General features: G+C 60.1%; 60 protein-coding genes (1 of these 60 running past the window's edge). 24 read left to right on the top strand and 36 right to left on the bottom strand.

Annotation, left to right across the window (positions count from 1 at the left end; all coding sequences use genetic code 11):
* Window positions 1-166: the start of an MFS transporter gene (locus FH975_RS12190; RefSeq protein WP_162321578.1), read on the bottom strand. Its footprint begins 1,028 nt before the window's first position; 166 of the gene's 1,194 nt are visible here — the first part of the coding sequence; the start codon lies at window positions 164-166; its stop codon lies off the left edge, out of view.
* A gap of 159 nt (window positions 167-325) precedes the next feature.
* Here FH975_RS12190 and FH975_RS12185 point away from each other — a divergent pair, with 159 nt between their 5' ends.
* A complete protein-coding gene (locus FH975_RS12185) occupies window positions 326-889 on the top strand; it encodes a CGNR zinc finger domain-containing protein (RefSeq protein WP_268896735.1) in 564 nt (187 codons plus the stop codon).
* A 102-nt stretch (window positions 890-991) separates the two neighbouring features.
* Here FH975_RS12185 and FH975_RS12180 read toward each other — a convergent pair whose 3' ends face one another.
* On the bottom strand, window positions 992-1,876 hold the full coding sequence (locus FH975_RS12180) for an FHA domain-containing protein (protein WP_162321576.1): 885 nt from the start codon (window positions 1,874-1,876) through the stop codon (window positions 992-994).
* A gap of 27 nt (window positions 1,877-1,903) precedes the next feature.
* Complete coding sequence (locus tag FH975_RS12175; RefSeq protein WP_162321575.1) at window positions 1,904-2,152, bottom strand: hypothetical protein; 249 nt, start codon at window positions 2,150-2,152, stop codon at window positions 1,904-1,906.
* 326 nt (window positions 2,153-2,478) lie between these two features.
* On the opposite strand from FH975_RS12175, the gene FH975_RS12170 reads away from it, so the two are divergent.
* Window positions 2,479-3,504 (top strand): ATP-grasp domain-containing protein, encoded by a 1,026-nt coding sequence (locus FH975_RS12170; protein WP_162321574.1) that lies wholly within the window; start codon window positions 2,479-2,481, stop codon window positions 3,502-3,504.
* 52 nt (window positions 3,505-3,556) lie between these two features.
* Here FH975_RS12170 and gabT read toward each other — a convergent pair whose 3' ends face one another.
* The 4 genes from gabT to FH975_RS12150 all read right to left on the bottom strand — a co-directional run bounded on the left by gabT (window position 3,557) and on the right by FH975_RS12150 (window position 8,195).
* A complete protein-coding gene (gene gabT, locus FH975_RS12165) occupies window positions 3,557-4,867 on the bottom strand; it encodes a 4-aminobutyrate--2-oxoglutarate transaminase (protein ID WP_162321573.1) in 1,311 nt (436 codons plus the stop codon).
* Window positions 4,868-5,008: 141 nt separating this feature from the next.
* Window positions 5,009-6,166 carry an acyl-CoA dehydrogenase family protein gene (locus tag FH975_RS12160; protein ID WP_162321572.1) on the bottom strand — a complete coding sequence of 386 codons (1,158 nt, stop codon included), beginning with the start codon at window positions 6,164-6,166 and terminating at the stop codon, window positions 5,009-5,011.
* 32 nt (window positions 6,167-6,198) lie between these two features.
* The gene (locus FH975_RS12155; protein WP_162321571.1) at window positions 6,199-7,350 is read right to left on the bottom strand and encodes a CaiB/BaiF CoA transferase family protein; all 1,152 of its coding nucleotides are present in this window, start codon (window positions 7,348-7,350) and stop codon (window positions 6,199-6,201) included.
* Between the two features lie 116 nt (window positions 7,351-7,466).
* Window positions 7,467-8,195: a GntR family transcriptional regulator gene (locus tag FH975_RS12150; protein ID WP_162321570.1), complete on the bottom strand. Its 729-nt coding sequence runs from the start codon at window positions 8,193-8,195 to the stop codon at window positions 7,467-7,469.
* A 204-nt stretch (window positions 8,196-8,399) separates the two neighbouring features.
* On the opposite strand from FH975_RS12150, the gene FH975_RS12145 reads away from it, so the two are divergent.
* The 4 genes from FH975_RS12145 (at window position 8,400) to FH975_RS12130 (ending at window position 12,033) form a co-directional block, all read left to right on the top strand.
* The gene (locus tag FH975_RS12145; protein WP_162321569.1) at window positions 8,400-9,875 is read left to right on the top strand and encodes an APC family permease; all 1,476 of its coding nucleotides are present in this window, start codon (window positions 8,400-8,402) and stop codon (window positions 9,873-9,875) included.
* Between the two features lie 110 nt (window positions 9,876-9,985).
* Window positions 9,986-10,657, top strand: a complete 672-nt coding sequence (locus FH975_RS12140; protein WP_162321568.1) for a DUF1801 domain-containing protein — start codon at window positions 9,986-9,988, stop codon at window positions 10,655-10,657.
* Between the two features lie 112 nt (window positions 10,658-10,769).
* Entirely contained in the window at window positions 10,770-11,702 is a 933-nt protein-coding gene (locus FH975_RS12135; protein ID WP_162321567.1) for a hypothetical protein, read from the top strand.
* Complete coding sequence (locus tag FH975_RS12130) at window positions 11,695-12,033, top strand: GntR family transcriptional regulator (protein ID WP_162321566.1); 339 nt, start codon at window positions 11,695-11,697, stop codon at window positions 12,031-12,033. The genes FH975_RS12135 and FH975_RS12130 overlap by 8 nt, the downstream gene beginning before the upstream one ends.
* 30 nt (window positions 12,034-12,063) lie before the next feature.
* On the opposite strand, the gene FH975_RS12125 is transcribed toward FH975_RS12130, so the two are convergent.
* Window positions 12,064-13,467, bottom strand: coding sequence for an aspartate aminotransferase family protein (locus FH975_RS12125; RefSeq protein ID WP_162321565.1), 1,404 nt, complete (start codon window positions 13,465-13,467; stop codon window positions 12,064-12,066).
* A 27-nt stretch (window positions 13,468-13,494) separates the two neighbouring features.
* On the bottom strand, window positions 13,495-15,015 hold the full coding sequence (locus FH975_RS12120) for a CoA-acylating methylmalonate-semialdehyde dehydrogenase (RefSeq protein ID WP_162321564.1): 1,521 nt from the start codon (window positions 15,013-15,015) through the stop codon (window positions 13,495-13,497).
* A 127-nt stretch (window positions 15,016-15,142) separates the two neighbouring features.
* On the opposite strand from FH975_RS12120, the gene FH975_RS12115 reads away from it, so the two are divergent.
* From FH975_RS12115 to FH975_RS12080, 8 genes are all read left to right on the top strand, one after another.
* On the top strand, window positions 15,143-16,507 hold the full coding sequence (locus FH975_RS12115; RefSeq protein WP_162321563.1) for a helix-turn-helix domain-containing protein: 1,365 nt from the start codon (window positions 15,143-15,145) through the stop codon (window positions 16,505-16,507).
* A gap of 137 nt (window positions 16,508-16,644) precedes the next feature.
* The gene (locus FH975_RS12110; RefSeq protein WP_162321562.1) at window positions 16,645-17,925 is read left to right on the top strand and encodes a M20 family metallo-hydrolase; all 1,281 of its coding nucleotides are present in this window, start codon (window positions 16,645-16,647) and stop codon (window positions 17,923-17,925) included.
* Complete coding sequence (locus tag FH975_RS12105; protein WP_162321561.1) at window positions 17,922-19,385, top strand: amidase; 1,464 nt, start codon at window positions 17,922-17,924, stop codon at window positions 19,383-19,385. Before FH975_RS12110 ends, FH975_RS12105 begins: the two co-directional genes overlap by 4 nt.
* A gap of 35 nt (window positions 19,386-19,420) precedes the next feature.
* Entirely contained in the window at window positions 19,421-20,440 is a 1,020-nt protein-coding gene (gene dctP, locus FH975_RS12100) for a TRAP transporter substrate-binding protein DctP (RefSeq protein ID WP_162321560.1), read from the top strand.
* A gap of 43 nt (window positions 20,441-20,483) precedes the next feature.
* Entirely contained in the window at window positions 20,484-21,077 is a 594-nt protein-coding gene (locus FH975_RS12095; RefSeq protein WP_162321559.1) for a TRAP transporter small permease, read from the top strand.
* Entirely contained in the window at window positions 21,074-22,348 is a 1,275-nt protein-coding gene (locus tag FH975_RS12090) for a TRAP transporter large permease (protein WP_162321558.1), read from the top strand. Before FH975_RS12095 ends, FH975_RS12090 begins: the two co-directional genes overlap by 4 nt.
* Before the next feature lie 54 nt (window positions 22,349-22,402).
* Complete coding sequence (locus FH975_RS12085; protein WP_162321557.1) at window positions 22,403-22,885, top strand: DUF3253 domain-containing protein; 483 nt, start codon at window positions 22,403-22,405, stop codon at window positions 22,883-22,885.
* A 157-nt stretch (window positions 22,886-23,042) separates the two neighbouring features.
* Window positions 23,043-24,026: a universal stress protein gene (locus FH975_RS12080; protein ID WP_162321556.1), complete on the top strand. Its 984-nt coding sequence runs from the start codon at window positions 23,043-23,045 to the stop codon at window positions 24,024-24,026.
* Window positions 24,027-24,064: 38 nt separating this feature from the next.
* On the opposite strand, the gene FH975_RS12075 is transcribed toward FH975_RS12080, so the two are convergent.
* From FH975_RS12075 to FH975_RS12055, 5 genes are all read right to left on the bottom strand, one after another.
* Window positions 24,065-24,721 (bottom strand): response regulator, encoded by a 657-nt coding sequence (locus FH975_RS12075; RefSeq protein ID WP_162321555.1) that lies wholly within the window; start codon window positions 24,719-24,721, stop codon window positions 24,065-24,067.
* Window positions 24,718-25,929 carry a sensor histidine kinase gene (locus tag FH975_RS12070; RefSeq protein WP_162321554.1) on the bottom strand — a complete coding sequence of 404 codons (1,212 nt, stop codon included), beginning with the start codon at window positions 25,927-25,929 and terminating at the stop codon, window positions 24,718-24,720. Before FH975_RS12070 ends, FH975_RS12075 begins: the two co-directional genes overlap by 4 nt.
* Window positions 25,930-25,954: 25 nt before the next feature.
* Window positions 25,955-26,779, bottom strand: a complete 825-nt coding sequence (locus FH975_RS12065; protein ID WP_162321553.1) for a hypothetical protein — start codon at window positions 26,777-26,779, stop codon at window positions 25,955-25,957.
* A complete protein-coding gene (locus FH975_RS12060; RefSeq protein ID WP_162321552.1) occupies window positions 26,779-27,513 on the bottom strand; it encodes an ABC transporter ATP-binding protein in 735 nt (244 codons plus the stop codon). The genes FH975_RS12065 and FH975_RS12060 overlap by 1 nt, the downstream gene beginning before the upstream one ends.
* Window positions 27,514-27,612: 99 nt before the next feature.
* Window positions 27,613-28,272, bottom strand: a complete 660-nt coding sequence (locus FH975_RS12055; RefSeq protein WP_162321551.1) for a cyclodeaminase/cyclohydrolase family protein — start codon at window positions 28,270-28,272, stop codon at window positions 27,613-27,615.
* Between the two features lie 104 nt (window positions 28,273-28,376).
* Here FH975_RS12055 and FH975_RS12050 point away from each other — a divergent pair, with 104 nt between their 5' ends.
* Window positions 28,377-28,802 (top strand): hypothetical protein, encoded by a 426-nt coding sequence (locus tag FH975_RS12050; protein WP_162321550.1) that lies wholly within the window; start codon window positions 28,377-28,379, stop codon window positions 28,800-28,802.
* Window positions 28,803-28,820: 18 nt separating this feature from the next.
* Here FH975_RS12050 and FH975_RS12045 read toward each other — a convergent pair whose 3' ends face one another.
* Window positions 28,821-30,077: a phospholipase D-like domain-containing protein gene (locus tag FH975_RS12045; RefSeq protein ID WP_162321549.1), complete on the bottom strand. Its 1,257-nt coding sequence runs from the start codon at window positions 30,075-30,077 to the stop codon at window positions 28,821-28,823.
* Between the two features lie 132 nt (window positions 30,078-30,209).
* On the opposite strand from FH975_RS12045, the gene FH975_RS12040 reads away from it, so the two are divergent.
* On the top strand, window positions 30,210-30,617 hold the full coding sequence (locus FH975_RS12040) for a hypothetical protein (RefSeq protein ID WP_162321548.1): 408 nt from the start codon (window positions 30,210-30,212) through the stop codon (window positions 30,615-30,617).
* Window positions 30,618-30,643: 26 nt separating this feature from the next.
* Here FH975_RS12040 and FH975_RS12035 read toward each other — a convergent pair whose 3' ends face one another.
* The 6 genes from FH975_RS12035 to FH975_RS12010 form a co-directional block, all read right to left on the bottom strand.
* On the bottom strand, window positions 30,644-31,369 hold the full coding sequence (locus tag FH975_RS12035; protein WP_162321547.1) for an esterase/lipase family protein: 726 nt from the start codon (window positions 31,367-31,369) through the stop codon (window positions 30,644-30,646).
* A gap of 2 nt (window positions 31,370-31,371) precedes the next feature.
* Entirely contained in the window at window positions 31,372-32,199 is an 828-nt protein-coding gene (locus FH975_RS12030) for an alpha/beta fold hydrolase (protein ID WP_162321546.1), read from the bottom strand.
* 131 nt (window positions 32,200-32,330) lie between these two features.
* On the bottom strand, window positions 32,331-33,674 hold the full coding sequence (locus tag FH975_RS12025; RefSeq protein ID WP_162321545.1) for an LLM class flavin-dependent oxidoreductase: 1,344 nt from the start codon (window positions 33,672-33,674) through the stop codon (window positions 32,331-32,333).
* Window positions 33,675-33,679: 5 nt separating this feature from the next.
* Entirely contained in the window at window positions 33,680-34,453 is a 774-nt protein-coding gene (locus tag FH975_RS12020) for a 3-oxoacyl-ACP reductase (RefSeq protein ID WP_162321544.1), read from the bottom strand.
* Window positions 34,454-34,724: 271 nt separating this feature from the next.
* Window positions 34,725-34,925, bottom strand: coding sequence for a hypothetical protein (locus FH975_RS12015; RefSeq protein WP_162321543.1), 201 nt, complete (start codon window positions 34,923-34,925; stop codon window positions 34,725-34,727).
* A gap of 265 nt (window positions 34,926-35,190) precedes the next feature.
* Window positions 35,191-36,033 (bottom strand): alpha/beta fold hydrolase, encoded by an 843-nt coding sequence (locus FH975_RS12010; RefSeq protein ID WP_162321542.1) that lies wholly within the window; start codon window positions 36,031-36,033, stop codon window positions 35,191-35,193.
* A gap of 45 nt (window positions 36,034-36,078) precedes the next feature.
* On the opposite strand from FH975_RS12010, the gene FH975_RS12005 reads away from it, so the two are divergent.
* From FH975_RS12005 to FH975_RS11995, 3 genes are all read left to right on the top strand, one after another.
* Window positions 36,079-36,645: a CGNR zinc finger domain-containing protein gene (locus FH975_RS12005; protein ID WP_162321541.1), complete on the top strand. Its 567-nt coding sequence runs from the start codon at window positions 36,079-36,081 to the stop codon at window positions 36,643-36,645.
* A gap of 89 nt (window positions 36,646-36,734) precedes the next feature.
* Window positions 36,735-37,685 carry a GlxA family transcriptional regulator gene (locus FH975_RS12000; protein WP_162321540.1) on the top strand — a complete coding sequence of 317 codons (951 nt, stop codon included), beginning with the start codon at window positions 36,735-36,737 and terminating at the stop codon, window positions 37,683-37,685.
* Between the two features lie 228 nt (window positions 37,686-37,913).
* On the top strand, window positions 37,914-38,147 hold the full coding sequence (locus FH975_RS11995; RefSeq protein WP_162321519.1) for a hypothetical protein: 234 nt from the start codon (window positions 37,914-37,916) through the stop codon (window positions 38,145-38,147).
* 160 nt (window positions 38,148-38,307) lie between these two features.
* Here the strand turns inward: FH975_RS11995 and erm are convergent, their stop codons facing one another.
* The 3 genes from erm to FH975_RS16970 all read right to left on the bottom strand — a co-directional run bounded on the left by erm (window position 38,308) and on the right by FH975_RS16970 (window position 42,545).
* A complete protein-coding gene (erm, locus tag FH975_RS11990; protein ID WP_162321539.1) occupies window positions 38,308-39,135 on the bottom strand; it encodes a 23S ribosomal RNA methyltransferase Erm in 828 nt (275 codons plus the stop codon).
* Between the two features lie 299 nt (window positions 39,136-39,434).
* On the bottom strand, window positions 39,435-41,441 hold the full coding sequence (locus FH975_RS11985) for an aconitate hydratase (protein WP_162321538.1): 2,007 nt from the start codon (window positions 41,439-41,441) through the stop codon (window positions 39,435-39,437).
* A 150-nt stretch (window positions 41,442-41,591) separates the two neighbouring features.
* Entirely contained in the window at window positions 41,592-42,545 is a 954-nt protein-coding gene (locus FH975_RS16970) for an AraC family transcriptional regulator (RefSeq protein ID WP_162321537.1), read from the bottom strand.
* 80 nt (window positions 42,546-42,625) lie between these two features.
* Here FH975_RS16970 and FH975_RS11975 point away from each other — a divergent pair, with 80 nt between their 5' ends.
* A complete protein-coding gene (locus FH975_RS11975) occupies window positions 42,626-43,423 on the top strand; it encodes an NAD(P)H-dependent oxidoreductase (protein ID WP_162321536.1) in 798 nt (265 codons plus the stop codon).
* A gap of 63 nt (window positions 43,424-43,486) precedes the next feature.
* On the opposite strand, the gene FH975_RS11970 is transcribed toward FH975_RS11975, so the two are convergent.
* Window positions 43,487-44,152, bottom strand: coding sequence for a hypothetical protein (locus FH975_RS11970; protein ID WP_162321535.1), 666 nt, complete (start codon window positions 44,150-44,152; stop codon window positions 43,487-43,489).
* Between the two features lie 105 nt (window positions 44,153-44,257).
* Between FH975_RS11970 and FH975_RS11965 the strand changes: the two genes are divergently transcribed.
* Complete coding sequence (locus tag FH975_RS11965) at window positions 44,258-45,148, top strand: LysR family transcriptional regulator (protein ID WP_162321534.1); 891 nt, start codon at window positions 44,258-44,260, stop codon at window positions 45,146-45,148.
* Here the strand turns inward: FH975_RS11965 and FH975_RS11960 are convergent.
* The gene (locus FH975_RS11960) at window positions 45,129-45,356 is read right to left on the bottom strand and encodes an alkyl sulfatase C-terminal domain-containing protein (RefSeq protein ID WP_202923227.1); all 228 of its coding nucleotides are present in this window, start codon (window positions 45,354-45,356) and stop codon (window positions 45,129-45,131) included. The genes FH975_RS11965 and FH975_RS11960 overlap by 20 nt on opposite strands.
* A 122-nt stretch (window positions 45,357-45,478) precedes the next feature.
* On the opposite strand from FH975_RS11960, the gene FH975_RS11955 reads away from it, so the two are divergent.
* The gene (locus FH975_RS11955) at window positions 45,479-45,973 is read left to right on the top strand and encodes a LuxR C-terminal-related transcriptional regulator (protein ID WP_162321532.1); all 495 of its coding nucleotides are present in this window, start codon (window positions 45,479-45,481) and stop codon (window positions 45,971-45,973) included.
* A 4-nt stretch (window positions 45,974-45,977) separates the two neighbouring features.
* Here FH975_RS11955 and FH975_RS11950 read toward each other — a convergent pair whose 3' ends face one another.
* The 6 genes from FH975_RS11950 to FH975_RS11925 are packed head-to-tail and all read right to left on the bottom strand — an operon-like array spanning window position 45,978 to window position 50,199.
* Complete coding sequence (locus tag FH975_RS11950) at window positions 45,978-46,661, bottom strand: thioredoxin domain-containing protein (RefSeq protein WP_162321531.1); 684 nt, start codon at window positions 46,659-46,661, stop codon at window positions 45,978-45,980.
* Window positions 46,636-48,102: a hypothetical protein gene (locus FH975_RS11945; protein ID WP_162321530.1), complete on the bottom strand. Its 1,467-nt coding sequence runs from the start codon at window positions 48,100-48,102 to the stop codon at window positions 46,636-46,638. The genes FH975_RS11950 and FH975_RS11945 overlap by 26 nt, the downstream gene beginning before the upstream one ends.
* 22 nt (window positions 48,103-48,124) lie before the next feature.
* Complete coding sequence (locus FH975_RS11940) at window positions 48,125-48,844, bottom strand: ATP-binding cassette domain-containing protein (RefSeq protein WP_162321529.1); 720 nt, start codon at window positions 48,842-48,844, stop codon at window positions 48,125-48,127.
* Window positions 48,828-49,715, bottom strand: a complete 888-nt coding sequence (locus tag FH975_RS11935; RefSeq protein WP_162321528.1) for a PqqD family peptide modification chaperone — start codon at window positions 49,713-49,715, stop codon at window positions 48,828-48,830. Before FH975_RS11935 ends, FH975_RS11940 begins: the two co-directional genes overlap by 17 nt.
* A gap of 47 nt (window positions 49,716-49,762) precedes the next feature.
* Window positions 49,763-49,963, bottom strand: coding sequence for a hypothetical protein (locus FH975_RS11930; protein WP_162321527.1), 201 nt, complete (start codon window positions 49,961-49,963; stop codon window positions 49,763-49,765).
* A 20-nt stretch (window positions 49,964-49,983) separates the two neighbouring features.
* A complete protein-coding gene (locus FH975_RS11925) occupies window positions 49,984-50,199 on the bottom strand; it encodes a hypothetical protein (protein WP_162321526.1) in 216 nt (71 codons plus the stop codon).
* Between the two features lie 256 nt (window positions 50,200-50,455).
* Here FH975_RS11925 and FH975_RS11920 point away from each other — a divergent pair, with 256 nt between their 5' ends.
* The gene (locus FH975_RS11920; protein ID WP_162321525.1) at window positions 50,456-51,031 is read left to right on the top strand and encodes a PadR family transcriptional regulator; all 576 of its coding nucleotides are present in this window, start codon (window positions 50,456-50,458) and stop codon (window positions 51,029-51,031) included.
* Between the two features lie 97 nt (window positions 51,032-51,128).
* Window positions 51,129-52,790: an ABC1 kinase family protein gene (locus FH975_RS11915; RefSeq protein WP_202923226.1), complete on the top strand. Its 1,662-nt coding sequence runs from the start codon at window positions 51,129-51,131 to the stop codon at window positions 52,788-52,790.
* Window positions 52,791-52,963: 173 nt separating this feature from the next.
* On the opposite strand, the gene FH975_RS11910 is transcribed toward FH975_RS11915, so the two are convergent.
* The 4 genes from FH975_RS11910 to FH975_RS11895 form a co-directional block, all read right to left on the bottom strand.
* Complete coding sequence (locus tag FH975_RS11910; protein WP_162321523.1) at window positions 52,964-53,290, bottom strand: hypothetical protein; 327 nt, start codon at window positions 53,288-53,290, stop codon at window positions 52,964-52,966.
* A 343-nt stretch (window positions 53,291-53,633) separates the two neighbouring features.
* Window positions 53,634-53,825 carry a hypothetical protein gene (locus FH975_RS11905; protein WP_162321522.1) on the bottom strand — a complete coding sequence of 64 codons (192 nt, stop codon included), beginning with the start codon at window positions 53,823-53,825 and terminating at the stop codon, window positions 53,634-53,636.
* A 319-nt stretch (window positions 53,826-54,144) separates the two neighbouring features.
* Complete coding sequence (nudC, locus tag FH975_RS11900) at window positions 54,145-55,158, bottom strand: NAD(+) diphosphatase (protein WP_328821876.1); 1,014 nt, start codon at window positions 55,156-55,158, stop codon at window positions 54,145-54,147.
* 78 nt (window positions 55,159-55,236) lie between these two features.
* The gene (locus FH975_RS11895; RefSeq protein WP_162321520.1) at window positions 55,237-55,464 is read right to left on the bottom strand and encodes a sulfurtransferase TusA family protein; all 228 of its coding nucleotides are present in this window, start codon (window positions 55,462-55,464) and stop codon (window positions 55,237-55,239) included.
* Window positions 55,465-55,610 lie beyond the last annotated feature (146 nt).

The following is a 55,610-nucleotide window of genomic DNA, read 5'->3' as shown; positions in this document are numbered from 1 at the left end:
ACGACGCATATGTCGCCCCGGATATGAGACCAAGTACCTCGGTGGAGAGGTCAAACTCTTCCCGGAAGACGGGAACGAATAGACCGTAACCATAACGGGCAAAGCCGAAGGCGACGGCGATCATCGACATCCCGGCAAGCCCTAGCTGCAGCTCTCGCGTGTTCATAAGAAGTCCCTACCTGAGCAATGCGCTTCCTTAGCCGCTGCACTATTGACGCTGAATCTCCCTGTTACCGGTATAAATCCTATGACGGTAACTGAGATTAGTAAAACGATAATGATGGTAACTTCGAGACCAGCGATCCGTGTCCGGGAGGCCTAGCTAATGCATGCCGACGAGTTGAAGCCAGCTCCGCAACCCCTCCAGCTGGTTCAGCAGTTCTTGAACACACGCAGCCTCATGAGGAATTTTGACCTATTGGACACACCATTGAGCTTCACCACGTGGTGTACAGAGACCGCCGGCATATCGCTGAAACGGATGCCGGATGAGCAGGATCTTGAACGCTACAGGTCTCTGCGTGAAGCCTTGCGAAAACTGCTGCTCTCACACATGTCGGGCTCACCGGCGGAGAAAGCTTCGGCCTCCGAAGAGATAAACCGCATTATGGGGCCCGATCTGCTCCAAGCCAGTTTCACTCAGCTGGCGGAGCCCAAAGTCACTGCGCGGCAGGATGGAGACACGAGTTTGGAAGGCCGGCTTATGGAAGCCGCAGTTGATGCCCACTACAGGAAGATATGGCGTCGACTGAAGGTCTGCGCCAACGAAGACTGCAGATGGTCGTTCTTTGACAGATCCAAGAATCGGTCCGCCACATGGTGCGATATGGCTATATGCGGTTCACGGACGAAGATGCGTCTCTACCGGCAGCGCCGCAACACTCGCTAAAGGGCCCGTGACCCTCCTGAGAGCCTCGCGTGGTTTTCGGGTCCCAGCTGAATTCAGAAAACAGGAACTCACGGCAAACTGCCAGTGCCGAGAAGCAGGCCACTACACGTGGCCGTCGTCGCCCTCTTTGGTCACCTTGCCCACATAGGGGTCATACTGAGGTTTCTGGTAGGCAAGTTCTCCGCCCTGCCGACCGCCGAAAGGACGTCCGTGGTCGGCATATTCCTCGCGGAAGAAGACTAACCGCCAGCCGCCTATCTCAATGCGCGAGCCGGATCTTAAGATCACTTGCTCACCGGGAGCCGCGTTTCTGCTGCCCCCACCGTGTCCGATTCGCCGAAGGACGTATTCGTCCATGTTTGTGTGAGTGATGACGGCGTGAGTGGAGTCTAGGCCAGCCAGTGTGAGATCTGCGCCCGCATCGCTGCCGATGATGGTCTGCTGAGGCAGAAGATTGAACTCTGTCCGCTGCCAGGAACCCCCAGAGGCGTCAGCCCGGGTGATGATGAGACGGGGTCGCCCAGACCCAGGAGTGGAATGAGTCGTGGTCACCCGGCGGCGAATTCTCCGATTGAATGTCGGAACAGGTGGCCACGGCGTCAAGGGGACTGTTGAAAGGCCTGCAAGCCCGGTCTGCTCCGGCTTGCCACGGCTCGCAGTGAAAGCTGTCTTCAGCGAACCGAGGCGTATATGCGGTGAACGTGTCAGCCAGCGCTGGAGAGCGGGCGCCTTGACGGCCCCTAGGCTGACAATAGGACCTTCAGGCCCGACTATCGATACAGACAGACCCCGGGCTGCCAAACCCTCAGCGAGCTGAACTGCGCTACGCCGGTCGATGGGCGTTATCTGAGAAACCAGAGAGGAATCATCAGTGCGCACCTCAACATGGGTGCCCGCCGCCTTGATGGAACCGCTGATTGTGCGGCCGCTTTCGTTCCTCTCGCCGATCGGAGTGAACGAAAAGTTGAGATCAATGTCCAGCCGCATGAGTGTGGATTTCCTATCAGCGGTCTCTCAACTAGAGACTTGATCGTCGCTAGTCGTCACCCTGAGGGTTCCATCGAACTTCCACACTGCACGGGGTGCGTCGGGGCCAATGTCGCGCGGCACCTCAACGGTCATGTCCTGAAGTGTGTAGTTCACTGCCGCGCCTCGACCTGTGAGGTAGGACCACATCTCTTGCCCAAGATCGGCCCAGTCGCCGATTTGGTGCGATTCGGATTCATGCTGGCTGGAAGTCTGCGGTGAGTTGCTTTCCGTCATGACTCAATCTCCGTTCACTATCGCGAAACTGCGTGACTTAGCATTTTCAGTGTACAGAGAAATTCGCGTTTGAGGGATCCCCGGTTAGGTAAACCGAAGATGACCCACGCTGAGCTCTGCAGGCTCCCGCAGCTTGTCAGCGGTGTTCCGGTTCCTCGTCATGACGTGCGTCTTCAGCGCAGGCGCTGAGAGGAGTATGCCCGCCGCTCGCCTGATGCAACGAAAGGTAATGCCACTATTGAAATAACATATAATTTCTAGATTCACGGTGATTGCCAGGCAGGAGATTTAGATGGGACTATTAGCTGATATCGAAAGGTTGCTCAGTGGAACTGTCTGAAACGCGCAAGTATCTGAAAGAACTTGAGGTCAATGCCGGTTCCACGGCTGTGCTGATCGCCAATCGCGCCATGCTCCGCGGAGTTGCTGTCTCCGCCGATGACCGTCACAGACTGACTTTGTACCGCGGTAAGCGGCGCATCTGGTTTGATGGCGCTCAGTCGAACATCAATAAAGTTCTGGCTCAGCGCTGCACGCGCTATAAAGATGTCACGGCTCGGCTGCTTAGGAATCATGGCGTCAATGCGCCAGAGAATGCCGTGTTCCGGGAAGATCAAGTCAGTTGCGCGTGGGATTGGGCTGCGCGTGAGCTGCCAGCGGTCGTCAAGCCACCCAATGGGGGAAAAGGGGATCTGGTTTACGTCGGAGTCGCCGACTTTGCAGAATTTGACCGCGCCTTCAGCGCAGTTGCTGAGTCTGCGGGGGAGGTGCTCGTGGAGCGTTTTGTTGCAGGAGAGGAGCACCGAGTTCTTCTCATCTATGGCAAAGTCGCAGCAGCTCAGCGTCGTGTCCCAGCTCACATTATCGGAAATGGCCGGACCGCGATTAATAAACTAATAACTAAAAAGAATAGAAAGAGAAAACGATCGACGAATAAAATTTATGAGCAGTCTCCAATAATTATTGACGATGCCGTTCAGAGAAAAATTGCCTCCCAGGGTATGAACCTGAAGTCTGTTCCCGCTAAGGGCAAGCAGGTCTGGTTGCGCGCGAACTCAAACGTGAGTAGCGGAGGTGAAGCTCATGACGCCACGGATGAGTTGAGTTCCGCGGAGATAGCGATGGCCGAGAATGTTGCTCGCGCCATCCCCGGGCTGCGTGTAGCGGGTCTTGACATGCTGTTGCCCAGGGATGGCAGCGGAAGCGCCCCGCACGTTTTGGAAGTCAACAGCAGCCCGTTGATCACCGGTCATCACTATCCCTGGGCTGGCCCGAGCAGGGACGTCGCGACCACATTGGTGGAAGCGATGTTCCCGGACTGCAAGTCTGCCTCACCAGAACAGAGCAACTAGGCTCTCACGCGGGCGGCCTGCCGAATGCACCAATAGCGCTGCGTCAATGAATTTACGCCTCGGCCAGCGCGTCGGTGATGACGCTCAGGCCCTCCAGGAGCAGGTCATCACTGATCGTGAGCGGTGGAAGTAGGCGAATGACATTGCCATATGTTCCGCAGGTGAGCGTGATGACGCCAGCCTGACGTGCTGAGGCTGCCACAGCGGAGGTCAGTGCAGCGTCAGGTGTTTTTGTCTCAGGGTCAACCAATTCGAAAGCCAGCATGGCACCTCGGCCGCGAATGTCGCCGATTCGAGGATCGTTCTTCTGAGTTTCTTCTAGGCGAGTGCGGACGAGTTCTTCGATTCTTAGGGCCGCGTGGTCCAGTTTCCGCTCTACTATGGTTTCCATAGAGCCCAAAGCTGCTGCGCAGGCGACCGGATTTCCCCCGTATGTGCCGCCGAGTCCACCAGGGTGGGCAGCGTTCATGATATCTGCCCGTCCGGTCACTGCTGAGAGTGGCATTCCGCCGGCGATGCCTTTAGCGGTGGTGATGATATCCGGCTCGATCTCCTCGTATTCTGAGGCAAACCAGCGGCCGGTGCGGGCGAAACCTGTCTGGACTTCATCGGCGATAAAGACGACGCCGTTTTCTCGGCACCACTGAACGATCTCCTTGAGGAATCCTGGAGCAGGAACAATGAATCCTCCTTCCCCCTGGATCGGCTCCATGATGACGGCAGCCAAGTTCTCGGCGCCAATCTGCGTCTGCAGCTGCTCAATTGCGCGCTCTGCTGCTTCGTGGCCACCGAGCTGATCGCGGTATGGATAGGAACCGGCTACCCGGTAAACCTCTGGTGAGAACGGGCCGAAAGAGTGCTTATAGGGCATCGACTTTGCCGTCAGTGACATCGTGAGGGATGTGCGGCCGTGATACGCATGATCAAATGCAGCAACTGCTTGTTTGCCGGTATGGGAGCGTGCGATTTTCACGGCGTTCTCCACCGCTTCGGCACCAGAGTTAAAGAGTGCGGAACGCACAGGGCCTGAAATTGGTGCAATCTCCGCGAGTTTCTCGGCCACGGCCACATAACCTTCGTAGGGAGTCACCATAAAACAGGTATGGGTGAACTCAGCAACCTGATGCTGGACGGCCTCGACAACTTTCGGGGCGCTGGCGCCGACGCTGGTGACAGCGATGCCTGCAGCGAGGTCGATGAGTCGGTTGCCGTCTACATCTTCGACGATGCCGTCTTTAGCCCGAACCGCGAAGGTTGGCATGAGCGCAGAGACGCCACGGGCCACGACGGCCTGCTGACGGTCCATGAGTTGACGAGCCTTCGGGCCGGGAAGTTCGGTCACGAGGTAGCGGGACTGTTCCATGCAGGGGCACTCCTTGGTGCAGATTTGGGTCGTGTGTTGATTCTGATCCTGGGGCACAGCGTCCATGCTGTCGAATGCCTATATTTCACAAGTGGCATGCCTGATGGGCATACGAACGGGTGAGCGTCGCTCATTGGCTTGTTATCTGAAGGCGGGGGTGCCGGTGATCTTGTTGCCAATGATCAGAGTGTGAACCTCGTCGGTGCCTTCGTAGGTCCGCACTGACTCAAGGTTATTGGCGTGACGCAGAGGAGAGTGTTCCATGGTGATGCCATTGCCGCCGAGGATGGAGCGGCAGTCCCGGGCTATCTCAATTGCTTCTCGGCAATTGTTGAGCTTACCCACCGATATTTGGTGTGGTTGGAGGTGACCGGCATCTTTGAGGCGTCCCAGATGCAGAGCGAGCAAAAGGCCCTTGTTGATCTCCAGTGCCATGTTCACGAGCTTTCCCTGCGTGAATTGGTAGCCAGAAAGTGGCTTATCGAATTGGAGGCGCTGCTTCGAGTAATCCAGTGCTACCTGCCAAGCGTCCCGCGCTGCGCCCATCGCGCCCCAGATAATTCCGTAGCGAGCCTCGTTCAGGCATTCGAAGGGACCGCGTAGCCCTTTGGCTTCCGGAAGTCTCGCGTCCGCTGGTAGGCGAACCTCGGTGAGTTCGATATCGCATTGGATGGAGGCGCGCATGGACAGTTTGGGTTCGATCGGCTTGGCTGTGAACCCTTCGCTGTCGGTGGGGACAATGAAGCCTCGGACCCCGTCTTCAGTCTGTGCCCAAATGATGGCGATCTGCGCTACTGAGGCGAGTCCGATCCATCGCTTGGAGCCGTTAAGGACCCAGTCCTCACCGTCACGCCGGGCGAAGGTCGTCATGGCGGACGGGTCCGAACCTGCGCTCGGTTCGGTGAGGCCGAAGCAGCCGATCACCTCGCCGGCGGCCATCTGCGGGAGCCATGTCTGTTTCTGCGCTTCCGACCCGTGTTTGTAGATCGCGCTCATAGCGAGGGAGCCCTGAACAGAGACAAAGGTGCGCAGCCCAGAGTCGCCGGCCTCAAGCTCTGCTGCGGCCAACCCGTAATCTACGGCGCTGCGGCCAGCACAGCCGTACCCTTCCAGATGCATGCCCAGCAAACCCAGTTTCGCCATCTCGGGAACGATTTCCAGGGGGAAGACAGCGTCCTCGTACCAACTGGCGATGTTGGGTTTTATTGCGGTGTCCACGAATGATCGAACCTGTGTTTGGAGTTGCCGCTCTTCTGCGCTGAGGAGAGAGTCAAAACCAATCAAGTCACTGTCAAGCATTTTGAAAGCCTTTCGACGTGCGGGGGGGGGAGTCAGTGAACGAAGGTGGCGCCTTGATGTTCCCCCAGGGCAGGTGGGACGTCGCGATACTGAGGTGCCGCATTCGACAGTCGGATGGGGTTGGCCAACTGTTGGGACTGGCGACCCGTAGCTGGGTCTGTGATGGTGGTGTGAGGCGTCAGCCCTAGAGCGTCAGCCAGCTCGAGAGCCTCGCTGACGCTGTTTACTTTTCCGGCAGGTACACCCTTAGCAAGGAGTTTCTCCTGCCACCGCTGAGCAGTGTCGTTCACTAGCGTGGCTTCGATCATGGTGCGCAAATCACTGCGCGAGGCGACGCGGAGCTCGTTACTGGCGAAACGAGGCTCGTCCAGGAGGTCCTCACGCTCAAGGACTCGGAGGAGATCCGCAAACTGCCGGTCAGTACCCACAGCTAGCGCCAGAGTCCCCTCGGCGGTGCGGAAGGTTTCATAGGGTGAGATGCTCGGGTGCGCATTGCCCAGACGGCGGGGCGATTGGCCGGTAGCCAGGGTCGCGGTGCCTTGGTTGACCAGCGCGGCGACTACGGAGGATAGGAGGTTGACCTGCACCTCTTGGCCGACGCCTGTCGCATCGCGAGCACGGAGCGCGAGAAGAATACCGGCTAAGGCGTTCTGTCCCGTCAGGACATCCACCAAAGCCACACCGACCTTGCTCGGCTCTGAGTCAGCGTCACCGGTGATGCTCATCAGGCCACCAAGCGCCTGCACCAAGAGGTCATAGCCGGGCATGTCCGCGCCGGAGCCGCTACCGAAGCCGGAGATCGAGCAGTACACGATATCGGGGCGAGCCTGAGCCAAAGTCTCATAGTCGAGCCCGAACTTCGCCATGATGCCTGGCCGAAAATTCTCAACCACAACATCACACTCAGCGATCAGATCGCGAGCGTAGGACAGGCCTTCCGGCGTCTTCAGGTTTGCGACGACTGACTTCTTGTTCCGGTTGACGCTGGAGAAGTACGTGCCCGTCCCGTCCGCATCGACCGGCGGCACCCAGGAGCGGGTGTCGTCACCGCTTGGACTTTCAATTTTGATGACCTCAGCGCCGAAGTCCGCCAATTGCATCGTGCACAGAGGACCAGCAAGAACCCGCGAGAAGTCAGCGACCCGGAGGCCCTCCAGCGGTCGCGCACTATCAAGATGCGGCATCGTATGACCTCCTCAGATGTGTCGCATGTTGCATGCAACTGTAACGGGCTGGCTTGCGATTGTAAATGCCGCCTTAGTTGTGGTGCCGGATGCGAAGGGGTGGAGGGGCTCAGAAGTTACTGGCAGTGCTTGCTGAGCTGATCAATCTTGATCAGATAGTCATCTGCTGAAAGCCCGGGTGTGTTAGCGCTGACGCCGGTGATCAGCAGCTTAGCCGTCCTGGTGACGTGTTCTCGCACGGCAAGAGCCACTGCTCGAGAGTCGCGGCGCACCAGCGCCTCCATAATCTCACGCCGGTCATCGGCCAAGTCCTGTCCGCTCCTGGTAGAGGGGATCGTCACAAGTCCTCGTGTTAGCACAAGGTTGCGAAGTTCCCTGTCCAGATCCGTCAGGCGGGCATTACCAGCCAGGCCTAGGAGAAAGAGGTGGAACTCCTTATCTGCCTGAAGCGTTCGCGGGCCGTCCCCAGCTGCGGCGGCTTCAAGGATGTTTCCGTGGAGTTCCTGAATATGGTGAAGGTCTTCGTCGGTGGCGGCCTCTGCGCCTCGAGCGGCCGCCGGTGGTTCCAAGATGATGCGGATTTGAAAGATCTGGACGATTTCATCCAAGGACATTTGGATGACGCGGACCCCTCGGTTTTTCTCGATCCGGACTATGCCTTCTTTTTCCAGCAGCTGGAGGGCCTCGCGGACCGGAGTGCGAGAGACTCCCAGTCTCTGCGAAAGGCTGATCGCGGAATAGTGTTCACCGGGGCGCATTTCCCCGGAGGTAATTGCAGCGCGCAGCATGTCAGTAACCTGGGTCGTTAGGGACGCTCCCGTTGTGACTGGTTGCATGCTACTCATGTGGGAAGTCTACGGGGAGCCTGAGTTGCTCCAGGTGAGGCGGTGGCGTTACAGCCCAATCATTGTGTGTATTATGCGTCACAAGAGGCGAATCGGCCGTCTACGATTCGTGGAACCTTGAGCGTGAAGCTGCTGAGGTGCTCTTGCCTACCCGTTGTATTCGCCGAAGAGTCATCTCCACGTTGCACCCAGAAGGGACCAAGCATGTCTCACATATCGTCAGGGCATACTCCGCCTCAGGAGGGCCGCTTCAAGCGCTCACTCGGCTGGCTGGAAATACTCTTCATCGGATTCGGCGCCATGATCGGCTTCGGCTGGGTCACACTGACCAGTGGGTGGCTCATCGGTGCGGGCACCATGGGCACTGTGGTGGCATTCGTAATTGGTGCTGCCATCATGGCTTTGGTCGGGTTGGTCTATGCCGAGTTGGTTTCAGCGATGCCCCTTGCCGGTGGTGAGCACAACTACCTGCTGCGGGGGCTTGATCCTCGCCTGGCTTTCATCGGCTCATGGGGAATCGTCGGGGGATACATTGCAGTGGTCGCGTTTGAAGCGGTCGCGATCCCCAGGACGATTGCCTACATCATTCCTCAAGTGAATTCGATTCCACTGTGGACTGTCGCTGGGTTCGAAGTGAACTTAGTGTGGGCGCTCATCGGCGTCGTCACCGGAATCCTGCTCACAGCCCTGAACATCAAGGGAATCAAGCAGGCCAGCTTCTTCCAGACATCAGTTGTCATCTTCGTCGTGACTATGGCCGTGGCGCTCATTGTGATGGCGTTCATCAATGGTGAGCCCCAGCACGCGGAGCCGCTGTTTACGGGCGGCACTGCAGGAATCATCGCGGTGCTGGTCGTGGTGCCCTTCCTCTTCGTCGGCTTCGACGTCATCCCGCAGTCAGCCGAAGAGGTCAAAGTGTCTCCACGAAAGATCGGCATACTCGTGGTCTTCTCCGTCTGTATCGCTGCAGCGTTCTACATTGCGATTGTGCTCACTACTTCTGTGGCCCTGCCGGCATCAGAAATGGGTGACTTCGATTTGGCGACCGCTGATGCCATGGGCGCATTGGCCGGCAATGAGTTCTGGAGCAACGTGGTGGTTGCTGGAGGCCTGGCGGGGCTGTTGACCTCATGGAATGCCTTCATCATCGGGGCCTCACGTCTTATCTGGGCGATGGCCAACTCCGGGATGCTGCCACGCTGGTTCGCGAAACTTCACCCCAAGCACAGGACGCCCATCAATGCCCTGCTTTTCATCGGCGGGATTTCCGTGGTCGCACCGTTCTTTGGGGAAGTCATGATGGTCTGGCTGGTGGATTCCGGCTCTCCATCAATCGTCATCACCTACATCTTGGTCTCGGTGGTCTTCCTGGTTCTGCGCCGGCGCGAACCGGATATGCCCCGGCCCATGCGGGTCGGCGGGCAGGCCGGAAATATCGGCGGCACCGTCGTCGGGGTTCTAGCTCTGGTGACCACTGCCGCCATGTTCCTGCTGTACCTACCCGGTATGCCTGCCGGCCTGACTTTCCAGCCCTACATCATGTTTGGAGCCTGGTGGCTGCTGGGCCTGATCTTCGTGCTGCGTATCCCAGGGGGAATCAAGCCCGGCCCCCAAGCCGAGCATGATTTGCTGACAAAGCTTGCCTCCCAGAAACGCGCACCGAAGCCCGTCAAGGACTAACCTGCATCTCTGGCATCTGGTCCGACCCATCACCCTCGACCTGGCCCGAAGCTCACGGCTCCTGCCCCGGAATGAGGCGCACTTGCAGGCGCGCTGGATACGATGAGGATATGAGTACGAGTTTCGACTCGGTCGCCGGCATCGGGCGACCCGCCCGTGATGCCTTACAGCATGCCGGGTACTCCAATCTGGAGTCTCTCCACGGGGTCGAATACGCTACGCTCGCCTCACTCCACGGCCTCGGGAGGCGCAGCCTGGAACGCCTGCAGGCGGCTCTTGTGGAACGCGGCTTGGGACTAGCTGGCCATGTGCCGGAGCCCGAAGCGCGCCGCTCTGTGATCACCGAAGGTCACACCGGAAAGAACGCGATAGACCTCAAGACGGTCCCTACTGACCAAACACCGAGTGACTTTGTTGAAGGGCTCGACACTGCGCGCCGTGTCTTACACGGTAGATTGCTGTTGGAAATCTTCACACGCGTCACCGGGGAGCAACCCGTGATGTGGGGGCCCACCATGATCGGCTATGGACAGGCCCACTACCGCTATGCGACCGGCCGGGAGGGCGACACATTCCGGCTCGGATTCTCACCCCGAAAATCGAAGATCTCGCTATACGGCCTCACAGAGTCACCGCGCTCAGCAGAACTCTTAGCTCGGCTCGGTAAGCACAGCACCGGCGCAGCGTGTCTTTACATCAACACTCCGGAAGACATCGACCTCGCAGTTTTGGAAGAGATGATCCGAGATGCCTGGGAGTCTGATCTGACGTCCCACTGCTGAGGCTCCCGAGATCGGCGCACCTTGTGCTGCACATATAGTACAAAACTTGTACCATGTGTGCAGCACATAGGTTAACTGGTGTCGGCTACATGCGGGAAGTGGGGAATCGGACATGTTCGTGTTGGCAATGCTCTATGAGGTGCTTCCCGTCGTTGCGGCTCTGGCCGTCGTGGCCGTTTTAGCGGTGCCCATCTGGCGCGAGAAGCTGCCTCTTCCACCCCGGCTAGATGCCTCGTCTCGACCTGACGCCGTGATGCGGTCGACCCTGGCGTCTGGGGCTGCGTTCCTTGTCCTGTTCGCCGTGACGGTGAGTGTCATGCGTTTCCGCCGCATGAGGCTCGGAGGCGAAGACTTCGCCTGGTGGAGGTACTCGATTCCGCTGCTCGCAGCATGTTTGGTCTTGCTCGCTGTCGCAGTGCTCTTGGCCAGTTACCGCCGTCAGCCGGCTGAGCCGGTTGCGCCTACGCATCCCCGCACGTGGCGGTCCTTCACCGGTTCTTCCCAGTTGTGGTTGCTTGGGTCCTGCGCGCTCGCCTTGATCCTGTTCGTCGCATTCGCCGGATCTGCCTCAAGCCCAGATGAGGAGGGTCGTTATCGGCTGCTGGTGATCGACACCGGAGCCACAGGCGGAATGGTGGCTGACTTCTTCGGCTGGGCGTATGGTCTGCCCGCCGCCGCAGCGGCGCTCCTGCTTCTCGTGCTGACGGTTCTTGTCCTTCACCTCAATGCGGTACGTCCGTTTCTTGCCCCGAGTAGCGTCAGGGGTGAGGAAGCGTCGCGATCAGCGCTTTCATCCATGGTGGTCTGCCTAGGCGCCGGCGCAGTTCTCCTTACTCTTGCACGCGCCCTCAACACAGCCGCGGGCGCAGCAGGAGTGTCACTCGCTTCAGAGGGCTACTCGTTTGACACCACATTGGCGGCAGCTTCCCCCTGGCTTTTGGGCATGTCATACCTCGTGCAGTTCTTTGGGCTCTCCTTGTTGATGATAGTTGTCGCGATTGCGGCCCTACGGCCCCAGCCCCAGGCGGCGACGGTTCATGACTGAGTATTCAGCCGAACGCATCACCGCTCATTTCAGAGGGCTGATCCTGTCTGGTCGGATGGGTGCAGGGGACAGGCTGCCGACCGTGCGGCAAACCGCGCGGGATCTCGGCGTCGCTGTGGCGACTGCCGCCAAGGCGTACCGCGCGCTGGAGTCCAGCGGGTTCGTGGTGACGAAGGGTGCTGCCGGGACCCGGGTCGCCGATCAGCCATCGGTTCTCCCCGGCGTGGTGCTTGGCCATGTCAGAGATGCTGTGGCGGAGGCCCGACTATCGGGCATCAGCGAGCCAGACCTCCTCAGCGCAGTCCAGGCTGTGTGGCGTGACGCAACATGATTGGCTGCGCTGAGGAGTCAGCTGGGGCGTTCAGCCTTTGCGGAACTCGTCAGCGATCGACAAAACCTCGTCGATCACATCGAGGCCAAACCGGACGTCGTCGTCGGCCACGTTCAGCGGTGGGCAGATGTGGATCCGGTTCATGTTGATGAACGGCAATACGCCCTTCGCCTTGCATGCCGCCACGAGCTCCGGCATCACCGCGGGAGTCTGACCATAAGGTGCCAGAGGCTCGCGGCTTTCCTGATCCCGGACCAGCTCAATAGCCCAGAAGACTCCAGCTCCGCGAACGTCGCCGACCACGGGATGGTTTCTCTTGATCTCTTCGAGCCTCGGTCCAATGACCTCCGAACCCACCCGAGCGGCGTTCTCGACCATCCCCTCATCCCGCATGGCGTTAATAGCGGCTACCGCTGCGGCCATGGCGAGGGGATGCCCCGAGTAGGTCAGTCCTCCTGGGTACATCCGATTGGCGAAGCTGCTGTAGATGGAGTCGTCCATCGCGACGCCGCCCATCGGCACATATCCGGAATTCACACCTTTGGCGAACGTGACAATATCTGGCTCAACGGCAAAATGCTCGTGCGCGAACCACTTACCAGAGCGACCGAAACCAGCCATCACTTCATCAAAGATCATGACGATGCCGAACTCATCACAGAGCGCTCGCGCGCCTTCGATGTAGCCAGCTGGGGGAATGTAGATTCCGGCAGTTCCAGGGATAGCTTCCAGGATGAGAGCAGCCACCTGCGATGGGCCTTCCAACACAAGCGTGTCCCGCAGATGAGCCAGGGCTCGCTCGGCTTCCTGTTCCTCGGTCCATTCTTCTGCAGACTCGGGCCGGAAATGCGAACCGTAGGTGAAGGCGGGCAGGAAGCGGACCACGCCAGCGTCGTCGTCACTGGGGATCCTGCGGGGGTCGCCGGTGAGATTCACCGCAAGATGAGTCCCACCATGGTAGGAGCGGTAGGCCGAAAGCACCTTTCGGCGCCCGGTGTGCAGCCTGGCCATACGCACAGCATGCTCATTAGCATCAGCACCACCGTTGGTGAAAAAGACATGGTTGATGTCTTCCGGCAGGAGCTCGGTGATGAGTCGCGCAGCCTCGGAGCGGGCGTCGTTGACGTGTTGCGGAGCAACAGTGCACAGCTTCTCGGCCTGATTCTTAATGGCCTCGATGATCTTGGGGTGTTTGTGCCCGGCGTTGGTGTAGATGAGTTGCGAGGTGAAGTCGAGTAGACGATTACCCTCGCCATCCCAAATCCACGAACCTTCAGCATCAATGACGTTCATGGGCTGCAATTGCTCTTGGGCAGACCACGAGTGAAAAACATGCTTACGGTCTAGCTCATAGGCGGTGTGCCCTGCCTCTATGTCGGCAGGACTGATGCGGTCCACCTCGGCAGAGGCCAGGGTGCTGCTGTTGCTGTTCATGAGTCTCGTGTTCTCCTTTGATGCCGATCAGTCGTTCTGCGGGAATCCAAGTTGCATTCCGTCCTCGGCTGGGTCACCCCACCGAGCTGTCACGACCTTGCCGCGGGTGTAGAAGTGCACACCTTCGGCACCGTGTGCGTGACTATCGCCGAACAGGGAGTTCTTCCAGCCGCCAAAGGAGTAGTAGGCCATAGGGACCGGGATCGGCACATTGATGCCGATCATACCTACCGTGACTTCCATTTCGAAGCGACGTGCGGCGGCACCGTCACGGGTGAAAATGGCGGTTCCATTGCCATACGGGTTCGAGTTGATGAGGTCCAGAGCCTCATTGTAAGTCTCCACCCGAACGACGGAGAGTACCGGACCGAAGATCTCGTCCTGGTAAGACTTCATCTGCGGACCAACATTGTCTATCAGGGTCGGGCCAAGATAAGCGCCTTCGGGCTTCTCCGACTCTGCCCACCTGCGACCATCCACCACCAGGGACGCGCCTTCTGCTTCGGCGCCATCAACGTAGCTGCGTACCTTATCCCGGTGAGCGCGGTTGATCAGAGGTCCGAGATCTGGATCCTCACCGTCGAGACGCAGACCACGAGTGCGCTCAGCGATCTTTTCCACCAGCTGGTCAGCAATGTCTCCGACGGCCACGACCACGGAGATCGCCATGCAGCGTTCACCAGCGGAACCGTAACCCGCGGAAACCGCGCTGTCTGCGGCCCGGTCCAGGTTGGCATCGGGAAGGACCATCATGTGGTTCTTTGCCCCGCCGAGTGCTTGCACGCGCTTGCCAGCTGCGGTGCCATTCTCATAGACGTACTTCGCGACAGGGGTGGAGCCGACAAATGACACCGCTTCAATATCGGGATGATTGAGCAGACCGTCAACGGCAGCTTTGTCCCCGTGCAGGACGTTGACGACACCGTCTGGCAGGCCCGCCTCTTTCCAGAGTTCAGCCTGCCAGTTCACGGCGCTGGGATCCTTCTCGCTGGGCTTGAGCACAACTGTGTTGCCGGTGGCCACCGCGATCGGGGTAAACCACATGGGAACCATGGCGGGGAAGTTGAAGGGAGTGATGATAGCTACGGGGCCCAGAGGGTGCCGTGCAGAATGGACATCCACATCCGTGGAGGCGTTGACTGTCTGGGAACCCTTCAACAGGTGGGGGATTCCGCAGGCGAATTCGACGACTTCCAGACCTCGTTGGACCTCACCGAGAGCATCTGAGAACACCTTGCCGTGCTCACGAGAAATAATCTGGGCGAGCTCACCCTTTCGGGCGTTGAGCAACTCGCGGTAGCGGAAGACGATCTGTGTGCGTTTGGACAGCGAGATGCTGCCCCAGGAAGCGAAGGCATCCTTGGCGGTCGAGACGGCGTGGTCAACAGTTTCCTGTGAGGCCAGCGGTATTTCGGTGATGAGTTCGCCAGTGGCAGGGGACTCCACGGCGGTGGTGGTTTCGGCGCCCGGGGTGACCGTGCGCCCGCCAATCCAGTGTCCTGTGGCGGCGGTAGATAACGTCCGGGGTGTAGAAGAAGTCTCAGTCATACGGCAATTGTGGCTGCTGGGGCCATCCATGGGAGGACTCAGAGTGTCAGAATCGGGACCAAAGATACTGACACTCTGTAAACCGCGCGGGTGATAAGGAGAGCCAGGGGGCATTAGGCTGGACAGTATGTATGGACGCGGCGGGACCCTGACACTCGCCGAAGTGCTGGACTTGGAGCCTGTGGCGTTCGGACAACCCCGGCTCCTCAGTGGAGTGGCTGACGACAGTCGCACGGTCCGCTGGGCCCATGTCATCGGACAGGACCGCCCCGGGCATCTGCTGGAGGGTCGAGAGCTCATACTCTCCACGCTGCCGCGGTTGGCCGAGGATCGTCCAGATCTCGAAGATGCTCTCACTCAGTATTTGAGCGACCTGGACGACGTTGGCGCTGCCGCACTCGCAGTGGAAGTCCTCCCCGATCGGCCGCGAGTGCTTGGTGCACTGGAAGCGGCAGCCCGACGAAGAGATGCCCGGCCGGATGCGGCGGAGCTGACGCCCCTGCTGCTCTTCTCCCGCGTGGTGCGATTCCAGCAGATCACCGAGGCGCTGCATCGAGAACTTGTCGCCCAAGAACTCGAGGCGGACGGTTTCGAACCCGAAGGGGCCCCGATCTGGGACCCGCTGGTCAGCGCTGCGACGAATCTCTTCGATGACTTAGCTGCGCCAGGTGGATTGCCGGTTAAAGATATGGAAGACCGAGTAGCGGCACTCGGTATGCCGCGAGCGGCCCGCTATGTCCCACTCGTGGTCCGGCTCAAGGGTGGGGCGAAGGAGACCAGTTCGCACCGGGTAGCACAGCTAGCGTTGTGCGCCCGCCAGGCAGCGGCTCAAATGCGCCGACCCGCCCTAGTGGGAGCCGGTAAGGAGGCAGAGTTCTGCGTCATGCTCGCGGTCGAAGAACCCTCAGCGACCTTCGCTGACGCCGGGCGCCGAGCCGTTGAGACTTTCTGTGCAGCATTGCGCGAAGACGCCAATCGACGGCGCACCTACGACCTCGTTCCTCGATACCTGGTGGGGGTTGGCGAGCAGATGGTCCCGATGGGAGAGGCCCCTGAGGCTCTGGCGGATGTCTCCGGAATCGCACGCTCGGCGTTGCGTGTCATTGAGAGCAGTTCGCGGGCCGAGGAAGGACTGGCCGACCCTGCCGCGAAGGAATGGTGGGGCGCAAGTGACCTTGGCCTGGCAGGTTTGCTGGTCCACACAGCGGAACAGCCCGAGGCTGAGTGGTTTGCCCGCCGCTACCTTCCTGTTTTTGCCGGGGATGACGGCCAGCAACTGCGCGAGGTCGTGCGCGCTGCTGCTCGCACACGGGGCAATAAGGCTGAGTTGGCCCGCGAACTGGGGCTTTCGCGACCAACTCTCTATTCACGGATCGGTCGTATTGAGCGTCTGACCGGGCGGCCGTTCGACGGCGAGCAGCTCATGCTGCTCTACACGGCTCTGCTTCTTGACGATTTGAAACCCCGCGGACAGGATTCCCAACCAACCTAAGCGAGGTTTACACTGTGTCAAATTTTAGGCGGAACTACTTGACACATTGAGTGGCGCAGCACACGGCGTCTGCAGGAAGGATGGGAACCTGCCATGTTCCACGGGGACAGCACTCCGTTCTACCCGAGGAGAAGTGAATGACCACCAATACTGCGGCTGCGATCAGCCCTGAAGAGTTCCTCGCTGACTTTCACCACACCACTCTATACGGCAAAACTGAGGCCAATGGGATCGACCGCCAGGCTGCCACGGCTGAACATGGCCAGGTGCGCGACTGGTTCCAAGCCCGTGCAGAAGAGTTGGGCTTCGACGTCTCTACGGACCCGATCGGAAACATCTTCGCCACCAAGACATGGACTCCGGGTAAGCCCTATGTCCTGGTCGGTTCCCACCTCGACAGCCAGCCTCTCGGCGGTCGCTTCGACGGTACATACGGCGTTATTGCCGGATTGCATGCCGCCGCAGCATTGAACTCTCAGGTCAAGGAAGGTGTCGTCGAACCCCAGTTCAACATCGCCGTCGTTGACTGGTTCAATGAGGAAGGCTCGCGTTTCACCCCATCACTTATGGGAAGTTCCGTCTTTGCTGGTCTGCAAGACCTAGAAACCACCCTGGACTCCACAGACCCCGAAGGCATCACCGTGCGTGAGGCTCTGAAATCCACTGGGCGGTTGGGCGAACCGATCGATTTCGAGATCGCCGGCAACGTCGAAGTGCACATTGAACAGGGGCGTCGGCTCGAACGCGCCGGAGTCCCCATCGGAGTCGTTGAGCGCAGCTGGTTTACACAGAAGCTCTTGGTCACGGTCATTGGTGAACAGTCACATACCGGCGCCACACTCTTGGCCGATCGGCGCGATGCGCTGATCGCCGCCTCCAAAGCAGTGATCGCCGTAGAAGAAACTGTCTATGAGATGGACCCCGAGACAGTAGTCACCTCCGTTGGCACGTTCAACGTCGAGCCCAACTCGCCGATCGTAGTGCCCCGTCAGGTCGACATGGTGGTTGACATTCGTGCCGACCAGGACGACGACGTCGCCAAGGCGCGCGCTATCATCCTGGAGAAGTTCGCTGCGATCGCCCAGGAGCGCAACGTTGAGATCCGCGCAGATGACTACGATGTCCGGCCGGTTTCCCGTTTCCCAGAGGAAAGCGTGGAGCTGGCACATAAAGCCGCACGCGACGAGGGTCATGAGTCCATGACCTTAAGTACGCTCGCCGGGCACGACGCGGTGGCCATGAACCGGGTGACGCCCGCTGTGCTGATCTTCGTCCCAAGTGAGAACGGCATTTCACACAGTGAGCGCGAATTCACCCGCGACGAAGACCTAGTGGAAGGCGTCAAGGTCATTGCAGGGATCATCACTCGCCTCGTCCAGGGCGAGCTCAAGGATGTCTCCCCGGGCGGCGCCCAGTGACCTCCGCTGAGGAATTGGCGTTCAAGCCGGCCGCAGAAGTCCTCGAGCTGTATCGCCGTCGGGAACTCGCCCCGAGCGAGTACCTCCAGGCACTGTTCGTGAGGATTGACGACGACGCGAACCACTCCGAGCCCATCAACGGCTTCAGCGAGCTGCTGCGTGAAGAGGCCCTGGCCGAGGCAAAACAGGCGGACGAAGCCTTCGCAACTGGCCAGCTGCGAGGTGATCAGCCTCTGCTTGGCCTGCCAGTGGCAGTCAAGGAGAAGCACGCCATCGCAGGCCGCACTTTCACACAGGGAATGCGAGCCCACGCTAACCACGTTGCCACCGCAGATCACCCGATCGTGAGACGAATCCGGTCTGCCGGTGCGTTGATCCACGGCCGCACCACTTCCTCAGAGTTCTCCTGCGCGACCTTCACCCACACGTCTCTGTGGGGTGTCACGCGCAACCCGTGGGACCGGCAGCTGACCCCTGGCGGTTCGTCGGGCGGGGCCGGGGCGGTGTTAGCTGCGGGATTCGCCCCATTGGCGACTGCTTCTGACATCGCAGGGTCCACCCGCATACCTGCGGGCTTCACGGGAACTGTTGGCTATAAAGGGCCCTACGGAACTGTTCCCGGCGCTGGTCCCTTGGCGGCGGACTGGTACCGCGGGGACGGAGCGATGGCGCGCACCGTGGAAGACACCGCGCTGCTGACCAATGTCATCCGCGGAGTCGACCCTGGAGATCATGGCAGCGTACCCTCCGCCGCAGCGCATCCTCAGGCCCGCTCGCAGGCTGTGGAATCACTTGCTGGGCGCCGACTGGTCTACGCACCAACCCTCGGCGACTACCCGGTTCAGCGAAAAGTCCGAGCTCAGGTTGATGCGGCCGTGGAACGCTTCGAAGCAGCAGGCGCCACCGTCGAGATCGTTGAGCTCCCCTGGACGACGGCCCACATCCGTGAAACGACGATGGCGCACTTTGGGCACATTCTTGCCGAAGGCATGCGCCGAGCGCTCGCCGGCTATGAAGAGACAGCTGAGGACTACACACGGAGATTCATAGAGGTCGCCACCCAGTACTCCCGCAGAATCAGCCTCTTCGAAACTCTTGAAGCGGAGCAGCAGATCCAGGCTGATGTCCTCGATGCCATTGGGGATGCCGACGCGCTGATAAGCCCAGTCTCCGCCATTCGCGGCCTCCAGGCGGATGGACGCTACCTCGAAGGCATCACCGTCGACGACCAGCCTGACGGTGGCACTGTTGTACTCGAGCACTACTGGGAAGCACATATGACCGTGCCGTTCAATGTCGCGAACCGTTGCCCGGTACTTGCTGTGCCGGCCGGTATGGACGACGGCTTCCCTATCGGGATGCAGATCGTGGGACGGCCGTTTGATGAGTCCACCGTCTTCGAGATAGCCCAGGCCTGGCAGGAGATTTCCCCTTTGCCGACGCTCACCGATTTGTCCTGAAAACCTCAATGCACCCAACACATAAGAAGGACACCATGATGAATACCAGCAAACCTCGCCTTACTGTCGCCACTCTGGCCTCAGCCAGCCTGCTGGTGGCTGCCTGCGGCAACGGAGGCGGCGACGACGGCGACACCACAACCCTGCGCGCCGGAACCATCTACGACCCCTCCGTTCCCGTGGTCGAGTGTGGTCTGGAGGAGCTTGCGAACAGTCCAGAGCTCGAAGAAGTCGGACTCGAGATCGAGGTCTTCGCATCAGCGCAGCTCGGCGGAGAGTCCGAACTGCTTGAGCAGGCTTCCTCCGGGGAGTTGGACATCGCTTTGGGCATCGGCTCGGTGGTCGCCTCCACCTTCGGCATTCCCGGCCCGGCCATGTTCGAGGCATACTACCTCTACGACTCGGTCGACGACGTCGAGCGCGTCCAGGATACGGACGTGGCGGAAGAGATCTGGCAAACAGTGGAGGACGAAGCCAACCTGGTCTCCATGGGCACCCCGTGGCTCTACGGAGAACGCCACATCTTCGGTTCCGAGCCGATCACAGGCCCCGAGAGCATGAATGGCACCACGTTGCGCGTGCCAAACACCGATATTTCCCGGGACAGCGCAGACGCACTGGGCGCCGATGTGGCGACCACTGAGTACGACGAGCTCTTCTTGGCTCTGCAGCAGGGCGTCGTTGACGTCGCAGAGGCGCCGCTGCCCAACATTAATGCCGAGTCCTTTGATGAGGTTTCTGACTACGTCAGCCTCACTCGGCACCTGATCACCACACATGGCGTCCTGATCAACGCTGACATCTGGGACGGTCTCTCCGAGGAGCAGCACGATGTGCTGTCGGAGCAAACCGATGAACTCGCCGCTTCAGTGGCAGAGTGCCTAGAGGCTGAGGAGCAGGAAGCTCTCGATGAGTGGGCCGAGGCCGGCACGCCTGAAGTGATCGAGGATGTCGACCGTGATGCTATGGCGGACCTCGTCCAGGAGCTCTACTCTGATGGATACGAGTGGAGTGATGACTACGTAGAGCTGCTCGAAGAGCTCGGCGAACAGTAGAAGCCCAACGTTCACCGCCGATGAGTAACAGGATGGCAGGGACATGATGAATGAGTCACAGAGGGAGGGGCACCCGGCGTCCGAGCACTTCGTGATCGCCCAGGGGCGCCGACTCGTGCACTGGATCACCACAGCAGAGAAGACCATTGCGGTGGGTCTGCTGGTGGTGATCCTAGGGATCACGTTCGCCCAGGTTCTGGCCCGATTCCTTTTCAACTCGCCATTCAGTTGGTCCGATGAGCTCGCCCGCTACAGCTACGTGTGGCTAACCTTCATCGCCTCCGCAGCGGTGATGAGCCAGCGAGGCCACATCACCGTAGAAGTGGGTGATGCGAAGATGCCTCGTAGAGTCCGGATTGGGCTCAACATCATCGGTATGGCCGTCGTGGTGGTTGCTTCCGCCATGTTGATGTTCGGTTCCGTGGAGTTCCTGGAGCATCGTGCCTCCGGGTACTCCACGGGCCTAGGTATTCCGATGGCGCTGTTCTACGGCGTCGTCGCAGCCGGGGTGGTGCTGATTGGTCTGCACGCACTCATCAATATTCTGCTGATGAGCAGTGAGTGGCTTCTGAGCGATGAAGATTACTCAGCACTCGAAACCTCGCGCACTGCGACCCGCCCGGAGGAGGGCCTATGACCGTCCTATGGATACTGCTGGCACTTTTTGTGCTGCTGGCCCTGCGAGTGCCGGTGTCGTTCGCGATTCTGATGCCATGTCTGATCTACGTCGCCATGGACGACGCTCTCACCATGGGTATCGTGATTCAGCGGCTGGCCTCGACGCTCAACTCCTTTCCCCTCGTGGCGGTCCCGCTCTTCATCCTCGTAGGATTCGTCGCAGACGCCTCCGGGATGGCGAATCGGTTGATTGTCGCGATGCTTGCGATCTTCGGGCGACTGCGCGGTTCATTGGGCTATGCGAATGTCGGTGCCAGCGTGGGCTTCTCCTGGATGTCCGGCTCGGCTACAGCTGATGCGGCTGCTATGGGCGCGATCATGGGACGAACCATGAAGAAGCACAACTACACCGGGTCGTTCGCCACTGGCCTGACGGGGGCCGCCGCGATGATTGGGCCGATCATGCCACCGTCTGTGGCCGCGATCATCTTCGCAGTTCTTGCCCAGACTTCTGTGTCGGATATGTTCCTGGCCGGCATCCTGCCCGCCTTCGTCATCGCTTGCTCGTTGTGCGTCTATGTGTGGATCCACTCACGGCGGAAGCCGGAACTGACCAGCCCCAAACTGACGCGCCGAGAGTCCGCTGTGGCCCTAGGCAAAGTGGTGCCGATCCTGCTGACCCCCGTCATTATCTTCGGCGGCATCTTGGGAGGGTACTTCACTCCGACGGAGGCCGCCTCGGTGGCTGGCGTTTACCTCATTCTGCTGGGATTAGTCACCCGCTGGATGCCGCTGAAGAACCTTGTTCGAGCACTGCGCAACACTGCCGAGACCACGGGCAGGGTCATGCTCATTGCCACTGCCGGCGGCATGCTGGCCTTCGTACTCGCTAGGGAGGGTGCTCCGCGAGACGCAGCTGAGGCAATGCTGAGTCTGACCGAACACCCGTGGATTTTCCTCATTCTGCTGAATATTGCGCTGCTGCTGCTGGGAATGTTCCTGGAACCCGTATCGGCGCTGCTGATTACGGTGCCCGTAGTGATGCCCATTGCCCTGGAGTACGGAATCGATCCCCTGCACCTGGGGGTCATCATGATCCTGAATCTTTCCATTGGTCTGCTGACTCCGCCGGTGGGGCTGGTTCTCTACGTTCTGGGCAACGCCTCGGACACTCCAATGCCGGATGTGATTCGCGGAATTCTTCCTGCCCTGGTGCCGCTGGGGATCGCTCTGATCCTGGTGACGTACGTGCCGATTCTCTCCACCGGGATCCCTGGGCTCGCGCGCTGACCTCGGGACAGGCCGTGCTGACAAGCACTCAAGCAGCGGCGTACAGTGCATCACGTGAGTGATCAGGAGCGCACTGACGATGGCCGGTACATCATCGTCAAAGGTCAGAAGTGGCGCGCCTCAGACCCGGCCATTCCCGAGGGGCTCCGGGCTGAACTGGTCAAAGAGCTTATGACGGCCCGGCGGCTGGTTAAGACACGGGGTGACGAGGTGCGGTTCCGCGTACACGACGCCAAAGTCGCGCTCGGAGAACGCGGTGAACCCTGGTGGGCGCCGACTGATGATGGCCGAAGCGAGCGGATCGCGGCTACGATCCGTTCCTTGCTGCGACACCGCGACGGGAGCTCCATCTGCCCGAGCGATGCCGCCCGGGTCGTAGGGGGCGAAAATTGGCGGGAACTGATGGCTCAGGTTCGCCAGGTGGCGGGTGCACTCTCGTCCCAGGGACAGATAAGCATCACCCAGAAAGGCCAGCCTGTGGCTGTCGACGCCCGCGGCCCCATCCGCCTGGGCCCCGGGGAGCACCTCCACTCCTGACGAGGCCCGGCACCTGTGCGAATGGACGCCACAGGCTGAGGCCTCACGGCGATCGGTGTAGGACCAATGGCCCTACACCGATCGCCGTGCACACTGCATGGTGGGTAGCAGGAGGAGTTGTCCGACTTCCTCAGAAAGACCCCTGCGGAGGCACCACATGACAAGCGAGAATCATTCATCCCCACGTCCCATCGTGTTCGACCCAGCTTCCCGCGATCCATCGGTGCTGGTGGGCTTCGACGGCTCCGATCAGTCCATCCAGGCGCTGCACTACGGGGCTTTGGCTGCCCGAAGCAGTGGTCGCATCTTGACGGTGGTCACTGCGTTCACGGTTCCCCCTCAGGTCTACACCACCTTGGCAGCGGTGCCGAACACTTCCGAAGAGCGGACAGCACTGGCGGCTGCCAAAGCAGTGCTTGCCGAAGCCCGGACCTGCCTCCGGGACTACCCGGGCAAGGTCTTCTACCGAGTTGAACGGGGTGACGCGGCAGGGGTGCTGGTGGATCTTTCTGCGCTCGCCGAACTTGTCGTCGTGGGTTCACGCGGCCGTGGTGGATTCGTGGGACGGATCCTGGGATCCGTCTCTTCAGCTCTTCCTGCGCATGCTCACTGTCCTACGGTGGTGGTTCATCGGGATTACCGCATCAGTGAGACCGAAGGACCTGCTCGATTTGTGCCCCAACCGGATCAGCGCCCGATCATTGTCGGAACTGATCGCTCGCGGCACAGCAGGGTCGCTGCACTACATGCAGCTCAGGTGGCGCAGGATCGCGGTGCGACGCTGCATATGCTGATGGCTCTTCCCTCACTGGAGGGATGGGCGGATTGGTACCCAGAAGTCATCACTGCCAATCGGGACATGACCAGCAGGCGGGTCTCCCAGTTGGAGGAGACTCTTCAGGCAGAGGTTGACTGGCTTGCGGGTCACTACTCATCGGTGCCTATTACTGCTGCCGTCAAACCGGGGGATCCTGTTGCTCTGCTGAGCAGAGCAACAGCGCAGGCGCAGCTGACCGTGGTCGGCAACCGCGGTCGCAGCGGATTCACCGGAGTGCTTCTGGGCTCAGTCTCCCGCGGAGTACTATTGCGCGCGGAGGGACCGGTCATGGTGGTCCCGGACTTGGACGACAAGCGGCTTTAGTGGGCCGAAGGCGCGCAGCTCACTCAGGCAGGCTTGGCTTACGGGGTCACAATGCCATTCTGATAGGCCCACACCACTGCCTGTAGTCGGTCGCGTGCTCCGGTCTTTGTGAGAATTCCGACAAGGTGATACTTCACAGTAGTCGGCTCGACGAACAGGCGAGTGGCGATCTCCTGGTTTGAGAGGCCTTCACTGAGGAGAGTGAGAACCTCAAGTTCCCGGGCGGTGAGTGGCACCGCAGGTGGTGTGGGAGGCCGATCGCTTCCCATCTTGCGCTTGGCGAACTCCGTGATCACACGGCGAGTGAGTCGCTGGTCGAGGGTGCCCTCGCCCCTGGCTACGGAGCGGACGGAGCTGAGCAGACTCTGCTCTTCTGCGCCCTTGAGCAGGAACCCAGCCGCGCCCGCCTCCAACGCGCCAAACACGTAGTCGTCGAGGTCAAATGTGGTGACGACTAGAACACTCGTGGTGTTCTGCGGGTCTGCTGTGATGGCGCGTGTGGCGGCTATGCCGTCGAGGCCGGGCATCCGGATATCCATGCAGATGAGATCGGGATTTTTATCCCTCACGAGTGTCACCGCCTGATTGCCGTCAGAGGCTTCGCCCACCACCTCAATGTCGTCCTCTTTCCCGAGCACTACCTTGAGACCGGCACGCACGATCGCTTGGTCATCAGCAATGGCAACAGTAATCATGCACGTACCTTGTCATAGGGGATCTCCAGAACGTTGCTCCATCCGCCATCGGGGGTGGGGCCAGTCCGGAGCTGTGCACCGATCAAGTCCGCGCGTTCGCTCATGCCCTGAAGTCCAAAACCGTCGCGATCAGGCTCGTTGGAAGGCCGCTCGGTCTGCGCGGGACCGTTGTGCACGCTGACCCGCATGGAATCCGCTCCATAATCCAACTCCACGGAGCGTGGAGCACCGGGTGCGTGCTGAGAGGAATTCGCGAGTGACTCCTGCACCATTCGGTACACCGCCATCCCCGCAAGCGGCCCAATCTCTTTTGGATCCCCGGACGCAGAGAAGGCCACAGGCGTGCCATTTTCGCAGGCTTCGGAGATGAGGGCGGGAAGATGTTCGATCGCCGGGGTGGGGGAGAACGCACTGCCACTTTCGGAGCGCAGCAGTCCCACTGTCTGGCGAAGATTACTGAGCGCGGTGCGCGCATCGCCTTCAACGCGACGGATATAGGTTCTGGCGTCCTCAGGGTCCGTCGAGGACAACGCATCGGCGGCTTGGGCGCTGACGATGATGCCAGTGAGGTGGTGTGCTGCAATGTCATGGAGTTCACGCGCCATGAGTGCCCGCTCTGCGCGGACGGCATCCTCCGCAAGGCGTTCACGCTCCCGTTCCGCAGCGTCTGCCCTGTCTCTGAGCGCGCGGATGAGCCGAGCCCGACCGTCGAAGATCTTAGCGAGGATTACCGGCAGGCCGAAAGTGAATGCGCCACGGAAAACTGCAAAAGGCACCGCCCATTCGGCCAGTATCTCGACGCTGGTCTGGACCGCCAGAAGCGTCAGCACGGTGGACAGTACAGCGACGCCGGTGGGGATCAGCAGCTGTGCGTTGGCGGGCCGCTGCCGGACATATGTGTACACCGCAACCATCACCGCAAAGGTCCCGGCCCCGGCCTCGCCGGAGGACATCAGGATCAGCACCGCATCAAGAGCCGAGATCGCTAGTAGCGCGACCATCGGCACCTGGTGCCTGACAACCAACAGCGCTGCTTGAGCGAGGACAAGTAGGCTCAAAAGCCAGGGGTTGACCGACTCGGCCGCCACATCTTCGACAATTCCGTCTCCGATGAGATACCCGAGGCCGAGCAGCAGTGTCAGGGCAACGGGAGCGCCCCGCCAGAAGAACACATGTGGTGCATTCTTCTGACGGGGTGGAATGGCCATCCGACCATTGTCCTCCATGGGACCCTCAGATGTCCCGAGTGCGTAGCGCCACTGCGGCGACCGCCACGATCAGCGCGACCAGGGCGGCGAAGGCTGCTATCGCCAGCCACGGCGTGAAACCTGCCGCAGCAATTGAAGAGACGGCCTGCTGACTCAGCGCCAGCGGCATAATCTGTGCCCAGACCGGCACAGAGCCAGTGACGAGCTGAGCCAGGGACTGAGCGATGATCTCAAAGAACAGAATCCCGAGCATCGCCAGAACTCCGCCGACTTGGTTGCGGGTGAGCATGCCAACTGCGAGTCCGAGTACAGCCAGTAGAGCGACCACCAAAGTCCCCCGACCCAAGACGCCGAGGAGCTCGGGGAAGCTGGCCGCCAAACCGGTTCCGGTCATGAGGAGAGCGATGACCAGCGAGACGAGACTTGCTGCGGCATACATCAGCCCCACAACGAGCCCAATCAGTGCCATAGCGCCGACCTTTGCGGCAAGGATCCTGCTTCGGCGAGGTTGGGCCAGCGCCGTGGTGACAATTCCCCCGAAGCGATAGTCAGTCGTGCCGGCGAGAACACCGAGCATGAGCACTGCAAGCACCGCGAAACCGATGGAACCGATTCCGCTGGAGTAACCGAGGGGGCTGACGGCGTCGAGCTGTGCCGTGGCTGTCATGAGGTTGAAAACCGGGAAGTCCTCGCCCAGCACCTCGCGACCGGGACCAATGGCACCACTGGCCAGCGCAGGGAAAACGGTGACGAGGAGCGCCTGGGTGAGTATGAGACCGACGACGCCTACAGTGACTGCTGCTTTCGACGCTCGGGTGGTCGTGATTTTGAGAAGTTCGGCGCGGAGCATCAGCGAACCCCCGCCCTGGTAGCGGTGAGGTCGAGGTAGAAGCTCTCGATGTCTCCTCCGTGAGCGGCAATGATGGACTGCAATTCGCCGGCGGCTGCGACCCGACCGTGGTCGATCACCACGATGTCATCCGCCACTAGCGCTACTTCCGCCAGTACATGAGATGACAACAGAACCGAACCTCCCGCGGTGGTGAAGGAGCGCATCAGCTCACGCAGCCAGTGCATACCTGCCGGATCGAGTCCGTTGGCCGGCTCATCGAGGATCAGTATCGACGGTTCACCGAGCAGGGCGGCAGCCAGAGCCGTTCGTTGTCGCATGCCGAGCGAGTACTCACCGATGCGTCGATGGGCGGCACCACCAAGACCAGCCTCGTGGAGTACTGCGTCGACCCGTTCCGCTGGAGCGCCTATCTGGGCTGCGATGATGCGCAGGTGATCGCGACTGGTGCGGCCTGGATGCAGACCCGCCGAATCGAGGACGGTGCCGACTGTTCGTGCGGGGTGCTCGAGGTCACGATAGGGCCGTCCGTAAAACAGCGCCTCACCGCTGTCCGGGGAGGCGAGCCCGAGGGCCATACGGATGGTGGTTGTTTTGCCTGCGCCGTTGGGGCCCAATAGTCCTAGTATCCGGCCGGGTTGGAGGGTGAAGGACACATTCTCCACTGCCTGGTGGCCAGAGAAGGTCTTCGAGAAATTACTGATTGACAATGCGGGTGATGCTGTTTTGTTCATAGCTCCAGCATGCCGGGATGCTCGTCCCACCGCCCCGTCCGCGAGGACAGTCTTCTACCCCTTCCTTTGGCTAGTGTGGGAGTGGGCCCGACTTGTCCGTCAGCGTGAGTCTGTGGGGGCTGCTCGTTCATCGATCGCAGCGGTTGAGGCGTCGATGCGTGCCAGGGCGTCATCGAATCGGTGCACCGTTTCCCACAGTTCAGGGTGCTCCTCCTGGACCTGATCCAGAGTAGAACCGGAAACCCGCAGTGTCCCTAGGTCGAAGCTCACGTTGGTACGCGCACCAGCCACGGCCGCCCTCAGTGCCCCGAAGGCGACGACGATATCGGCGATCAGGGCCGAATTCCCGAACTCTGCCAGCCAGATCAGATCATCGATCGCTCCGACTGCATGCTCACCAAGTTGTGCTGAGGACTGTGCCGCACCGATTGAGGCCTGGCGGATTGCTTCATCGCGTTCCTCACCGTGATCCAGCTTAAACGCTGCGCCGAATGCCTCGGATGCGGCGGCGTCGTCGTCGGCTGCCTGCAGGGCAACGCGACGCAGTTCTTGTGCTCTGGCGAGCACACTGTCGAGCTCTCTCCCCTGGCTCTTCTCCGCGTCGGTGTAGCCGGCAACCATGGATGTCAGTGCAGCTGCGATCGCAAGCATCACTCCTGCACCGGCACCACCGCCAGGTGCGCCTACGGGCTTCCCCAGAGCGTACGTCCAGTCGTCGACAGTCGAGGCCTTGGTGGTGATCTCATCTGATGTGTTCATTGGCCGATAATCTCATCCCCGCGCTGTCTGTGTCTCCTGGCGTTCGCGCCGGCTTATACTTCAGGGACCTGGGCATCCTAGCCCCGCTTGAGACGAGGACCACGATGCCTGCTGTAGTGCCCACTGCGCGTGTAGCGACGCTTCACAACCGGGCTGCCGCGGGCATTCTGGTGGCGGCAGCCGCATTGAGCCTCAGTTGGTTCGCGATTCTCCACATGTGGGCGCCGAGTCATTACTTCCCCTTCTGGCCTGCCGAACTCACCATGTCCAGTGGCGTGGTTGTCGGCGTCGTCTCCTTGGCGGCCAGTGGCTTAACGATCTTCCGCGCTGACATCGGCTGGGTGATGCCGCTGGCAGCCGCCGCCGCAGCTGTTCTCACGGGAGTTGGCGCAGGTATGTGGTTTGTTCCGGACCCGGGCGGCCTGCGCCTGATAGACCTCTATTTGGTGCTAGGGGGTGCACTTCTATGGCTGGTGGTGTTTATCTGGGCAACGGTGCGCGTTATGGCCCCTCGAGTCCCAGCAAGCTAGGTCTCCGGAGTAGGCGAGTCAGAGCACCGGGCGCAGCGGTTTCAGAGCCACTTCCGTCACTCGGGCCATGGGGTGGCGGCTCCTCCAAGCCTCAGGGCTGACTGTTTCGCAATGCTCACGGTCGCTGCGGAAGACCTCTTCCATTTCGGCGGCAAAACCTGGGTCGATCACTTCGACGTTGGACTCGTAGTTGAACGACAGCGAGAGCCTGTCGATGTTCGCGGTGCCGATCGTGGACCACTCTCCGTCAATAGTGGCCGTTTTGGAGTGCATCATGCTGCTGGTGTAGAGCAGGATGGTGATCCCGGCGTCGAGCATTTGACCGAAGAATCCGCGGGACACCCAATCGGCGATAACGTGGTTTGAGTCCTTGGGCACCATGACCTCAACGTTCACCCCGCGTTGGGCGGCGAGGACCAAGGCCCGCAGAATCTGCTGGTCTGGGATGAAGTACGGGGTGGAGATCCAGATCCGGTCGTGAGCACGCTCAATCGCTTTGAGGTACATGTTCCGGACGGGGTAGACCAGATCAACGGGCATATTCGCGACCACTCGGACCGTAGGATTCCAACTATTGGGGGCTATCCACGGGACCTGCTCTGCGGGATGGCGCCCCTCGTTCCACAACCGGGCGACTGTTTGGCGCAAACCCCACACTGCCGGTCCGGCTGCGCGAAGGTGCGTGTCGCGCCATTTCTTGGCGTAGAGGGCACCGATGTTATAACCACCAACGAATCCGATTTCATCGTCGACAACCAGGATTTTGGAGTGGTTGAACCCTGTAGAACGCAACGGCGCCTTCCAAAAGCTCCTGCCTGCGGCCGGCATACGGTGGATGTGGACTTTCTCGTCGAGCCGACCGTAGAAGGATTGAGGCACCACGAGGTTTGCGAACCCGTCGTAGATGATGAAGACATCGACGCCGCGTCTGGCTGCAGCGTTGAAAGCGTCGATGAACTTCTGGCCCACCTCATCGTTCTTCCAGATATAGGTTTTCATGAGAATCGAGTGGTGGGCGGAGCCGATGGCCTTAAGCATGTCGCCATAGAGCGCTTCGCCATCTGTGTAGATGGTGAGCGGTGATTCCTCGACCTGAGACTCGAACGTGCCGGGCCGAGGGGCATCGCGGTCCTTGCGTTCGCGCTGCTTCAGAAGATCCAGTGCCACAACGGAGACCGCTGCTGTGACCGGGACGGCCAGCGCAGAAGCCGCAATGGCTAGCGGCAGAGTCTTGGACGAAGTGCGGCGGCGGATCGGCAGGCTCAATGGGCTCATGAACTTACCTTAACGGGCATGCTTGGCCCTGAGGAGGGAATGATGTCGCGTGAGGGAAGGTTGATGGGTGAGGAATGCAGTCAGGAGCTCGCCATAGCGGACATCCTCATTAGAATCAGTAGGAGAAGTTTCATGAATATTTCTGCCCTTGCTCTGCGGACAATCCCCGGGGCTTTCATACTCAACGCCGGAATCAGCAAACTCAAGCTGGACGGTGAGTCAGCAGCCGGGTTGCAGGGGATGGCCTCGACCGGTGTACCTGCGGTCAAACAACTGTCCCCTGAGACGTTCGGTAAGACCCTAGCCTGGGGTGAGATCGCCCTTGGCAGTGCGTTGCTGACTCCCCTTGTGAGTAACCGGCTTGCTGGTCTGGCGCTGGGAGGTTTCTCAGCCGGGATGCTGAGTATGTATTTCCGCAATGATGCCATGACCGAGTCTGACGGCGTGCGTCCCTCCCAGGATGGAACTCCTCTCGCTAAGGACCTCTGGCTGGCTGCCATTGCCGTGGCCCTGATCAGCGGCCAAAAGAAGAAGGGCTAGCAGCTCTACGCTCAGCCCGTCAGGGGTCAGTGCGTGAGGCGTTTGACACCTTCCAACACCGCTCGGTGGGCCCGACGGTCACTGAGGGGCAGGAAATGGCCTCGTGTGCTCAGCTGAACATTGCGCGCCCCGCCGAGGTAGCTTCCTCCGGGGATGTGAGGGTCGAAACGGCCGTAGATGGAGACAATGTGCTTGTCCACATTCCGGTTGGCGCCCAGCTCGGCAAGTTCAGGAGATCGTGGCAGGAACGCACGGATCGCTGGCAGAGGCAGCAGGCGCGCCAGCGGTGAACCTTCAAACGGCGTGTTGAGCGTGACGAGGCCCTGAATGAGCTCGGCCTCATTGTGACGGGCCAGCAGGTGTTTCCCAATCAGTCCCCCTTTGCTGTGAGCCACCAGCACGCAGCGTCCGATGTTTTCCCGCTGGATGTAGCGGTTCACGACAGCCGCCATGTCCTCGAGGGTCCCCCCGTTGTATCCCAGCTCGACCACTGGGCGGACGTCGTAGCCGTGTTCATGTAACTCATTCGCGATGGGAAGCATGAAGGTCCACGGCTCGTAGATCCCAGGCAGGAGAATGACCGTCGGCTGCTCAGGATTGGGACGGTGGTAGGGGCGCGGGTCGAGCGGACGGAGCAGTGCCACGGCTTGCTGGCGGAGCGCGTAGCCATAGTCCCGAGCCCAGACAGTGAGATTGGTTCCGGCTTCGGAAACCTGTTCCGGCCAGCGGGCGGGCTCGCGAAATGACGGCACTTTCACTTGTCCTGGACCGGTGAATGAGCTGAGGAAGTTTCCTGTGGTGAGTGGCCGCTGCCGAGCACAGCGGCGAGGAACGGTCTACAGGCTTCGGCCAGCTCCTCAGGCTGATTGTGTTGCAGACCATGGGTCCCGCTGGCAACCTCCCGCAGGGTTGCGTCTGGGGCCAAGCGAACCAACTCGCGAACCCACTGCGCAGATGGCACTGGATCTTTGGCACCGCGGACTATGAGTCCGGGAGCGGTGCAGCCCTGGATGATCTCTTCGGGGCGGTCGGCGAGCATGTGTCGGACAGTGCGCAGGTGCCGGATCGGGCCCATCTGCAGGTAGTTTCGGAAGACAACGACGTTGGTGGAGAACGGTTCGGTCAACATATCCCGAAACAACCGCAGTGCCAGTGAGGTGAGACTCCGAGCTGCTGGGTCCACAGTGGGGCCGATCAGGATGTAGCCGGCGCACAACCGGTGATTGTGGGCAAGAGCGTCCGTGACGATCTGGCATCCCATGGAATGTCCCACGATTACGGGTGACACGAGGCCCAGATCCATGACTACTCCGGAAAGTACGTCACCCAGTTCTGAGATGGTGAGCGCGGCGGGTGGCTTGGGTGTCTTTCCGTAGCCTGGCAGATCGAGGGAATAGACGTCATGCGTGTCTGCGAGAACATCGGCGTACGGCTGGAAGTACTCTGCCGACATTCCGACGCCGTGCACCAAGACGATCGGGGGACGTTCGGGAGCGAATGTTGCATGCACATCCACAGCATGGCCACCGGTCTGTATACGTCGGGTATGGAACCGGTTGCCGTTCTGACTCGTCTGGGCCACGATCTTCGCTTCCCTCTTTTCGAGCGCTGTTCGAAGGTGAACCCTGCAGTTTGGGTCCTCAGCAGGGAGTTCAGACTACTGATCACCACTCCTGCACGGGATCGGGCTCTCACCATACCTGGATCCAGCGCCTATTTGGGCCCGGCCGGAACTTCCAGTCCAAGGTGGCTCCTCAGGGTTGTGCCGTCGTAGTCGGTCCGGAACCTGCCGCGGCGCTGGAGTTCCGGCGTCACCTCGTCGACGAATTCGCTGATGCTGTGCGGCAATGACGGTGGCATGAGGTTAAACCCGTCCGCACCGCCTTCATCAAGCCAGAGCTCGATTTCGTCGGCGATCGATTCCGGTGTCCCGACCATGGTGCAATGGCCGCCCCCCGCGGCGAGCCGTCCCAAGAGCTGACGGACGGTGGGTCTTTCAGTTTCAACAATTCGGAGAATTGTCGCGTAACGCCCCTTGGGACCGGTGAAGTCTTCCAAAGGGGGAAGTTCTGGCACTGGAGCGTCCACTTCCCACTCTGCGGCATCTTGGCCGACGAAGACACTTAGCTGACGCAAGGCACTTTCCACGGGGAGCAGCTCGTCGAGGCTGCGCTGCTTAGCTCGGGCCTCCTCCATTGTTGAACCAACGTAGGTCACCAGGCCCGGCATGACCGCCACAGAATCGGGGGACCGACCTTGAGCTCTCATTCGTCGGCGCAGGTCTGACCGGTACTCTTGGCCGGCGGGCAGGTCGTACGCCACAGCGTAGATGGCCTCTGCCCGGCGTGCTGCCAGTTCACGGCCCTGTTCGGAGGCCCCGGCTTGGAAGAGCACCGGATGTCCTTGAGGCGGGCGGGGCACATTGAGCGGCCCTCGCACAGCAAAATGTTCCCCTGAGTGATTCAGCTCAGTGAGTTTCGCGCCGTTCACATACTGTCCGGGTTCCCCGTCTGGCTTTTCCTCACGATCAATGAGAATTGACTCGGTGGGCCAGGAATCCCACAGCTGCAGGACGACGTCGACGAATTCCTCGGCGCGTTGATACCTTACGGCGTGTTCGGGCATTTTCTCTAGGCCGTGGTTCTGAGCTTCGGCGTCGAACATGGAGGTCACGACGTTCCACCCGATCCGACCCTCAGAGATCCAATCCAGGCTCGCCAGCAGTCGTGCGGCGTGGAACGGTGTGTAGAAGGTGGCTGAGATCGTGCTGACCAATCCGATACGTTCGGTCTCCCGGCTCATTGCCGAAAGCAGCGTCAGCGGCTCCAGGTTCCACAGGGGACCATCCTCGGCCGCAGTGATGCTGTTGGAATGCCCATCCGCGAAGAAGACGGCATCAAACTTCCCTCGTTCTGCGATCTGAGCCAGCTCGGTGTAATAGTCGACGGTTCGGAGTCTCTCGGCGGACGAACTGGGAGTCCGCCACGCGGCATTGTGGTGACCTACGCCGTGGATAAAAAGATTCAGGTGTGCCTGTTTCACGAGAGGTTCTGTCATCGTGGTCATCCTTTGATGAGACCACCGTCGACGATGAGATTCTGTCCGGTGACGCCCCGGGACCATGGCGAGGCGAAGAACAAGGTGGCATCAGCAAGTTGATCCGGTGTTGTGACTGTGCGCAGCGGCGTCCCTGCTGCGATTCCTTCGAATACGGCTTCTGGGGTAGCTGCAGAGGCATCTGTCGTGCGCAGCAGCCCACCGGAGACCATATTCACGCAGATTCCTTCCGGGCCCAGGTCATCGGCAAAGGTCCTGGTCAGCGATAGCAGCGCAGCCTTGGCCGCGGTGTAGTCGTGGTACGGCACGACGGGGTGCTGGAACAGGTTCGTCCCAATGTTGATGATCCGTCCGAAGCCTGCTCGCGCCATACCGGGGTGGGCAGCCTGGATAACGTTCAGGGCGCCCTTCACCGCACCTTCGAACTGCTGGCTGAGCGCCTCGAAGGTGATCTCCTTGGCTTTGGGCCGGGCATCACCGTTGAAGGTGAAGTCGACGAGAGCGTTGTTGATCACGGTGGTCACTGGGCCGAGTTGTGCAGCGGCGGTGCTGATGAGATGTTCCACCGCGCTGCGATCACGAATATCGCCTTCGACGGCGATGGCTTTCCCAGGATGAGCCGCGGCGAGAGTTTCGGCCGCCTCTTTCGACGCGCGGTAGTTGATGACGACGTGCGCGCCCTGAGCGAGGAACGTCTTGGCGATTGCGGCTCCGAGTCCGCGTGCGCCACCGGTGACGACGACGACTTGCTGGTCAAGGGGGAGGGCTTCTGCAGTCATGTGCCTTGTCTCTCTTTGATAGAGGCGAAGGCACTCCGAGCGCGCTGACGAGCCGCTTCAAGAGCGGACGCACCTGCGCGATCCTGCCCTGCTCAACCCGAGTGGCAGGCGGAGACCAGCAGAACCGGACAATCCCTTCGCCAGTGCTAACTGGATCAGGTTCAACGGGTGTGTTCTCAGCCGTAAACCTCTCCAGAGCAAAACTCCGGTCAGTCTAGGTACCCCGTGTCACATACCGACCTAATCATGGGTCTGTCATTGCGCACAACCGCTACTGCTTGGTGAGCTGCTGGTGATATCCCACCAGGTAGCAGACCACCGCGGCGGTCAATGGGCCTCCGATCCCCAGGTAAAGGGATGGAAGGGGACATAACTCCGCTTGATGTAGACGAGAGGCAGCTACCACCACACCCCCGGCTGTGAGGGCGAAGAAGAACCCCGCCGCGATGTTCCACGCGCGTGTTGTTTTCATAGACGAACTTTCTCGGCATATGTGTGGCTGTGCCCAGCAGCGACTACGGGCCTGTCCTGCCCAGGGTCAGACTTTCTGAGGAGTATCATCGCGCAATCACCCCGGGAAATCCAGGAGCGTAGTCTCCTTGAGCGAGAGGTCTGGAGCCTGCATCTGCGCCAGTGGGAGGGCTGCGACGATTCGTAATTCTGATGCACACCGTGCCAAAACAATAGAGGCTCAGACTTCGTGCGCTGCGACTCAGACCATGATCGGGGACAGGCGGCTAAGCAGCGAGGTGATGCTTGAGCTTGTCAAGCAGGACTCCAGGCTGCTCCTCCGGGATGAAATGGCCGCAAGCCCTTAGCGGCTCTCCGAAAGCGCGCGGAGCGAAGGGCTTCCAGAATCCAAGGACGTCTTTGCCTCCTACCAGCCCCTGGTCTCCCCATAAAACCTGAACCGGGAGGCCCACGGTCCTTCCGGCATCGAAATCTCCAGCATCGTGAATCAGATCAACGTCGGTGGCACGGTAGTCGTCGAATCCAGACCGCAGCGCTCCCGGCTGAGAGAACGCCTCCACATAGTCCGCGATCACCGGTTCGAGGGCGGCGCGCTGCAGGGTCCATCGTTCAAAGAAGAAGCGAAGGTATTCATCAATATGAGGACCGACGAGTAGCTCCGGGAGATCGTCTTTCATGTGGAACAGCCAGTGCCAGTAACCCTGGGCGATGTCAATGCCGCCATGGCGGAACATGTGAAGAGTGGGGGCAATGTCCAGAAGAGTGAGATGGGTGAGGACCTCACCGTGATCGAGCGCGAAGCGGTGGGCGACTCTGGCGCCCCGATCATGACCGACAAGGCGCACTGAGCTGTACCCCAGGTGGTCGATCAACTCGTGAATATCCTGGGCCATTGTTTTCTTTTCGAAGCCGCGGCGAGGCTTGTCGGTGAGCCCATAGCCGCGCAGATCCGGTGCGACGACGCGGTAGTCCTCGGCCAGACTCGGGATGAGCGGGTCCCAGCATTGGGAGGTCTGTGGCCACCCATGAAGCAGCACCACCAAGGGCTTGGTTCCTCCGGTGTCGGTATAGCTCATCTTGATCTGGCTGAGTTGTGCGATGTGCCTCATAGAGCCAATATAACCGCATAAGGTGGTTAGGCATAGGGTGGGGGCATGGAGGACTGGTTGTTCGTTGGCGGCGTCGTAAGTCTTGACCTGGTCAATACCAAGCGCGACCGGTGGTCCGCTGAGCCCCGGGAGACACTCACAACGCCAGCGAGTGTCTCCCGGTGGGCGGATGCTCAAGGGTTGTCTTCAGTTGCCCTCCCTGTTGAGGACAGTGAACGTGAAGAAGTTCTACGGTTCCGTGAAGCTCTGTATGCATTGGTGATGTCACCGAATGGACCCACCAGCTCAGCAGACATTGAGATGGTCAACCACTACGCATATGCGTTGCCGGGGGCCCTTCTGAAGGAGGCCCCGCGTGGACACGGGGTCGCGGTTGCTCGACCTACCGTCGGGTCAGTCCACGCTTTGCTGAGCGTGCTTGCACATGACTTCATCTGGATGGTTGGCGAATACGGTACCGAAAGAGTCAAAGAATGCGAGCATGAACGGTGCGGCCTGGTGTTCGTCGATGCTTCGCGGGGTGTGAAGCGGCGCTGGTGCTCGATGCGTCGGTGCGGCAATCGAATAAAAGTCCAGCGGTACATGCAGAAGTCTCAGCCCGCAGGTTCTTGATCACGGACCGTAAGTCGTGCCTACAGGGCTGATATGGCAGATTTAAGACTATCGATGATTAACTGCCAGATCTGTGGAATCATGGAGACATGATCAGCAACGTGGCCGTTATCGTCTTCGACGATGTCTCGCCGTTCGAGCTAGGCGTGGCCTGCGAAGCGTGGGGGAGGGACCGCTCCGATCACGGTATACCCGTCATGGACTTCGCGGTCTGCAGCCCGGGAGGACGGGCGGTCCGCACAATCTCCGGTTTTGGCCTGAATGTCAGCCACGGGCTCGATCGAGTGGCTGAGGCGGACCTCGTGATTCTTCCGGCAATGTATTGCAGCACTGCCATCCCGACTGAGGTGATCGAGGTGTTGCACGCAGCCTCTGAACGAGCTGCCAGGATCATGTCTATCTGCTCCGGGGCCTTTGTGTTGGGTGAGGCAGGACTGTTGGACGGGCGCCGCTGCACGACTCATTGGATGCACACATCGGAACTTGCAGAACAGTTCCCCGCGGCGGAAGTCGTCCCGGAAGTCCTCTACGTTGAAGATGGACCCATCCTCACCAGTGCTGGCACGGCAGCTGGTCTTGACGCAAGTCTTCATTTGTGGCGCCAGGAGTTTGGGTCCGCGGTGGCCAATACGGTCGCGCGGCGCATGGTGGTACCAACGCAGCGCCAAGGTGGTCAGGCGCAGTTCATCAAGGACCCCGTCCCCGAGTGCCAGTCCGACACCCTGGAGCCACTGATCTCCTGGATCGTAGGGAATCTCCACGAATCGCTGGATGTCGACACTCTGGCTCGGCGGGTGGCCATGTCACCACGAACCTTCGCCCGCCGCTTCCGCGACGAGACGGGTACGACGCCGCATGCATGGATCACTGCTCGGCGCGTACATCGGGCTGAGCAGCTCCTCGAGGAGACTGAGCTCTCCATTGAGCGCATCGCGGGTGAAGTCGGCTTCGGCAATGCTGCCACGCTGCGCCAGCACTTCAGTCGACTCCGAAGGATCAGTCCGCAGCAGTACCGACGCCGCTTTTCCGTCACCTCCTAGACTCTGGCACCCGAGCGATCCATAGTTGGCAGGAATTGAACGATAGATGTCATTCCTGCCACTCGTGCGAGTCCTTCGCGTGAATCATGCTTATCAGGGGGGAGCGGATCGGCCCGAAAAGCTGGTCTCGTCCGCACAGTAGGAGGCAGGTTGCCACCCCCGTTAGTGCCGAACTGGCTCGAAATCTGAGTCGGAACGGCTCAGAACGCGACAAGTTAGGAGCTCGCTATGAGCTGGGTATTGTTTTTGGTTGCCTCAGCAGCTGTCCTCGTGGGATATACCGCTATTGGGCTTTTGGCGACGCCGTCTGAGGAGCGTGTGCCGCTGCGCTCGCTGGGATGGGCAGGCTGGCTTCACACCCTGCAGAGAAGCCTAGTTTTCTTGGGTGAAAGCGCGCCCAGAGACGCCAGCGCCAGCACTCCGCGCTCCCGTGAATTGCGTGGGGTCAGGCTCGCGGCTTAGCGAACCGGAGGGAAATGACTCATCCCGGGACAGCTAATGGAGTGAACCGGACCAGGATGAGGCCTCAGTGACAAGTGAGCGAGACCCCTTAGAGTCTCGCTCACTTGTCACTCATCCGATCACAGGTGGAGGGTCTCGAGGTTGGCTTCCAGAGGGAGCCTCAGCGGCGTCGCCGTCGTTTCTTCCCCACCGCAGGTCCTGCCCGTTCGGTCTTTCCCGTTCTCCCTCGTCGATCTGACCACAAAGCCGCCCACTGGTCGGCCGTGAGGTCTTTCGGAAGAGCCTGGGAGCGGACTCCAGCCTTACCGGACCATTGGCCCACCTCTGACGCGCTCAGGCCAGTGGTGTTCCGCAGAACTCGTGCCATGCCTCGCCCGGGGCCGGTAAATACGGCATGAACAAACTGGGCGTATGGTTTCCGGTCAGCCCACGGAACTAAGGGAGTCGATCGCCGGCTTATGGTGAAAATCCCACCATCGACGCTCGGGGCAGGTGTGAACGCGCGCGCAGACACTCTGCCCGCCAGGGTGAACTCGTAATACGGCGCCCACTGTGCGGTCATCATGCTCGATCCGCCCACTCCAGCGCGTCGTCTGGCGACTTCCCATTGGGTGAGCAGAATTGACTGCTCCCAGTGCTGATCGTGAAGCAGTTTCCGCAATATGGCCGTGGTCAGGTGAAACGGCAGATTTCCAACGATGACGTGCGGCTCACGAGGCAATGGGTAGCTGAGAAAATCAGCCGTGACTACATTGTGCTGTCGGTGAAGCTCAGGCTCGAGCGTGCGCGCCAGTCCTGGGTGGATTTCGACTGCGGTGAGTGGACGCTCGAGCTTTTGCAAGGGCAGCGTGAGCGCACCACGTCCAGGTCCGATCTCTAGGAGTGGCCCCTGTGTTCGGCTGACGATGCCGATGATCTGCGCAATAGTGCGGGGATCGGTGAGGAAGTTTTGGCCGTGTTCGTGACGACCGTCGGTAAAGGTAGACAAGGAAATTCTCCCTGGAATCGAAATGGTTCCAGGCAGGCACAGCGAATCGCGTAGATGCAGATGGGTAGGGTCTGTCCTGTGCCGCCCAGCTTTACGGCTGGTGCGGCGGCGCGCAGGGAAGTCTAAGACACGTCAGAGATGGGTAAGTCAGCGCAGCGCAGCGTGATGCGTGCGCGGTGCCCGGGGGTCCTTAGATCAGATGCTCGACGCCGCGGCGTCCCTCCAAGGGCGCATCGCGGCCAACACTATCGATTCTCCGTTTGCCATGGAGAAATCATAACTGAGCGAACGTTAAATATTCAGCCTTCGGGCTGGGTGGGCTTAGCTTTCTCTGGGGGCACGTCGCTGTCTTGGGTGCCTGCAGTGTCGGTTTCCTCCGACTCGGCGGCGCGGTAGGGGATCCGGCCGCCAGCTATGACCATTTCCATCTGCCGGTGGGAAAGCCGATGGCGCAGTTCAATGGGTTTACCTCCGACCCGAGCCGTCACTGAGTTTCCTGACCTCAGGGCCTGGTGGAGGTCCGAGAAGGACAGCACGTCACCTTGGGTGATGTGCACGGCATCTTCCGGATCTGCGAACTCTAGGGGCAGCACTCCGAAGTTAGCCAGGTTCTGCCAGTGGATACGTGCGAAGGACTTTGCCAGAACAATGCGCAGCCCGAGGTGGCGAGGGGCGATTACGGCGTGCTCGCGTGAGGACCCTTGACCGTAATTGTCACCGCCGATGATGGCGTGTCCGCCGGGGTTCTCTGCTGCCCGGGTGGGGTAGGTGTCATCTATCTGGATAAAGACGAATTCAGCTATCTTCGGGATGTTGCTGCGGAAGGGCAGAACCCGTGAACCTGCGGGCATGATCTCGTCGGTGGAGACGTTGTCCCCGACCTTCAGCAGCACAGGAAGCTCGATTTCTTCAGGCAACGGATCAAACGTGGGAAGAGACTGAATGTTGGTGCCCTTCACCAATTCCACTGTGCGCGACTCGGCTTCTTCCAATGGCGGGCTCAGCATCTCCGTGTTGATGCTGTACTTCTCCGGAAGCTCTGGGGCGGGATAAGGCATGTCGAGATCGCGCGGGTCGGTGATGCGCCCAGTCAGAGCTGCTGCAGCCGCAGTCTCTGGCGAACACAGCCACACCGAGTCCTCATCCGTTCCGGAACGACCTGGGAAGTTCCGCGGCATGGTGCGCAAGCTGTTGCGACCAACCGCTGGGGCCTGCCCCATGCCGATGCAGCCCAGGCACCCGGACTGGTGGATGCGAGCTCCGGAGCGGATCAAGTCTAGGACCCAGCCTCCACGGGTGAGGTCTTGGAGGATCTCTCGCGAGGTGGGGTTGATGTCAAGGGAAACGCCGCTTGCGGTCTGCACACCACGCAGAATCTCGGCGACCACTGCGAAATCACGCAGACCCGGATTGGCTGAAGAACCCACGACCACTTGGTGAAGCTCTTCTCCCGCAACTTCGCGAACCGGCACCACGTTGCCGGGTGAGGAGGGTTTAGCAATGAGGGGTTCCAGGCTCGACAAGTCAATGCGCTCCTCGACATCATAGGTCGCGCCCTCGTCCGCGAGCAGCTCCGTGAAGTCCGCTGCACGCCCCACGGCCTTCAAGTAGTCGTGGGCGGCGTCGTCAGCTGGAAAGACCGTCGTGGTTGCCCCGAGCTCAGCTCCCATGTTTGCGATGACGTGGCGGTCCATGGCCGTGAGATGTGCAAGCCCTTCCCCGTGGTATTCGATGATTTTTCCGACCCCGCCTTTGACGTCGTGACGGCGCAACAGTTCAAGAATGACGTCCTTGGCCGATACCCAGTCCGGCAGCTTGCCCGTTAGTTCAACACCCCAGATCTGTGGCATCTCCACGTAGAGCGGGTCGCCGGCCATTGCCATGGCGATCTCCAGTCCACCGACTCCGATGGCCAGCATCCCTAGAGCGCCGGCGGCACAAGTATGCGAGTCGGAGCCGATCATTGTGGCACCGGGCCTGCCGAAGTGGGCCTGGTGCACGGGGTGAGAGACACCATTGCCAGCTTTCGAGAACCAGAGCCCATAGCGTTCCGCAGCCGACTGCAGGAACAGGTGGTCCTCGGAATTCTTCTCGTCCGTCTGCAGCAGATTGTGATCTACGTACTGGACTGACAGTTCTGTCTTAATACGCTCCAGGCCCAGAGACTCGAGTTCCAGCATCACCATCGTCCCGGTAGCGTCCTGGGTGAGGGTTTGGTCGATGCTCAGCCCGATTTCGTGACCGGGTTCCGGTGTTGCACTGACCAAGTGCGAGTGAATGAGTTTCTGGGCTACATTCAGCGGCATCACATACCTCCTGCTCGTCGGGCCCGCTGCCGGGTTCTAGGACGTGCGTATTAAGGGTACTTGTCCGAGTGCTGGCTGAGTAGGGGCAGGTTCTTCCTACGTACAACGTGGTGAGAATTGCGCTCTCTGTCGAGCACGGAAGCGCGCTCTCTACTGCTGCGACTCACTCACGATGGGGGTCCGACGGTACTGGCTTGGTCTGATGCCGTATTCACGGTGGAAGGCCGTACTCAGCGCGTAGGCGCTTGAGTAGCCGACCTCGCGTGCCACAGCCTCTACGGTGGTGTCTTTGCGTTCCAGCAGATCGGCAGCCAAGCACAACCGCCACCCCGTGAGATAGGACATCGGCGGTTCTTCCAGCAGGTCCGTAAATCGCCGTGCCAGTGTTGCGCGTGATACGTGGGACTGACGCGCCAGCAGTTCAATGGTCCATGGTTGGTGAGGTGCCTCATGAATGGCCGCGAGTGCCGGACCAACCACCGAATCAGAGCTAGCTTGGTACCACCCAGGGGCTTCCACTTGTGGGAGCGCGAACCAGTCCCGCAACGCCCCGACAAGGACGAGGTCCAACAACCGGTCCAGAACCGCCTGTTGGCCGGGTTCTTCGCGAAGGATCTCCGCTTCCATCAGTTGCAGGGCTGCAGTCCGCTGGGCAGCTTCTGGTATTACGAAGACCCTCGGCAGTGATCGTAGTAGACGGTCGGCTATACGGCCCGTGGTGGCGAAGGAGCCCGTCAGCATCACGTCGTCGGCACCGAGTTGCATTCCACAGGTGCGTGGACCCAGCGCGATGGCCTCTGGTGTCTTCCCGGCCTCGTCGTAACAGACTCCGGCCTCAGTTTGAATGTACATGGGTGGCGGGCTCGCCTCAGGGTCAGTCGTCACGCTGAAAGGCTCATGTCCCACGACGACGGCTATGTCTTGGGGTTTCAGGAGATGGGGTTCCGCCTCGGCGACGATCCATGCTTCACCGCGGAGCATGGTCACCAAGGACAGCGAAGCGCGTTCGGCGAAGATGGCAGACCAGGGTGGATTCGCCAGAGTGCGGCCCAGCAGCGCTCCGGATGAGCGGATGTGGTTGAGTACATCGGTGAGAGTATCCACTCCATGAGTTTAGACGATGAGACATCTGCACGAGACCTTCAGCTATTTCCCGTCTCATCGAACTCCGCTTGGATGCATATATGAACTCATTTCATGTACCAACACCAGGCCGTGCCCACTGGGTCTATACCCACCCTCGGGCCGATTCGCTGAACCGTCACTTGCTCCGGGCCGGAAGCACCGCGCTGTCCGAACAGTATGAGGTCACGGTCTCTGACCTTTACTCTGAAGGTTTTGACCCGGCGCTCAGTGATCGTGATCTGGGCAGTCTGGCCGGAGTGACGGGAAACTTGGCCGAACTGACGGGAGATTCCTACGCGCGCGGAGAAGTAGAACCTGAGGTCCAGCGTGAACAGGACAGACTCGCCGCCGCCGAGTTACTGGTGTTGCAGTTCCCGCTTTGGTGGTACGGGCCCCCGGCGATGCTGAAGGGTTGGATGGATCGTGTACTGCAGACCGGATTCGCCCAAGGTGAGGTCGACGGTGCCACCGGCCTGCCACGCCGATATGGCGACGGGAGGCTGATGGGCAGGAAAGCGCTCGTCATCGTCACCGCTGGAGATGATCCGCGCACTTTGGGGCCGCGCGGCGTCAGTGGCGACCTCGAGTCACTGCTGTTCCCCCTGACCCACGGAGCCCTCTGGTATGTAGGGATCGAAGCGCTGGACCTTCACGTGGTCTATGACTCAGACGGTCTTGATACTGAAGGTCGTGAGGCGGAGGCTGAGCGCCTGGTCCAGCGGCTGGCGGGGATCTCCCAGGAAAATGCCCGTCCCTACCGTCGGCTGATGGACGGAGACTATGACCCGAAGACCCGCGCCCTGCGGGAGAGCGTGCACCCCGCTCGAACCGACCTGGCTATCCATTACAGAGACTGAAGCACCGCGGCGTTGACTCCGACGCCGCTCCTCCAGGTTGGGGGAGCAGCGTCGGAGTGCAGCTTAGTTCAGCTCGGGCAGCTCGTATTTGTCAATGAGCGGTGCCAGAAGTTCTGCGGCTCGTTTGCCCGTGATCACGTCGGCGGCGTCGACCTCTTCGACGGTCTTCGAGGCGACGTCTTCATACACGTTCTCTCCGATCAGCAGCCCTTCGGAGGTGTAGTGCCACACGAATGCCAGTGTCCTGCGTACCAGGTACCAACTGTCAGGTTTGTACTGCGATTCTTCCTTGGGGGTGCTGCCGTCCAGGTCGGAGAAGACGTTGCCACTCAACATCTTTCCGGGAACGAACTGGCTGAACTCCGCCTCCCCTGCGAATCCGAAGTCTCCGACCGCCATCTTCTGTCGGCCGGTCCACATCACGAGCATGTCAATCTCTTCGAGAGTCTTGTAGAAGGTGCGGACGGCATCCATTCCGTCAAGAATGGTCGCCTCTCCTCCCTCAAAGATCCTGTAGTGCGGGTGAGCAGTGGTCATGTCGGGCTTCAGTAAGTCGTCATAGCGGCCCGAGACCTCAAGCATTCCGTGGCGTCGATAATTGATGAGAATCTTGCGATGAAGGGGGTTCTCGGTGCGTTCGATGAGATCCTCGATGTCCTCCATCTGGTGAACGAACTCTTCTTCATACGATGTCAGCACGAACTGCCTCTTTTCTGTGATGGGGCTCACACGTGGAGTGAGTGAAGCTCACGCTAGCAATGGCACTGATGCTTGTATATTGAGACTATTGGGGGCAAGTTTAGATTTATCTAAACGTTGAGAGAAGGTGAGTGTATGTCGGAGTTTTTGAATCTTGACCTGGTCCGGTCACTTCAGATTCTCGTGGAAGAGGGGAAGTTTCGTAGCGCTGCTGATCGCCTCAGAGTGACACCATCGGCTCTGACACAGCAGGTCAGACGACTGGAAGAACGCGTGGGTGTTGCCCTGGTTGACCGCACTTCAGTTCCGATTGGACTCACCAAGGAAGGAAGCCGCTTCATGGTCCACGCCTCCGCGGCATTGGACGAGGCTCTCTTTGCGGTCAATGCGAATCATCGGCGTACTGTGCGAGTCGGATTTATTCATGGCTTCACTGCGCTAGAGGAAAAGGGTCTGGCAGACGCTCTGGAACGTATCTCGCCGGAAACTGAGGTGAAACCTACGCAATTGGGCTGGGATCAACAGATTGAGGCTTTACTTCGTGGGCGAGTTGATGCCTCTCTCGCGCGCCCCCCGCATACGACTACTGAGAGCATCGACCGAATCGAAGTGCATCGTGAAGCTCGCTGGGTCGCGGTCACCTCCGCCTGCCATCTGGCATCCCAAGAGGTGGTCAGCGTCGGCGAGCTTGACGGCATCCCCGTTGTAGGTGGCTCACACGTCGGTGAATCATGGACTAAATGGTGGACAATCGACCCTCGCCCAAGTGGCGAGCCGGTGGTATACGGAGCCATGATCAACACTATTGAAGAAGGTTTGGCCGCTGTCGCCTCTCAAGGGAATGTGATGATCACGAGTGCCTCTGTAGCCCGGAAGTACCGGCACGATCGGGTCACCTTTGTGAGGCTGGGAGATGCCACAGAATGTGTCGTAGAGCTCTGCACCCTGGCGATGGACCGTCGCCCCCAAATTCGGGCTCTGCGTGAGGCGGCTCGCACTGTGAAGCCTAGGGGGTCACGATGTTGAACGCTGGATTGCCCGGTTCCAGTGCAGAGGTGAGGGACTCAAGGGCGGCCCCGTCTCCGGAGACCTCCACTGCCGGGCTGGTGAAGTCACCGCCCGTGATGGCGGCCAGGCGAGATTTGATAAGCGTTAGAATCACCGCGGCACCGCAGGGTTCACGCTGGCGGTAGATCAGCACGCCATGGCGTCGAAAACCTGCTCCGGACTTCAAGGGACATGACAGGCCTGAGCCCCGGCAGGCGGCGGGCCAGACTTCCGGACCGCCCAGCAAATATCAAGCTGCCGTCACTACTGTGATCAGCGAAACCGACGCCGAAAACGTGAGGGTTGCAGATGACTGGCCTCGAAGAGCGGCCGCCAGGGGAGGGCGAGGTTGAGGACTTCCCGTCTTCTGGTCCCACCGCCCGGGATGTCCACGACGGAATATGTCAACTGCTGACAGCTGTCCTAGGGGAGCTGCACCAGGCTAGCTCCATGAATCACACACCGGTGGTTCCCGCGGTACGTGAGCACCTCTCCAGAGCCATCGCGCTCAGTGAACAGGTGCTGGCCTTGCAGGCCCAGAAGTTCTACCTGAAGCAGCAGCACCGTGACCACACGACCCCCGAGCCGCTGACGGACCGGGAGAAGGAGGTGCTTGAACGGGCGGGCGCCGGCGCGACAAACCGTCAAATCGCCACTGATCTCACCGTGTCAGAGACCACGGTGCGCACACATCTGCGCCGGACTTTCAAGAAACTGAATGTTCAGGACCGCACGTCCGCTGTCACCACCGCGATCGCCTCGGGTTGGATCACTCCACCAACTAATGACAGCCTCAGCCCTTGACTGGTCATCTCTGCGACTCCAATGCAGCGAGGTCGCTTAACGTGCTTGGATCCTCATAGTCGTCATCGACCCTGAGGGCCGGCACCGCTCCTGGTCCGTCCTGTACACGAGCTGACGTGGCCTCCAGCCACTGGGTCAGCCGCTCATCCGCGTTTTCAGGATCAATCACGTCGACATGGCCGTAACCCTGCTCATCTAAGAGCTGCTCAATCTCCGCCCTGTCCTCGCTGCCGGCCAGCTCACTGACGGCCTCGAAGGCCAGGTATAGACCCAGTATGTCCTGCCCGCCGCTGCGGTGGTGGTGCAACAGTGTCAGTGCTGCGAACTCGGAGTAAGCCGAATCCTCAAAGATGCTGACCGGTTCGAGGTGTACCGCCCAATCCGGCGAGTCGATCAGGGCGCCAATGTCATCGATGCGTTCCTCGAAGAGCCTAGAGCAGTGAGGGCACTGCACATCGGTCACTACCGTGATTCGTTCCCCGGAGGTATCGCCCAGCGGGATGCCGGCCTCTTCGAGACCTTCCGGGGGTCCGATAGCTTCATAGTCGATATCCTCCACCGGAGGCGGGACATCGCGCATGGCTGGGACCACGACAATGATCAGACCCAGGCAGATGATTGCCAGAATTCCGCTGCTGATGAAAGGCCCGTAGACCAGCGGATCACGCCAGAGCTTTCCTGCGGCCATGAGACCACCTCCTTCGTCTCCAGACAATCGTTCCGCTCGTGGCGGCCAATCCTGCAGCTGCTACGATCGCTATTCGCTGCGGCTCCTGCACTGACCAGATGATGATCATCAGTAGGAGAGAGCAACTGCCCACTGTGGCGGTATGTCCCACTGTCGTCTGGGCGGCAGGGCCGAACAGCAGCCCGGCGAAGAGGACCGAGACAATGCCGAGCACTACACCGACCAGAGCGAGTCCGATGATGTTCCACGGGGCCGACCACACTATGGTCAGCAAGAAAAATGGAACGATGCCGCAGAGTACGGCGCGCTGAACCGCGATCCGCAGCATGGCTCCCAGCCATACGCCCAGTGGAATTCCGATGCGGCGGAACTCCTGTTGCGGGTAGAGAGAGCCGGGTACTCGAGCTGAGGGATAGCCCAGGAGATAGCCCACGCACAAGGCAGCGGCTGAAGTTGCTCCGAGATCCTGAAACTCAGCGATACGATGCGTGAGGTAGGCAGTGACGATGACGATCAGCGAAAAGACGACTCCGTCACCGATCCAGCCGGCGTTCTGCACCGAGATGCGCTGCAGCCAGCGGCTCCGGGACCAGCCCGACCGGCGCGACGCGGCCACGTCCGCCGCCGGAGGGATCTGTCGAATGTTGCCTGCCCGCCCGGCGCCGGAGAGCCCTGTCCGGGCAGAGACCCGGTGGAAGACGAGCGCGCCGAGGAACAAAGCCCCCATCACGCCTAGCACCAAGCAGAGCTCAAGAGGAGACGGTGGTTGGGTGCGAGTGACGAAATAGGCGCTGGGCATGTGCTCGAGGACTCCCACCGAGGTCTCGCCCCTCCAGAACGCCACCACGGCTGGAGCGGAGAAGATCGCCCAGGAGACGCAGAGGGATGACGCGGTCACTGTGTGGTGCGCAGCCTGAGGACCGGTGCCGTCGGCAGAGAGGAAGAGATTCAAGATCCCTGATCCAATGAGCCAGACGGTGATCACGAGGGCCACGGAGGAGACGAAAACTGTGGCTGTGCCTCGAGGCGCGCCGTTGGTGCCGATCAGATATGCCAGGACGGGAGCCGTCACTAGGGAGCCCAGCAGGATGAGGGGAGAGAGTGTGACGATTGCAGCGATGATCCTGCGTACTGGTCTCGGGATGGGGAGGCAGAGCAGTGAAAAGGAGAGCGCATCCGCGTGGGACCGGTACAGAGTTAGCTGAAAGATAACTGCTGAACTGGCTGCCATCGCGATGAGTCCGAAGATGAGGTATGTGCTGAAGAGATCCATGCCGGCTTCATGCAGGGCCTGGGCCGAGGTGAATGTCTGGATGGTCACGTAGAGAAGTACGGCAAGCAAAAGGGCAGACGCTATGGGTACTCCGATACGGGCCGGGACCGCCCCGCGGGTGATAGTTAACCAGGCCTTTTCGCCGTGCACGGCAGTTAGCCTGAGCACGACGCGTCTGTAGAAGCTGAATCTATTCATCATCGGAGATGAAGACGCTTGCCAGCTTCTCACGGAGATCCTCTTCTCTGATATCTGATGTTGGAAACTCCGCGCTGATTTTTCCAGACTTCAGAGCGATGATGCTGTCGGCGCACCGCGCCACAGAGTCCAGGTCGTGATTCGACATGAATACCTGGACACCTCGTTCGGTGGCCATTTGGGTGATGATGCTCTGAAAGGTATAGCTGCTGGAGAAGTCCATTCCCGTCTGGGGTTCATCGACGATGAACAGCCTCGGTTTATGCATCAGCCCGCTTGCCAGATGGACTTTTCTTTGGTTTCCAAAGGAGAGCCCCGAGATGCGCTTGCCCTGGATGTCCACTCCGAGCCTGTTCAGCATGTCGTAGGCGTCAGCGAGCTGATCCCCGATATCTGCGCCGAATGCGTCATGCCGTGCTGAAGCTAGGAAGTATAGGTAATCCTCAGTCTTCATCGTGGAGAAGACCTCGGGGAAAGCATCAGCGACGTAGCTGACATGCCGGAACGTTTCCAATTCCTGGTCCTCAATCGGCATGCCGTCGATGTGAACCTCGCCATCGGCACGGGACTCCCCCAAGAGTGCTTTGAGGAATGTCGTTTTGCCTGAACCGTTAGGTCCGATCAGTGCGGTGATCGGACCCGGGCACTCCAAGGTGATGGGCCCCAATTCGAAAGTTCCGGCACGCCCCTGGAGGCTATCCAGCCTGAGCATAGTCTTCCCGCTCCTGGTTGAAGGACTGAACGATGACCTGGCCATCGGCGGTGTGCGGAAGAGCCGTCATCAGTTGAGCAAGTGCCGGCACACCGGCCGCCAGCGTGACCACGATCCCTTCGCCTCCGGTGATCAATCCTAGGAGCGTTGCGATATAGCAGGCGAAAGCAGCTGTCACTGTAACTGCCAGAGCGGCGACAGCTCCGTTGAGCGGTCCTTTCAGCGTGATGTGGATGTCCTGTGCCGGCTTCGCTGAGACTCTGCGGATGCCCACCACGAACCGGTCGAAGTAGATGTGGCGCACGGCGACGCCGAGTCTGCGGCATGCCCTGTAGTGGGAGAGTTCATGGACCCCATTACTCACCACCATTGAGGCTACGAAGGCTGCCGAGGCGAGCCCAAGGAGAAAAAGCACTTGGCCGGAGAGTTCCCCGTACATGATGATCTCGAAGAGCACGATCACTAATGATATGAATCCACTGATCAGAACAGCAGAGGGGATGGAAATCGCAGCTACGAGGGCCAGAAGGGTACTGGCAGACGGCTCATAGAAGATCTTCCTGGGTAGTCCCCCCGAGGAAGGGCTCCCATAGAGCAGACGGAGCCCCGCTGTGGGGAGCTGCCTCAGCGCGGCTCCCCACAGCAACTTCCAGCTACTAGTCGCCGTATAGCTCAGCACTCCGCCCTGCTGTGCATCGGCGACGAAGGCGGAGACATCACGATGTGCCGTCTCCCGCGGTATCTGATAGGTACTGCAGAGGGCGTCAGTCAACTCACCGATGCTCGTGGAATCGCGCCGTTGAACAATGTCGAGCAGCAGCCCAGCGGAGCTGTTCTGCGGGCGTGGGGCATGTCCATCTGCTGACTTCATCGGCGCCGAGCGCACCCGTTCATCGGCAGCATATCCCTGCCGACGCGTCAACGAGGATCACACCCGTCGTAGGAGGTGTGAAAGTCTCTGACATCGGCGAAGAAGTCGGCAATCCCGTCAGAGTTGCAGTTGCTCCATATCAGCCATCCGTAGATCACCGCCGTGAGCAGGAGACTCACGGCCACCACGATCACGCCGATGACGAGTGTTCGGGATTTTTTCTTCTTCGCCTGCTCAGTATGGTCCACTGAAATGCCCTCGCCCTCGACTATGCGCAGCCTTGAGTGGTGAAGATCCAGTCGCGCACAGTCTCATAGGTGCGGACCAGGCTTGTGCAGTGCCCGGGGCACTGATTGCAGACGAAAACGACGAATGCCGCACTCACTGGTAGCAGTGCTGCCACTGCTGCTGCCCACGGAACTTCGTTGTCAGTGATGGACTCATCAACAGTGAGAGTTGGTGCCTCGTATGTCAGAGTAGTCATTACTTCCTCCTAGCGTTTCGTGTTCCCAATCGCGTTAATACTCTGTTGGCAGAATTGCCTCCGCCAGTTCCTATACTTTTGTGATCTGCGCAACCTTGTCAAGAATGTTAATAGAGGATCGTCGAACTGAACGACCCCGCGTCCGCCGATTGGACGACCTCGCGGGATCCGGCGCTGGCGCTCGCAATACAAGGCTCGCCGATATATCGTTAAGTCAGTCCGAGCTCATAGTGGGCACGGCCATTAGGAGGTTGTCATGACTGATTCAGCAAGAAGTGACCCACGCGGCAGGAGCATCTTCGGAGACTGCCGGCCACCTGGGGGAGGGCCTTCTGGGGAGATCTGGGACGCATTGGACCAGCTACGCGGCGCCTTCAAGAATAAATCGGCTCCCCGAGCTAGCCGCGGGGATGTGCGTGTAGCAGTTCTTTCCCTGCTGACCGAACGTTCGATGCACGGATACCAGATCATCCACGAGATCGAACAGCGCAGTGGCGGAGCGTGGAAGCCCAGCCCGGGCTCGGTGTATCCCACTCTTCAGCTGTTGGCCGACGAAGGACTCATTCACGCTGAGGCAGAGGGTGGGCGCAAGACCTATTCGCTCACTGAAGAAGGTCGTGAAGCTGCTGCTGCAGCAGATCAGTGGCCGGTGCAGTGGCAGGGTTCCGATCACCGCGGTCATTCGGTACGAACCCTGTCCAAGGCGGGAATGGAGCTGGCTCAGGCTGCCGCACAGGTCGGGCGTTCCGGGACACCCGAACAGATCCGACAGGCGGAGCAGGAAATAGACCAGGTGCGGCGGAAGCTGTACTCCATCCTTGCTCAGGATTGAGCCGCGTGCCCTCAGCAGCTGACTATCGGGGTCGCGGCCTCCAAGGCGTCGAGTGAGAGCTTCGGCAAAGTCGCTACGTAACCGGTACCGTCGGATATTGCGATTCGCTGCGCTGCACCTGGTCCAGGTGTGGTGGTTCGAATTGTTTCTGCCGCGAATCGGCCTGGCACGGCTCTCCACCCCTGGGCGGTCGCGACGAATGCAGCGCCTAGCCCAGCGCTTTCACGCCCTCGCCATTGATCTCGGTGGGCTGATGATCAAGGTAGGTCAGTACCTCTCCTCCCGACTAGACGTCCTACCTCCTGAGATCACCAAAGAGTTGGAAGGGTTGCAGGATGAGGTCAGTCCGGTGGCCTTTGCCGCCATCAAGGAGGTCGCCGAGAATGAACTCGGGGCCCCTCTGGAGTACATATATTCCTCCGTTGACCCGGCCCCGGTTGCGGCTGCCTCACTGGGACAGGCCCACCGAGCGGCACCTATGGCCGACGACGCCGAAATAGCAGGTTTCGACGCCGCGGTCGTCAAGATACAACGCCCTGGGATTGATGAGATTGTTGACGTTGACTTGGCCGCGCTCAGACGCGTCGGCAGGTGGTTGTCTCGTATCCGCTTGGTCAGCAGCAGGGTGGATGCCCCCGCACTCGTTGAGGAATTCGCAGCAACCAGTAGGGAAGAAATCGACTACCTCCATGAGGCCTCCAATGCTGAACGGTTCTCCGCGAACTTCGCCGACGATCCTCGTGTCTCGACGCCGGATGTGATGTGGGAACGCACTACGCGACGGGTCCTGACACTGCAGGACGTAACTGCGATCAAGATCAACGATGTGGAGAAGCTCAAGTCTGCGGGAATCGACCCGTCAGAGGTCGCAATACAATTTGCGAACGTCATGTTCGATCAACTGTTCGTCCACGGGTTCTTCCACGCAGACCCACATCCTGGAAACATCTTCGTCACGCCAGCCGCCCCAAACGAGGAGATTCCCACAGCGGCAGGACAGGGCCCGCCGTGGAACTTAACCTTCATCGATTTCGGCATGATGGGAGAAATCCCGGACACGCTGCGCAATGGCCTGCGGCGGGTGTTCATCGCCGCCGCCTCGCGTGATGGCAAGAGCCTCGTTGAGGGCATCCAGGACGTGGGTGTGCTGCTCCCATCGGCCGACACCGCCGAGCTCGAACGAGCAATGACACAGCTTTTCGCACGATTCGGTGGCATGGGCTTCGCAGAGCTGAAGGAAGTCGACCCGCGAGAATTTCGAGACTTCGCCAACGAATTCGGCGAACTGGTGCGCTCGCTGCCATTCCAGCTGCCAGAGAACTTTCTGCTGATGCTGCGTACAGTCTCGCTAATCTCCGGAGTCTGCAGCACTCTGGATTCTCGATTCAACATCTGGGACGCGATCGAGCCCTATGCCCAGCAGCTGATCCGCGACCAAACTGGACCGGCGGTTCAGGACGCTGCCCAAAGAGTCGCGAGCACTGTGGCAACGGCGTACCGGCTACCGGGCCGGCTCACCGAAGTAGCTGACCGTATTGAAGCTGGGCGCATAGCAGTGCGCACTCCGGATCTCGAACGGCGGATCGCAGCCGTAGAACGCACCGGGCGCCGGCTCATCTCAGCGGTGCTGTTCACCGGAGTGGTGATCACCGGAGCACTGCTGGCCACCGACCACGGTGCCATCGGCTACGCCGTTATGGTCGTCTCCCTCGTCCCACTACTGCACGCAGTGATCCCCTCACGCAGAAATAGGACCTAAATTGCTTTCCTCTGCTGAGGTACCTGTTGGGAAGATAGGGAGGGGCCAAATTCACAGTTCTTTTCACTGAAGTGGCAGGCTACTCTGAAGTCCAGTTCCGCGGTCTCATAGCAGGAATTGGTGTTGGACTGTCGGGTGCTGACGCAGTGTGTTCAAGGCAACGTCGTTGTGTCTTAGAACGCTTCGAGTCGGTCGGTTCTTTCTTTATCGCTTGGGCGTCCATGTATTGCTTCTTGCGCCACAAGCGGGGCATCTGTGGCCGCAGCTGAAACTTGACCCAGCCGGAAGTTGCGGCGCCCATCTCTGATGGCGCGTCTCGCTGAATCTTTCTTATGGTCGATCCCGAAGTCATTGATGAGCATTTCCAACACATCTTCCAGGGTAGGACGGAATCGGTGGCCTCCCACGGGCAGGTGAACCTTGCTCCCTGTCAACTCAACATGACTTCCGTCCCGCGACTCATAGCGTTTAGGGAGAATGTCGGTGAGGTGACTGTTCATACCGCTGAAATTAATGTGAGCCGCTGGCGTGCTTTTGGGGCTCCTGTTGTAGTCAAAACCGACGAGGGGTACGCCCCCTGTGACTCTTCGGACATCGATGCGAGAGTCTTGTATTGCTAGGTGTTTCGTGTCAGAACTCCACATGCAGCCAAACCTCAGATTCATGAGGAGCGTAGTCTTACCATCTTGTGCGAGCGGAAGGGGCTCGTCCAAGCGCACGACGAAACCGCCCCCGGCCTTGAAGGGCCTGGGGGCGATCCCTGGGTTTCCATGTACTACCAAGTCAATTGTGTTGTCTATTCGTTGGGCGAACTTTTCCGCTTCTACGCGTAGCGCTCTACCGTCACTCATTACCGTGTTCGATGAGCCAGTTGATGTCCGAAACCTTGTAGAAGATGTTCCAGTCAGTGTCTGACATTGGAATCCACTCTTCACCACGCCGTAAGAGTTCAGTTTCTGATAGCTCCGTGCCACGGAGGAGGTCTGTCTTCTCCCGGCGCAGTTCATCGTTGCTGCTCACAACAGTTTGTACCATTTCGGCTCCTCTCCAACAGAGAAATCACCTGTGCGGGCTTTTTATCTCTCTTTGGTACACAAGGTAGCACTGAATCCTTATCGTTCGGTAGGTGTTGGCGCTGTCAAGAACGAGTCCAAATTCAGCTCCATGCTTTGTGGCAGCGGGGCCATCTACGGCCCTTGTCGACTGCCACGTTCATGTGGTGAAGAGGTTCGATGCCTCTGCAGAGAGGCTTACTGCAGAACCATGTACTTGAAGCGGCTTGAGAACGGAGGGGTTTGCGGTTGGTTCCACAAGTAGAACATGGGAGCCAGGGCAGCAATGTTCAGCCTCTTCCTCAGATTGGTGACGCGCTGTCTGGGTCCTGCTCCGGCAGCGCACCGCCATACCAGTGCGCGATCAGAGCATGCGAAATGGAAGATCTCGGCGGCAGCGCGATGGCACCGCTGGTGACGTCGTCGCGGAGTTTGTCACGCGTGAACCAGCGGACTTCGCGGATCTCCTCCTGGTCAGCGGTGGCGCAGGCGTCGTTGGTATGAGCCAAGAATCCCAGCATGAGCGAACGGGGGAATGGCCACGCCTGAGAGCTGATGTACTCCACGTGTTCGACGACGACGCCGGCTTCTTCCTTTACCTCGCGGACTATGGCACTTTCCAGTGACTCCCCAGCCTCCACGAACCCGGCGAATGTTGAGTAGCGGCGAGCATCCCACCGCACTGCCGACCCCAGCAGGAGGCAGTCATCGGCGCCGATGACAGCGGTGATCACGGCCGGATCTGTCCGTGGGAAGTGCACCTCATCGCATCGAGTGCACACTCGCGCCCAGCCTGAACTGCGTACTTCAGTGACACCGCCGCAGGCCGGACAAAACGCTGAGGACGCGTGCCATCCGGTCAGGGCAGTGGCGTGCGTCAGCAGCTCTGCTTCGACGGCGGGCAGGAGGTGGCCGATGCTGCGCAGGCTCTCCCAGGTGGTCGTCTGGGCCTGAAAGACACGACCATTGCCTGCCGAAGAATTGCTTATCGGCACAGCTACGACGTGACCGGGCACAGCGCCTTCGGGGAAACTTCCTCCGTCCTCGATGCTGACTTCACCTATGTAGAGGGCGGTATCTGGCAACTCCCCTTGCGGTGCTGTCAGTAGCAGTCGGGGTTCCGTGTTGGAAAGTGCCGCGGTCGCAGGGTCGCTGGCTCCGTTGATGGGAGCTTTGCCCTGATCAATGCGAAGAACACGAGTGCTTGGGTGCTCCCATATGCGACTCAGCCAGTCACCTTTTTGGCGCTGTTCGTCGTGCCGGTCGAGCCGGGGAGCGGAGAGCGCGCGGGCGCGGAGGCGAGAATCAGGCGACACTGCCACACAGTATCGTGTCTAGCTCGGAGAAACCGAGACGCTGAGTTCCACCGTGTACCTCCGGGGAGGCCTCCCGACTCAGGCTTTCTGAACTGTGATGCTCCATTCGGCGGCACCGCGCTTGATGAACTCTGTGACCGGGTAGCCGTTCTCGGCCGCCCACTGCGGGATGGAGTCGGTGGCCTGGGTGCAGTCGAAGTTGATGATCAGTTCGTCGCCCAGGTCGATCTGGTTGATGGCCTGTTTGGCTTCCACCAGCGGGAACGGGCAGACCTGGCCATCGGTTTCGAGCAGATGCTTTGCCATTGCATGACTCCTTTTCTTCAGACGTACTTTGTGGAAGTCGGATCGCTCAACCGGGAGGCTCAGCTGACCGTGCTCAGAACCGGCTTAGGCCCGGCGCCGGCACGCTTGTGGTTGATGATGAAGATCCTTGCCGCCGCGCCGGTGCC

Origin of the sequence: Nesterenkonia haasae, from assembly GCF_010119385.1 — a bacterium.
GTDB lineage: Bacteria > Actinomycetota > Actinomycetes > Actinomycetales > Micrococcaceae > Nesterenkonia > Nesterenkonia haasae.
This window is presented reverse-complemented; position numbering and strand designations above follow the sequence as displayed.

Bases quoted from the DNA above. Each gene is read 5' to 3' on its own strand.
- FH975_RS12185 (WP_268896735.1), top strand. From the start codon at position 326: ATGCATGCCGACGAGTTGAAGCCAGCTCCGCAACCCCTCCAGCTGGTT.
- FH975_RS12180 (WP_162321576.1), bottom strand. From the start codon at position 1,876: ATGCGGCTGGACATTGATCTCAACTTTTCGTTCACTCCGATCGGCGAG.
- FH975_RS12175 (WP_162321575.1), bottom strand. From the start codon at position 2,152: ATGACGGAAAGCAACTCACCGCAGACTTCCAGCCAGCATGAATCCGAA.
- gabT (WP_162321573.1), bottom strand. From the start codon at position 4,867: ATGGAACAGTCCCGCTACCTCGTGACCGAACTTCCCGGCCCGAAGGCT.
- FH975_RS12160 (WP_162321572.1), bottom strand. From the start codon at position 6,166: ATGCTTGACAGTGACTTGATTGGTTTTGACTCTCTCCTCAGCGCAGAA.
- FH975_RS12155 (WP_162321571.1), bottom strand. From the start codon at position 7,350: ATGCCGCATCTTGATAGTGCGCGACCGCTGGAGGGCCTCCGGGTCGCT.
- FH975_RS12150 (WP_162321570.1), bottom strand. From the start codon at position 8,195: ATGAGTAGCATGCAACCAGTCACAACGGGAGCGTCCCTAACGACCCAG.
- FH975_RS12145 (WP_162321569.1), top strand. From the start codon at position 8,400: ATGTCTCACATATCGTCAGGGCATACTCCGCCTCAGGAGGGCCGCTTC.
- FH975_RS12140 (WP_162321568.1), top strand. From the start codon at position 9,986: ATGAGTACGAGTTTCGACTCGGTCGCCGGCATCGGGCGACCCGCCCGT.
- FH975_RS12135 (WP_162321567.1), top strand. From the start codon at position 10,770: ATGTTCGTGTTGGCAATGCTCTATGAGGTGCTTCCCGTCGTTGCGGCT.
- FH975_RS12130 (WP_162321566.1), top strand. From the start codon at position 11,695: ATGACTGAGTATTCAGCCGAACGCATCACCGCTCATTTCAGAGGGCTG.
- FH975_RS12125 (WP_162321565.1), bottom strand. From the start codon at position 13,467: ATGAACAGCAACAGCAGCACCCTGGCCTCTGCCGAGGTGGACCGCATC.
- FH975_RS12120 (WP_162321564.1), bottom strand. From the start codon at position 15,015: ATGACTGAGACTTCTTCTACACCCCGGACGTTATCTACCGCCGCCACA.
- FH975_RS12115 (WP_162321563.1), top strand. From the start codon at position 15,143: ATGTATGGACGCGGCGGGACCCTGACACTCGCCGAAGTGCTGGACTTG.
- FH975_RS12110 (WP_162321562.1), top strand. From the start codon at position 16,645: ATGACCACCAATACTGCGGCTGCGATCAGCCCTGAAGAGTTCCTCGCT.
- dctP (WP_162321560.1), top strand. From the start codon at position 19,421: ATGATGAATACCAGCAAACCTCGCCTTACTGTCGCCACTCTGGCCTCA.
- FH975_RS12095 (WP_162321559.1), top strand. From the start codon at position 20,484: ATGATGAATGAGTCACAGAGGGAGGGGCACCCGGCGTCCGAGCACTTC.
- FH975_RS12090 (WP_162321558.1), top strand. From the start codon at position 21,074: ATGACCGTCCTATGGATACTGCTGGCACTTTTTGTGCTGCTGGCCCTG.
- FH975_RS12080 (WP_162321556.1), top strand. From the start codon at position 23,043: ATGACAAGCGAGAATCATTCATCCCCACGTCCCATCGTGTTCGACCCA.
- FH975_RS12075 (WP_162321555.1), bottom strand. From the start codon at position 24,721: ATGATTACTGTTGCCATTGCTGATGACCAAGCGATCGTGCGTGCCGGT.
- FH975_RS12070 (WP_162321554.1), bottom strand. From the start codon at position 25,929: ATGGCCATTCCACCCCGTCAGAAGAATGCACCACATGTGTTCTTCTGG.
- FH975_RS12065 (WP_162321553.1), bottom strand. From the start codon at position 26,779: ATGCTCCGCGCCGAACTTCTCAAAATCACGACCACCCGAGCGTCGAAA.
- FH975_RS12060 (WP_162321552.1), bottom strand. From the start codon at position 27,513: ATGAACAAAACAGCATCACCCGCATTGTCAATCAGTAATTTCTCGAAG.
- FH975_RS12055 (WP_162321551.1), bottom strand. From the start codon at position 28,272: ATGAACACATCAGATGAGATCACCACCAAGGCCTCGACTGTCGACGAC.
- FH975_RS12050 (WP_162321550.1), top strand. From the start codon at position 28,377: ATGCCTGCTGTAGTGCCCACTGCGCGTGTAGCGACGCTTCACAACCGG.
- FH975_RS12045 (WP_162321549.1), bottom strand. From the start codon at position 30,077: ATGAGCCCATTGAGCCTGCCGATCCGCCGCCGCACTTCGTCCAAGACT.
- FH975_RS12040 (WP_162321548.1), top strand. From the start codon at position 30,210: ATGAATATTTCTGCCCTTGCTCTGCGGACAATCCCCGGGGCTTTCATA.
- FH975_RS12025 (WP_162321545.1), bottom strand. From the start codon at position 33,674: ATGACAGAACCTCTCGTGAAACAGGCACACCTGAATCTTTTTATCCAC.
- FH975_RS12020 (WP_162321544.1), bottom strand. From the start codon at position 34,453: ATGACTGCAGAAGCCCTCCCCCTTGACCAGCAAGTCGTCGTCGTCACC.
- FH975_RS12015 (WP_162321543.1), bottom strand. From the start codon at position 34,925: ATGAAAACAACACGCGCGTGGAACATCGCGGCGGGGTTCTTCTTCGCC.
- FH975_RS12010 (WP_162321542.1), bottom strand. From the start codon at position 36,033: ATGAGGCACATCGCACAACTCAGCCAGATCAAGATGAGCTATACCGAC.
- FH975_RS12005 (WP_162321541.1), top strand. From the start codon at position 36,079: ATGGAGGACTGGTTGTTCGTTGGCGGCGTCGTAAGTCTTGACCTGGTC.
- FH975_RS12000 (WP_162321540.1), top strand. From the start codon at position 36,735: ATGATCAGCAACGTGGCCGTTATCGTCTTCGACGATGTCTCGCCGTTC.
- FH975_RS11995 (WP_162321519.1), top strand. From the start codon at position 37,914: ATGAGCTGGGTATTGTTTTTGGTTGCCTCAGCAGCTGTCCTCGTGGGA.
- FH975_RS11985 (WP_162321538.1), bottom strand. From the start codon at position 41,441: ATGCCGCTGAATGTAGCCCAGAAACTCATTCACTCGCACTTGGTCAGT.
- FH975_RS11975 (WP_162321536.1), top strand. From the start codon at position 42,626: ATGAACTCATTTCATGTACCAACACCAGGCCGTGCCCACTGGGTCTAT.
- FH975_RS11965 (WP_162321534.1), top strand. From the start codon at position 44,258: ATGTCGGAGTTTTTGAATCTTGACCTGGTCCGGTCACTTCAGATTCTC.
- FH975_RS11955 (WP_162321532.1), top strand. From the start codon at position 45,479: ATGACTGGCCTCGAAGAGCGGCCGCCAGGGGAGGGCGAGGTTGAGGAC.
- FH975_RS11950 (WP_162321531.1), bottom strand. From the start codon at position 46,661: ATGGCCGCAGGAAAGCTCTGGCGTGATCCGCTGGTCTACGGGCCTTTC.
- FH975_RS11940 (WP_162321529.1), bottom strand. From the start codon at position 48,844: ATGCTCAGGCTGGATAGCCTCCAGGGGCGTGCCGGAACTTTCGAATTG.
- FH975_RS11935 (WP_162321528.1), bottom strand. From the start codon at position 49,715: ATGAAGTCAGCAGATGGACATGCCCCACGCCCGCAGAACAGCTCCGCT.
- FH975_RS11925 (WP_162321526.1), bottom strand. From the start codon at position 50,199: ATGACTACTCTGACATACGAGGCACCAACTCTCACTGTTGATGAGTCC.
- FH975_RS11920 (WP_162321525.1), top strand. From the start codon at position 50,456: ATGACTGATTCAGCAAGAAGTGACCCACGCGGCAGGAGCATCTTCGGA.
- FH975_RS11910 (WP_162321523.1), bottom strand. From the start codon at position 53,290: ATGAACAGTCACCTCACCGACATTCTCCCTAAACGCTATGAGTCGCGG.
- FH975_RS11905 (WP_162321522.1), bottom strand. From the start codon at position 53,825: ATGGTACAAACTGTTGTGAGCAGCAACGATGAACTGCGCCGGGAGAAG.
- FH975_RS11895 (WP_162321520.1), bottom strand. From the start codon at position 55,464: ATGGCAAAGCATCTGCTCGAAACCGATGGCCAGGTCTGCCCGTTCCCG.